Genomic DNA, 57,671 nt, shown 5'->3' on the forward strand with positions numbered 1-57,671 from the left:
AATACCCGGCTTAAAAGCCGTCCTGATCTTGCTGTTGAGAAAGGCTTGTCTTTTCATGTGAGCACAATGGACAGGCAAATACTGTTTGATGCCGGTAATGATCACAAGTTCTGTGATAATGCAGCTCGACTGGATGTCAGCATTCCTGATGTCGATGCGGCGGTTGTCTCGCACTGGCATCACGATCATGGTGGCGGCATGGGCTACTTCCTGAAGCAGAACAGCAAAGCCAAAGTTTATATGCGTCAGGCTGACAATGTCGGTTATGCGTTTAAGTTTTTAGGCCTGAAGTTTGATGTTGGTATTAATTTCGAGATGTTTGATGGGGCAGAGAAGCGTGTCGAGCTCGTTTCAAAACTGACTGAGATTTATCCCAACATCTTTATCGTTACAGATTTGGCGAGCAAGCATCCGCAGCCGCAGGGTAATCAATACCTGTATACAAAAGGTGCTGCCGGCTACCAGCTAGATTCTTTTGATCATGAACTGATGATGATAGTGAAAGAAGATGATGGCTTGGTGATTTTTACCGGTTGTGCACATAACGGCGTGCTAAATATGATTGATACCGCGGCAGAATTGTTTCCTGATACACATATAAAAGCGGTTGTCGGTGGCTTTCATCTTGTGGGTTTGCCAATGTTTAACACAATAGGCGGAACTAAAGAAGACATAGAAGAGCTTGGCAAACGGCTAATGTGTTACTCGGTTGATAAGTTTTATACATGTCATTGTACTGGTCTTAAGGCTTATGAAATTCTTAAGGGTGTTCTTGGTTCTCAGCTTGAATATTTGCCAACCGGAAAAACAATTGAGATCTAAAGTTATTGAGTCGGGTCTGAGTAATATCACTTATAAGTTAAATTACTGATATGATGCGTCGTGTGAAAGCTACTAAAACGCAAGTTGAGCTTCTCTTTGTCGTAAAAGCCGTTCAAGAAGTAGGTAATTAACATTGAAAATTTTAGTCACAGGGACAGCTGGGCGAGTAGGGCGCGCAATCTATATTAACCTGATGAAAAAATACCAGGTTGTCGGTATTGATAAAACGCCATGTTCGACTGCGGATTATGTTGGTGATATTCGTGATACAGAGCTACTGGACAAAGCATTGGAAGACGTTGAGGTTGTTGTTCATACCGCAGCGTTGCATGCTCCTCATGTAGGCTTGTTTTCTGATGATGAGTTTGAGCAAATCAATGTTACAGCTACCGAGCATCTGGCTTTACAGGGGCTTAAAAAAGGTGTGAAACATTTTGTTCTGACTAGCACCACAGCGCTTTATGGCTATGCTTCTACGCCTGAAGGAGTTGCCGGTTGGGTCAATGAAACAGTTACCCCGCAGCCGAAAACGATCTACCACAGGTCGAAAATACAGGCAGAAAAGACATTAGAGCGCATCTCTCATTTATTCAATCTGCCTGTGACCGTACTACAAATGTCACGCTGTTTTCCTGAGCCGGCTGATATGATGGCAGTATATCGCTTAACGCGTGGCGTAGATGCCCGAGATGTTGCCAGTGCTCATGCCTGTGCAATTGAAAAACGTCCGTCAGGATTTAAGCGTTACATCATTTCAGGACGAACACCCTTCAATAAATCTTGTTGTGAGCAGCTTTATCAGAATGCAGAAGAAGCGATACAGCAATTTGCTCCTGAACTGGCTGAAGAGTTCGCAAATAGGGGATGGCGATTACCACGGTCACTTGATCGCGTTTACGATTCTGCCCTGGCGCAGAATGAATTGGGTTGGCAACCTAAATATGGCTATGAAGGCGTATTGAACTATCTGGATAATGACATTGCCGAAGTTTTGCCAGTTATGAGCCATAACAAATAATTTGTGCACCTGTCGGGAAATTGAGTTGTATTGAATAATGGAACTTGTTGAATACTCAAGGGCTTTAGTCCCTTTTATAGCGCTTTTAACATTTTTATTTATTGATCGTAAGCGAAAAGAGTTTGATGAACAGTACTCAGGTATGAAGTGTTTATCGCTGACCTACTTTGGCCGGGTCATTGTGTGGTTTTCAGTTTTGGTGAGTTCAATTTTACTCTCCCAACTGATAATTACGCCGCCGGAAGCCACTTACTCCGCTTTTCTTTTTCTTCTGTTGATCGCTGCTATTCTCACTATTGCTGTAGAACATCTAACTTATAGAGTGTACTTCAATGATCATCGACTGGTTATTATAAGTGCACTGAGAAAACCTAATTGCTGTGAGTTTTATGATGTTTTATCAGTAAAAGAAAAGGTCTATGGTGGCGATAATGGCAAAGTTTACGTGATCATCCTTGAAAATAAGAAGATACGAATTCCAACCTCCATGCTTGGCGGAGATTATTTTCATGAATTTGATCCTCTGTTACGGAGAAAGTTTACAGGTAAAGCGCTATAGAAACAGGAATCACATAAAGAATGACAACACCAACGCTATACATTTTCTCTGGCCTGCCTGCCACGGGGAAGTCGACATTAGGCCAAGCCCTGGCACAACAACTGGGTGCTGTTTACCTGAGGATTGATACAGTAGAGCAGGCATTAAGGGACTTATGTGATTTTAAAGTTGAAGGGGAAGGATACAGGTTAAGTTATCGTTTAGCCGCTGATAACCTGAACCTTGGTAATTGTGTCATTGCGGACTCTTGTAATCCGATAACACTCACTCGTGATGAGTGGCGTGACGTTGCGAAGTCTTCTAATGCCAGATATGTCGATATAGAGATTTATTGTTCGGACTCAGAAGAGCATAAAAACCGTGCCGAGCAGCGCAATACAACCGTGACAAATTTAACGTTGCCAACCTGGAAGCAGATTCAGAACAGAGAATATCACCCGTGGAATGATGATATCGTTCGAATTAATACCGCTGGAAAAACACCAGAAGAGTCGCTCAGAGAATTGCTCTTAGTCTTAAAAAGATGATATTTACTTTAATTGCTGTTTTGATTGGGCTGCTTTAAGCCCAGTTTTTTATCTTTCCGTTATCCTCTCTCCATGTAGCCCAGTAAAATATCACTTTTTGAATCCATTTATAATAACCTATTGATTTGCAATTACATTAATGTGATAACTTGTTCAGTACTTTTAAATCTGCATTAAAAGTGGTGTCGTCTGGCAGATGAGACCCAAGGTTTGTTTTACTTTTTCAATGGTGTAAGTGATGAAGCAAGAAAGAATTGAAACAGAGCGGCTAATACTTCGACCTTTTGAATTAAACGATGCTGATCGTGTTGCAGTATTGCTCCGTGAAAAATGTATCTCGGATATGACGGCCAATATTCCTTACCCGTATTCACCTCAGATGGCTGTGGAGTGGATTAGTCTTCATCAGGATGCATTTAAGGAAAGAATCGCGCTTGTTTATGCCATTGTGGATAAGAGAAATGATGAACTTATCGGTGCCGTTAGCTTTCCGTTATGGGATGATAATGAGGCCGTGATTGGCTATTGGCTGGGTGTTGAATATTGGGGTAATGGCTATATGCCAGAAGCCGCGACTGCTTTAATTAATTTCGCCGTATCTTATTTGGGTATAAGTAAAGTGACGGCATTGCATTTAGTGGAGAACGCCCAGTCTCGCTCTGTGATACAAAAACTTGGGTTGTCATATATTGAAAACCGCTTTGATCTGATTGGTGGCGAGAGACGTGAAGTGTGTTGTTATCAAGCGATTGTTGGGGCAGGAGTATGAAAAAATATCGTTTATCCATTGTCTTGCTGTTATTAAGCATGGTGTGCTACGTAGCATTTCAAATTACTGGCTCTTACATTGATGAAACTGGCATCTTAGTTGAGCCTTTTGCTTTAATTCCGTTGTTTTGGCTCTTGTTGCTTTTTGCTTTCGTTACTTTTGCTTTTCAATATCTGAAAGGACGAAGAAAACGTTAATCAGATAATCTTTAACAGCCGACAAGTGCCAGAAAGTGTTATAGCAAGTTTAAAAAGGAGGTTTTGTGGAAATACTTATTGAGCAGGAAATCGCGTTACATCAGCATGAAGTAAGAACGAACAAGACTGAAGCGAAAAGGCTGTTGCATCCGGATTTTCGTGAAGTCGGTATCTCAGGAATAAGCTTTGACTATAAGAGTATTATGGCGATGATGGAAGAGGAAGAACCATCATCTCTGCGCATTCACTCCCAGGATTATGAATGTATCGAACTATCACATAACGTGATGCTGCTGCTCTATAAATCCGCTTTTATTGATAATTCAGGTAATTACAAGCATTTTGCTAAGCGTTCGTCTGTCTGGGTATTTAACGGACAGCAGTGGCAGATGAAGTATCATCAGGGGACTGAGTGTGAGTCATTTGAAATATCGTGAGGCTGATTGTTTCTTTAGTGTTTATTCTTTGAATAAAAAGGCCTGCAAAAGTGCAGGCCTTAGCTAATATTCGAAATAAGACTTAAGGAAGGTACTTCTTGTGAGTAAAGTTATTCCATATGGTCATTCTGATAAAGCGATAGAATCGGTATAGCTCTCGCGTTACTTTCCTTATCAGGGATACCTTTTGTTTTTGACCGAACTGTATAGTTGTCTCAAATTCCTCTGTCTCTTCTACTCCCTTAATGGCATTAGGCAAAAGTGCAGTAGATACTAGTTTGTTTCGATATGCTTCACCAATGAAGTTATCCACTGAACACAACCATTCATGGCTATTATCTAGTAGCTTTTTTGCACCTGATGGGGAAAGACTGTAGCCACGCGTTGCTGTACAGTTGTCATGCAAGAAAAATAACTGAAATCCGTCACCACTTTCTAGTGGTGTATGTGTGTTTGCATTAGGTTCCAGTTTGATGTATTCGTAACCTTTACTATGAAGGGATGGAAGTTTCTGTAATGTATCAAGAAAAAAGGTTGTAGGCAGAATGTCATCTTCAAGCACAACAATTGGCTCATTCAGTTCGACACATTTTCGCCACAATAAGAAGTGGCTTGCATAGCAGCCACGCTCACCTGGTGATAATGGTCTACTTCTAAACCAAATTCGGTGGTTATCGTTAGGGTAGTGCTCAAGATCTTTTCCTAATCCTTCTCGACCATTGACGGCTTCAAATATTTCAAAGCTCACACCTAACTGCGACAAGGATTTTTCTACACATTCTCGTCTATCAACTGATGATGGAAGATTGACAACAAAAATTTTCATAAAAGTACACTGCTGAGCTTAATAATAATTAGTATTTCCCATTTTAGACGATTAATTCACGGTAAAGTGTTTTGGATATTCACTTTAACTGTTAGAACATGCCTGTATTATGGGCCATAAGCTTCTTAAGTTTTATATTAAAGCGAACATCGTAATATGGGGGTAGTATTCATAACTGCGATAAAATAATCTAACTAGCAAATTTTTACAAGTATAAACTGACTTTTATTCCTTTTATTGTCGGCTCAATCTTGATTTGTAAATTAAGGAATAGTTTAGGTATATGTGTATATTAACCACAAGTGCAACTGGTTGCTTTTGTGCGCTGTTGGTATTTAATACAAGTATTGTTGTAGGTGGCATGCTTTTTAAGCAAAAGCAGCGTATGAAGGTTTCCAATCGGTTACTTTTGTATTTTATGGTACAAGTGCTGCTGTCGTCATGATGGTGAAAGGGAAGTGATGGATATTAGAAGTATTCGATGGGGTGAAGCGTTATCTGTTAGGCATCAGGTTTTATGGCCGGATAAAGCACCTCTGTTTTGTAAGGTGGAAGGAGATGAAACAGCTAATCACTTCGGTGTATATGTCGACAGTAAGTTGGTTAGCGTTGCTTCAGTCTATATTGATGGAAATACAGCGAGGTTGAGGAAATTTGCTACCTTGGCTGAATATCAGGGAAAAGGAATTGGATCGGGGTTAATAGCCTACATTCTTCAATGGCTTGAATCGGTGGCTATTGAGATTTTCTGGTGCGATGCTCGAAAAACAGCAGTTGGATTTTATAAAAGGTTTGGTATGAGGTCGGATGGTGATGAATTTACCAAGTCTGGTATTCAGTACTATCGGATGGAGCTCAATCTTGTGTGAGGATCAAGATGGGTATGGCGATATTATGAATTGGGTAATGGAAATATAACAAGATGATGGTACAAAAGAAGTAAGTACCATCATTTTTATATATTACGCTGTTTTTTCTTTTAGCCTATGAGTGTCACGGAGAGACTTGATTTCTTGAATAAATGCAATGTAAAAGTATGGAAACATCAGAAACATGACAAAAACATAGCTGACTTTATATCGAAATGGCATAACCTCACTTTGATTACTTTCGAAGATTGTTTTTCCTGTAATGAAATAGAGGGCAATAACATATAAAGTTACAAATACGCCAATAACGGCATATGCAGACAGTAAATAAGTCAGAGTTTCAAACATAAATCCTCCTGAGTAGAAGTTCATTTGAAATCATTTTTCATTCATAAGAATAAGCGTATAAGTTATTGATTCCAAGGTGTTAATGTTGACTTTTACACTTAAAAGCCCGAAAGGCAAAGCACTTCAAAAAAACAATGAAATAAGCATGTAATTCTATGATTTCAAATGGCATGGAATTATTATCAATGATGTTGTTATTACAATGTGTTATTAATGCATATTGAAAGAGGTTAGTCGTAATTAGTGCACAAATAATAACGCGTTAATTAATGGGTGCTTTGAAGTTAATGACATAATTAATAAAGGAATTGGCTATGGTCACTGAGCTGGAAACCGAAAGACTGATCTTGAGGCGATGGAAACAGTCTGATTACACATCTTTTGCCGCAATGTCAGCAGACCCGGCTGTAATGAGGTACTTTCCATCTGTTCTATCCAGAGAAGAAAGTAATCAACTGGCAAATAAAATTGATTCACTGATGGAACAAAAAGGCTGGGGGTTCTGGGCGGTTGAGCTAAAAGAAACGGCTGAATTTATAGGTACTATCGGATTGCACTATCAGGACAAAGATATTCCTGAAGCGCCGTTTGTTGAAGTTGGTTGGCGTTTGTCTTCTGAACACTGGGGAGCGGGTTACGCTACTGAAGCTGCACAGGCTTCTTTGAAGTTCGCATTTGAGTTGCTTGGGTTGCCAGAGGTTTATGCTTTTACTGCGCTGCAAAATACACCCTCACGTAAGGTAATGGAGAAAATAGGAATGACTGATACAAACACGAGGTTTTTTCATCCTTCTGTGCCTGAAGGTCACTCGTTACAACGTCATTGCTTGTATAGAATTAGCAGGGAAGAGTGGCAAAAAACCGCCTTGTAGAAGGCGGTTTTTCTTTCGTTGCTAAATTTTGCTTGTAAGTATTAAGCGACCTTCATCCATGGGCCCCATTCACCGGATTTCTCTGGATCGTCACCCTTCGTCCAGTATTTGGCTTCATAGGTCACTCCGTTTACTACAACACGATCACCTTTGTCGTAGGGGGTGTTTGCATCCCAGCCGTTTGGGTCAGGATTTGGGTTTGGATTGGGATTTGGTCCCGGTGTTGGTTCAACTTTATCTACAACTCGAACTTCAGGCCAGCCTGGGTGAGATTCGTACACGTTCGTAATACATTTCTCGTAGTCACCCGGTACAAGAGCTGAGTAGGCGGTCTGGTAGGCAACCAGTTTACATTCGAAAGACTTTCCTTCAGGGCGATCTGCGTGATAACTCCAGTCACCATCCCAGTTGGTGTAAAGCACATCAGTGGCTCCTTCAAGGTTCAGGCTGCCGTATGGAGTCTGCTGCCAGCAAGTGTTCTTTTCGTCAGCCTCAATAGGGATTTGATAGTGAGAGGCTAAGCCTTCCCAGTAACGAATTCGGTTAACTGGCTGCCCTTTATTCTTATTGTGTTCACCACACTCGATACCACCGTTAATGATGTTGATAGTTGTACCGAAGCCATAGCCGATACCGGCATCAATTTCACGTTGTGATGGTTTCCAAGTGCGGTCAATGACATGCAGCATGGCAGGTTTCGGTGCTTGAGGTGTTAGGAAGAACCAGATGGCAGAGGCGAGGTTAAGCCATGAGTCTGCAACGCGGCCCGGATCATTCAGTAACACTGAGGCATCGCCGTCAAACATCACTTCAGAGAAAGGCCCGTAATTGAAGTGATAGGAGAGTTGTTTTGCTCCTCGACCAAAATAACCCTGACCTGCAGCACATGGCCAACGCTTATTTTGCCAGTCATTCTGACCACAACCGGTTGTATAGCCGACTTGACCTTCTGACCAGCCCATTTCACGTACGTGTACCAGCGCCTGTTGCCATTCTTCAAGGGCCAGAGGGTTATCCCATACGTTGTCTTTTGCGATATGGCCTCCGGTTTCCTGTGCGAAGTGGGCAAATGCCGTAACGATGGATTTCTTACAGATTGCATCAGAGTTCCTGCCATCGGTGTACTCACCACAGAATGCCGGGAACTTACCGATAGCACGAAGGAAACGGGTATAGGTATACTCCTGCGCAGCCATTTGGGTCAGGAAGTCCCATTCAGACTGAGAAAAAACACGCTCTGCGCGTTTAACGTTATCGGGATTGCTGGCAAGGCCGGGTTCAATGGCTTCAACAACAGTGTTTGGTTGGGTTGCCAGTGCTTTAGCCCAAATTGCATACATAGGATCAGCGGTTTTCGCTTTTTCAGCCGCTTCAACATCGGATCGTAAAACTACGTATCCGGTTGGGTTTTGAGGATCCGGTTGAGGATTCATTGCAAAGCTGTTGGCAGCTAAAGTACATCCTATCAGTGTTGTCAGAACTCCTAGCTTAAACATGTGAGAAACTCCTTGTAATTTTCGAGGTACCTGGCAAATCTGCCAGACTTCAGATGTCCCACGCTTTGACAGTGCTATGCCAACATGAGAAAGCCGCTAGAGGTAGTGATATACGAAGGAGTAAGATGTATCCCTGTTAGTCTGTAATTTCTGAACCGGGAAAAACCGCCGTATTCGCTCAATAGCTATTGTTGTCAGCGAAACTGTCTAACAAAAACCAGCGCAGTAAATTGAATATAAAATGACCGTGAAGGCTGACTCAATGGTTATTTTTTATAGATAATTATCTGTTATATGAGGTTGAAGAGGAATAATAAACTAAGAATATTAATTGACTAGATTTAAAATACTCACTTTTTAAGCAAAAGTTATAAATCCAGGATAAAAATCCGAATTGCATGTTGATAATTAAAGAGAGCCTCTGCGAGTCATTTCAAAGCATTATAGAAACGTTTAATTTGCTGGCTATATTTCTGGAAGGTATATAACGGTTTTTATTATGAAATAATGTGGCCGGTATTATTGTTGCTATTAATTAAATGAAAGCAGTTGGTCACAATTGTATTTAAATACGTGATCTCTGACAAGAATGATATATATGGTTTTAACTTTGTTTGTTATTATTTTGAATGAAATAAAAGCTATAGTTTAGATAGTTGCTTTCAGGGGCTGAGCAAAATGAAACAAGTTACTCGTGTTCTGATTTTTCTTGTCATTCTGGTAATAGGTTGTGGAGCATGGTTCAAAACGGAACTGACGCAACTTTATTATACCGTGCGCCTTTTTGATGAAGATGTGATTGTTAGTAATTTTTCTAACATGAAGCAAATGGCTCCGACTAAAACCGTCAGGCGCTCAGGTGAAGTTTATCGGTTTGGTGAGCATCACCGTTTATTACCGACTTATTTTACTTATAACGACAGATATGTTGATACAGGCCGGTGGCTGAAAGAGACGAACACAACGGCAATGATCGTACTAAAAGGTAACGATATCAGCTATGAAGAATATTTTTTGGGCACGGGCGAATTTGATTATCGGATTTCATGGTCGGTCGCAAAATCCTTTTTGAGTGCGATTTTTGGGGTTGCTGTGGAGGAGGGGCTCATAGCAGACCTTAATGACCCTGTTACGGATTATGTCCCGGATCTTGTCGGTTCCGGCTACGAGGGTGTCAGTATTAAGAACATCTTACAGATGTCGAGTGGTATCTATTTTAATGAAGACTATAGCGATTTCTTCAGTGACATTAATCGAATGGGACGAATTCTTGCGCTTGGTGGCAGTTTCGATGAGTTTGCTTCAACGTTGACCCGATATCGGGATCAAGGAACATACATGCATTATGTCAGTATGGATACGCATGTACTTGGAATGGTTTTACGGGCAGCAACCGGACGTGAGTTTATTGACTACTTTCGTGAAAAATTATGGTCAAAGCTGAAGACCGAAGGTGACGCCATTTTTGTTACAGACAGTATGGGGGAACCTATGGTGTTGGGTGGGCTGAATTTACTCACTCGTGACTATCTACGGCTGGGTAAGTTGTACCGTGATAATGGTCGTCTGGACGGAGAACAGATTATTCCCGAACAATGGATCGAAAACAGCATAACTCCGGATGAACCTCATTTGATGCCTGGTCCGCGGGACAGCGCGAAAACTCACTTTGGTTATGGCTATCAATGGTGGATCCCTGAACATGCCGATGAAGAGTTCATGGCTATCGGGATTTATGGTCAGTATATCTATATCAACCGCAAAGCCGATGTGGTGATTGTAAAAAACAGTGCTGATCGTCGTTTTATGGAAAATAACTACGAAAGTATGGATTATGCGGTGGCTGCCTTCAGGCAAATTGCTCATTCACTGGCTGATAATACGGTAACCAATTAAGTTTGCATGCTATTTGTTCAAGGAATTATTAATTGGCTTAAATATCACTGAATAAGGCGGAATATCGTATTACACTTTGCAGATATCTTTTTATTTTCCGTAATGAGAATTCCCATGCAAAAAATAAGAAGCTTGCTCGTTGAGCTGGATAAGCTGAAGTCGGTATACCGGATGACTTATCTTTCAGATATTTCCCGTACGGAAAACTCCGCAGAGCATAGTTGGCATCTTGCCGTTGCCTTGATGGCATTGAGAGATCTTATCCCCGAGTCTGTCGATATAGATCATGCAATTAAGATGGCCTTGCTGCATGATGTTTGTGAAATCGGTGCCGGGGATATTTCTGTTTATGATCCTAAGCGCGGTGAGAAAGCAAAAGAAGAAGCTGAATTCATGCAGGCTTTTGCTGAGCGCCACGACACCTTTGGTAAAGAGGCGTCTGCAATGTGGTATGAGTACGAAGAACAGCTCACAGAGGAAAGCCGGTGGGTTAAAGTCGTCGATCGCTTACTGCCTTTCATTTTGAATATAGCAACGGAAGGTAAACGCTGGCAGGAGCAGGGCATAGCCCGCAGCCAGGTGTTGGGAATTAACCGTTGTATTGAAGAAATAGCGCCTGAACTTTATGAATGGATGAAACAGGAAATTGATGAAGCAGTTAAAAAAGGCTGGCTTCAGGATTCCTGAATATCCATAAATAAAAGTAAAACAGAAAGCAAAAATAAGAAGCATAACGTTGCTTTGTTTTTCTTGTTCAGGTGTTATGTCATTGATTTTGAATGTTTTGCTGGGATGATTGAGCCGTGCTACAGAAAGGCTCATTGAAAAATAAGAAGGATGAAATGTATAAGAAGGCGTTAACGTTGGCTGTCATGGTTGCACTTGCAGGTTGTGATACACCTGTGGATCTTAAAAATACAAATAGCAATGTTCAGGAACAACCTGTTCTGGAAAGTACTGAACAGCTTGTTAAATACCCGGAAACCAAAAAAGTGGATGTCGTTGACGAGTATTTCGGTACTAAAGTTGCGGATCCGTATCGTTGGCTTGAAGATGACATGAGCCAGGAAACGGCGAAGTGGGTGAAGTCGCAAAACAAAGTTACTTTTGATTATCTGTCACACATTCCTTATCGCGAACAGATTGAAGCGCGTCTGACTAAGCTGATGGATTATGAAAAGGTAGGTCAGCCTTTTAAAGAAGGTAAGTACACCTATTTTTATAAGAATGACGGGCTGCAAAACCAGTATGTCCTCTATCGTCAGCTTGGCGATGGTAAAGAGGAGGTTTTCCTCGATCCGAATATTTTCAGTGAAGACGGGACGACGTCACTGGCCGGAACCAGTTTCTCTAAAGGTGGTTCTTTGATGGCTTATCAGATATCGGAAGGTGGTAGCGATTGGCGTAAAGTCATTGTGCTTGATACTGAAACGAAAAAGCAGGTCGGTGAAGTGCTGGTTGATGTTAAATTTAGTGAGCTTTCCTGGCTTGGTAATGAAGGATTCTATTACTCCAGCTATGATAAACCACAGGGCAGTGAGTTATCTGCGAAGACAGATCAACACAAGCTTTATTATCACAAGCTAGGAACTCGCCAGGATGAAGATAAATTGGTCTTTGGTGGTACTGAAGCGCAGAAGCACCGCTATGTTCAGGGGGACACCAGTGACGACGATCGCTATTTGGCAATTTCTGCCAGTGTATCGACTTCCGGTAATAAGCTGTATCTGAAAGATCTGACCAAACCGGACAGTGAACTTATTACTGTGTTGGACGACACGAAATCTGATACTTATGTGGTTGAAAATCAGGGTTCAAAGCTGTATTTGGTTACCAACCTTAATGCGCCTTATAAACGGCTTGTTAGCGTTGATGCTTCGAATCCGACCCCAGATAATTGGAAGGATGTGATCCCTGAGTCCGATAGTGTGTTGAACGTCTCGACTGGCGGCGGTTATTTTTTTGCTTTGTATGAAGTCGATGCCGTTTCAAAAGTGAAGCAGTATGATATGGACGGTAAGCTGATCCGCGAGATTCAGTTGCCGGATATAGGCACTGTCAGCGGCTTTTATGGTGAGAAAGAAGATAAAGAGATTTACTACACCTTCACTAACTTTAAGACTCCGGGAACAACTTACAGTTTTGATGTAAACAGTGGTGAAAGCCGGGTCTATCATAAGTCAGCTGCGCCGTTTAATGCTGACGATTACCAGTCCCAACAGGTATTTTATACCTCCAAAGATGGTACGAAAGTACCGATGACAATCACCTATAAAAAGGGTACGTCACTTGATGGTACTACACCGACAATTTTGTATGGCTATGGTGGTTTTAATGTCAGTCTGACACCGTGGTTCAGTCCGACACGGGCGGCATGGCTGGAAATGGGCGGTATCTATGCGGTTGCCAATATCCGTGGTGGTGGTGAATATGGAAAAGAGTGGCATAAGGCTGGCACTCAGCTACATAAGCAGAATGTTTTTGAGGACTTCATTGCCGCTGCAGAGTATTTGACTGCGGAAGGCTATACCTCAAGTGAGAAACTGGCGATCAATGGCGGTTCTAACGGTGGTTTGTTGGTGGGAGCGGTGATGACGCAGCGGCCGGACTTATTTAAGGTTGCTATTCCTTCTGTCGGTGTGTTGGACATGCTTCGTTACCATACCTTCACAGCTGGAGCTGGCTGGGCATACGACTATGGTACGGCTAACCAAAGTAAGGAAATGTTTGATTACCTGAAAGGCTACTCTCCGGTTCATAATGTGCATGCAGGAACTCAATATCCGGCAACACTGGTAACCACTGGCGATCATGATGACCGCGTTGTACCAGCTCACTCTTACAAGTTTGTGGCAGAGCTGCAATCGAAGCAGGCTGGAATTAATCCGACCTTGATCCGTATTGAAACGAATGCCGGGCATGGAGCTGGAACCCCGACGAGTAAGATCATCGAACAGTATGCCGATATATACAGCTTCACACTGTATAACATGGGGGTTCAGAAGATCTGAACCAAGTGAGAGTTCATTTCTCTTAGCAAAGCGCAGGCAATTGGCTGCGCTTTTTTGTAATTGTTCCAAAATGATCAGGATTGCAAGAAGGGGGCTGAGTCGCACTTTGATGATTTTTTGCACATCATCGTTGACTCATCTATTAATCGCCATTAAATTGACGCTAATTAGAGTTATAACTCAATTTCGTTTCTGATTAAGATAGCGCCTGATGAAAAAGAACGGATTTACATTAATAGAGCTTGTTGTTGTGACTGTTGGGCTGGGGATTTTGGCTGTTACGGCTGCGCCACGATTTTTGCATCTGCAAAGTGATGCTCGAAATTCGGCGTTGGAAGGACTAAAAGGCGCTGTCATATCAGGCTTAGAAGTGGGGTACGGCAAAATGACCATGGCTGGCATAGAGAGCGTTGCTTACATCACGAATAAAAGCACAGACGATAATAAGTATGTGGCGGAAATGATCCCGATTACTGGCTGTGAAAAAGAAGGGGCTGACAGGTGTATTTTCCGTTACGGTTATCCGGAAGCTAATTTCTATACGATTACGACTCTGGTTGACGGTATTAATAAACATTACCGACAAGATAAAGACTGGGGTATTACGAAGATAATTGGTGAAGACAATGTACTTGTTATCACGGATACATCGAACCTTGATTATACCAAAGTGCCTCCCAAACTGGTGAATAATAGCTGCTATCTTCGTTATATTGATCCAACTCAGGTAAGCGAGACTTACAGCCTTGAAATTGTTCCCTGCCAGTAACTCATATCGCTGTTGAATTTATCGTGTTGACATGAATGAGCCCCGTATTCTACGGGGGTTTTTTGACTCTATAACCTCCTAACTTCTGTTTGATTTTTACTCTCGCTTTAACTTTAGTTATAAATATCTGTTTGAAATTAAAACTTATTTACCGGTATTTGGTTTACAGAATCTAAGTAATCAATGACATTTGGGTTTACACTCAAAGTAGATATGAAGTGCTCTTAGTCACTGGTTATGGGGTGAACTCATGGCAAATACTGGTATTAAGCTGATCCCGAATATTCTGACAACATCGAGGATGTTTCTGGCGATACCTATCTGCTGGTTAATTCTGGAACAAAGCTACGGTATTGTGTTGATACTTGCTTTTATCGCCGGGGTCAGCGACGGCCTTGATGGTTGGCTGGCACGAAAGCTTGATGCTCCGAGTGTATATGGTGCCGTGGCTGATCCGGTCTCAGATAAAATCATGCTGGTTGGTACTTATGTCTGCCTTGCGATTGTTGGCTTGATCCCATGGTGGGTTGCCGGAATTCTTGTGCTTAGAGACTTAGTGATAGTTAGTGGTGCCATTGCTTATTTCTTCGTTGTTGGGGGCTATGAAATGGAGCCTAGCATATGGGGTAAGAGCAGTACCGGTTTGCAGATAGTGTTCGCATTGATGGTATTGACTCAGCAGGTGACACCGGTTTTCCCGGATCTTGTGATGCAAGCCGGGCTATGGCTGGTGGTTTTACTGGCCTTTATCAGTGGCGGTCATTACGTTTATGTCTGGAGTTCCAAGGCATTAAATGAGAAGCGTCACCAGTAGCTTCAGATTAAGAAACTCAGAAAATTACACATTGATCACTGAACCGTTATGAAAACGGGAGGTTATCAGTTTTTAAATGGAACAGAGGTGATAAATTTAAACGAATTATTGTTCAGGAACAGTTAGTAGCATTATTCATACTACAATTGGTTTTGGCAGTTAATGTCAGATCAAAGGATGATAATTATGAATAATATCGCTGGTGGCTGGACGCCATATTCTACACATATTGATGACGAAATGCGGCATGTATTCGATCAGGCGATGGAAGGTTTGCTGGGTGTTAGTTATGAACCTTTCGCTGTATCAACTCAGATTGTTGCTGGCGTCAATTATCACTTCTTATGTAATGCTAAAGTGGCTGATCGCGAGGGCACAGAATACGCGGTAATGGTCACTATCAGTGAACTGATTAACGCTAAACCTGTTATTAATGAGATCCATAAAATTTAGCTGAAATCAGGTTTGAACCTGGAGTAAGGCTGAGTAATTACAATTACTCAGCCTGTTTTGTTTATGCCTGTCCCGGTTGGGTTCGTTTCGGGTTCCAGCCCATTGCATTGTATACATGGTAACGGACGACACCGATATATTCGTGTAGTGCAAAATCTGTAATAGCCAGGTTGTATGAAAGCGGCAGCGTCGATGGAATGGCATCCAGGTAATCGGCACGTACGGGAATAGGTACTACACCAAAGTGACGGAAGTAAATCAAGCTGCGGCGCAGGTGGATGCCGGAAGAAACTAGTACCACCTGATCGGCTTCTTCTTCATTCAGAATGGCACTGGTGAATTGTGCATTTTGCCAGGTATTCATACTGTTCGTTTCTGGGATAATATCAATTTTACTGATACCAAGTTGAACCAGGCTTTTTAGATAAACCGTTGCTTCATCTTCGCCGTTGTGTCGGGCATCACCGCCACTGACGATGATTTTACACTTCGCTCCGGTTTCCTTGCAGTCTTTATATAACGCGGCTGATTCAAATAATCGTCCAAAGGAAAACATGCCGGGTTCAATTGAATTAGTATTCGCAATCTTTTCTGTGCCAGCACCAAGTAGCACAATAGCATTGTTTTCTCCCCATCGAATTACAGGCTTAGTGTCATAAGTAGACTGAAGATCATCCAAAAGGTGGGCAGGGACAAAACCACAGCCAGCTGCCAGGAAGATAAACCCGGAAAGCGCAAACAGACTGATGCCTGTACGGCGCCATTTTATAGCAGTAAATGCTGTTGCAATGGTGAGCAAAAGAAGAAGCGTGATAATAACCATTTATTTTCTCTAGTTTATTATTGTGATTGTGTTGTTATATTTTTAGGTCGCGACAATAGCAAATTTGTTGATATGCTGCGACATTTTGCCATTCGTATCACAACAAAACAGACCAGTTGCCGTCACAAAAATGAGCCTGGTTTAGTATCTGTTCTTAGTGAAACCGAAGCTAACCAGTTATAAGGACATTAAAATGGAACCACGGATTAGTATCATCACTCTTGGTGTTAGTGACTTAGAAAGATCATTTCACTTCTACCAGTCCTTGGGTTTTCCGACAACGCGAAAGCCTGAATCCGGTATTATTTTTTTCCAAACCAGCGGTGTATGTTTGGCGCTATATCCGTTAGAAGAATTAGCGAAAGATGTATCTCCCGACATGCCTGTGGCAAAAAGTCGTTTTACCGGGATCACACTGGCGCATAACACCAAGAAGAAAGAAGAGGTTGATGATATTCTTCGTCGGGCTGAAACCGCTGGAGGAGTGATCGAAAAGCCAGCTCAGGATGCTTTCTGGGGAGGTTACAGTGGCTATTTTTCAGACCCGGATGGCTATCTGTGGGAGGTCGCTTATGCAGACTGTTGGCAGTTTAATCCAGATGGTAGCTTGGTAATTGATTAAACTATCTTTAATATCAAACACCTCACATTAGAATATGATCCTATGCTTAAGCAATCAGTCTGTGCAGTTTTGCATTATTGCCTGAATGAAATGCTTAAGGTAGGAGATAGGTATGATTCACCAGTTGGCTTTGCTCTTGATGGCTCCGGTATTTGTTGCACAGGGCGAGTACGTAAAGCGGAGTACACCTAAGTTAGAAGAAGCCATGGGCCCCAGAAGCGGCACTTGCGGAAAGGGAAAAAAATTGCGGCTCTTGCTGCTAGGTGACTCTGCTGCCGCGGGTGTCGGGGTCCAGTACCAGTCTCAGGCGTTATCCGGACATTTAGCTAATGAGCTGTCTGATTACTTTCGGCTGAAATGGCATCTGGTTGCTAAATCCGGAATGACAACCAGAGCCATGAGCCAGCAACTTGTCTACCATCCACGAGAGCCTTATGACATTGTTGTGTTATCACTAGGAGTGAATGATATTGCCCAGCCAATTAGTTCGATGAAATGGGTAGAACAACAGAAGATGTTGGTTAATCAGCTTCGTCATCGCTTTTCCTGCAAACAGATAATCCTTACCAAAATTCCACCGATAGAAAGGTTTCCGGCTCTGCCGTCCCCTTTACGCTGGTATATGGGCAATAAAGCAAAATCATTTAACCAGCGACTGACTTATTGGGTCAATAAAGAGCATGACTGTGACCTGATAGACCTGAATCATAAATTAGAACCTCACCACATGGCGATTGATGGTTTTCATCCCGGAGAGGCTGTTTATCAGTGCTGGGGAGAGGCTATTGCAAGCGTTATTAAAGCTCGGTGGAGGGATTAAACGGAGATAGCTTTCTGCCTGTCTATACTCATAAACATGTTTGTTATCAGGAGTGAATTATGATTGCCAAGCCGTCCAAGCAGTATTTAAAGATGAAACAGAAGCACCCGGATTTTATTGATGCCGTAGAAACTCTCGGTAAAGCCGTGAGGCAAGAAGGGCCCGTTGATGAAAAAACAGCGCAACTGATCCAGTTGGCAGCTGCAACAGCGATTCGTTCTGAAGGTGCCGTTCACAGCCATGCCAGAAGGGCATTTGAAGCTGGCGCAAGTGCCGATGAGATCCGCCATGCTTTGCTTTTACTGACCAGTACATTAGGTTTTCCTTGTGTGATGGCTGCTATCAGTTGGGTTGATGAAAAGCTGGAAAACATGAAGCCGTCAGAAGGCGGCACCGACTGGGAAGTGTAGGGCTGTTAAGTGGGTGATTGGACAAATACAGGTTTGTAGACATAAAGAAACCCGCGATACAGGCGGGTTTCAGAATTACGGATAAGAAAACTGGAGATTGAAAAGCGCGTCGAGAGTTAGCTCTTACAGGGTTCTGCTTCTCTCTCGTTGACCACGCTGCAAGCCCAGAAACTCACGTGGTTGCTACTCTTTCCCCTCATCTCCATAAGACCTATTGGCAGAAAGATACGCTTTCCATTAATCAGTATAGATCAGTACTGTCGATCGTCCAGTTTTTGTACAGTATTAGCTTTTGTTCGATTTGTGCTGAGGTTTTGGTGGGAATCTGATCTGTTTGCGGAAAAGCCTCCGGTAAATATTTATTCAATCTGAGAGCAAATGAGATCGAACGCAAGTAATGAATAAAAACAAACTATTGATAATAATGATAATTTCCTATTGTTGATGCGCTTCACGATCTGGGCTGATCTTAGCTGTTATCTTGCCTGCCTCGAAGGGAATGCACGCTAGCCTTCTGATAATAAAAGCATTTTTTACACTTGCATTTTCTTTCCGTTTTAAAAGGATACACACATGGCAAATATTCGACCAACATCTAATCACCCTAATGGTTTTAGCGGCTTACCTTGGTATGAAATGAGGGAAAACCTGCTTTATCCAACAGTTGCACACCCAAAAGGCTGGAGTGGATTTCCATGGTTTGAAGTCAGAGAAGACAACAAAATCTATGCGACAGCAAATCATCCGGAAGGCCCGTCTGCATTGCCTTGGTTTGAAGTAGATCGTAAATACATCAGTTGCACCATTAACCATCCTAAAGGTTGGCACAGTTGCCCTTGGTATGAAATTGTTTAAAAGTAAATTTCAACGATGATTTGAAATGGTCTCTTAAACAGAAAAGTAAGAGCAGGGCAAAACAAGGTTTGCCCTGTCGGCAATTTCCCGGTCAACCCGGTTTTGGTTCAGTTCTGGTACAGTTCAGAACAGTTTCAACCCAAACGCATTTTTCACTCTGTTTAGCACATCACCTGTTTCATCCTTAGCTCTCTCGGTTCCGGTCTTCAAAACTTCCACCAGTTGTCCTTTGTCGCTCATTAATTTTTCTCTGCGCTGGCGTATAGGCTGAATCAACTCTTGCAGGCAGGATTCAAGAATGGCTTTAGTTTTCCCGTCACCTAATCCACCGGCACGGTATTGAGCCTTCAGTTCTTCAACGTAAACTTTATCCGGATAGAAAGCATCAAGGTAGGTAAACACCACATTGCCTTCCACTTTGCCCGGATCTTCAATTTGCAGGTGGCCCGGATCGGTATACATGGCTCTAACGGCTTGTTTTATTTCTCGTTCGGTTGCGCTGAGTAAAATGGCATTTCCCATCGATTTGGACATTTTGTTTTTACCGTCAGTGCTTGGCAGGCGTGAAACAGGGCTTAGTAGTGGCTTACATTCTTTGAGAATCGGCTTGTTGGCAATGCTATTGAGTTTGCGCACAATTTCATTGGTTTGTTCAATCATCGGTAGTTGGTCATCACCGACTGGGATCAAGGTGGCGTTAAAAGCCGTGATATCAGCTGCCTGACTGATCGGGTAGGTCAGAAACCCAGCCGGAATAGAACGACCGAAGTCTTTTGATTTGATCTCGTTTTTTACTGTGGGGTTGCGTTCAAGCCGGGAGATAGAAACAAGGTTTGAATAGAACATAGAAAGCTCAGCTAATGCCGGAATAGCCGATTGCAGGCAAATGGTTGTCAGCGCCGGATCAATGCCGACAGCCAGGTAGTCAGCCACTACATTCAAAATATTGGATGAGACTTTTTTCGGGTTATGACCGTTATCGGTTAAACCCTGCATATCTGCTACCAGAATAGTCTGATGATATTGATGCTGGAGCTGGACACGTTGCTGAAGGGAGCCGACATAATGGCCTAAATGAAGCTGTCCGGTTGCACGATCGCCGGTCAGAATTTTTTCTTGCGATACTTGATTAGAGAGTGTTGCAGACATATATCTTACCTCGAATTTGGCCGTCCAGAGGCAAGACATTGGTGATCTGTTGTGATCCTATTGCTGCCATCTGGCGGCAATAGAACAAATACAGTTAAGCGCCGCGCTTTAATTCAAAGCACGCCACCAAGATGGGATGAAAAATACGGGTTTATTAATTTTCATGAACTCCAAGCTATCAGCCCGAAAGGGGATACGCAAGTTCTTATTTATGAAAATGTTCTGGTGATAACTTGTGATGCCCAAAACAACCATCTGTTCGACTATTATGGAAATAGGCACCTAGGTATGGAATCTATGAATGGGTGTTGGAATAGGTGTCGGGAGTGGAAATGCTTGAGATTGATGCCGCGCGTGCAGTTATAGCGATTGAACAATACATCTCTGATCTATGTGATGAGAGAAATAAGCATTGCGTGGTGATGGGATTAAGCGGTGGAATTGATTCTGCTGTACTCATCACCCTTGCTGTACGGGCGGTAGGTGCTGACAGGGTAAAAGCGTATTTTCTGAAAGACAGGGACAGCGAATCAGACTCCGAAGTTAAAGCCCGCACTATGGCTGATTGGTTAGGCATTGAACTTCAGATCCGGGACATCTCACAAGTGATGGGGCAAAAGGGGGTCTATGCCCCTTTGATAATGCGTATAAGTCGGCTGGGTGCACCAACCAAGCGATTTTTATTGTGGCTATATCAGGTTGTTTTTCGCGAAACCGCACATTTGACGACTATTAAGGGCGGCAGTGGTCACTTGGGACGAAATCCTTTAAAGCGCCTGATTTATCGTTTTTGTATTACACCGCTGGTGAAGAGTTTTAATATCCGCCATATATTCCGGCGCAAATTAATTGAAAAGGAAGCAGAGAGGTACGACGGAATTATTATTGGTGCAGCGAACAGAACTGAAGAGCAAGCCGGCTGGTTTGTTAAGAAAGGAATTGACGATATGCCCCTGCAACCGATGGCCGGGTTATATAAAACTCAGGTTTGGCAACTCGCTGATTTTCTCGGGCTACCGCAAACAATACGTGAACAGCTTCCTTCTCCGGATATGGTCAAAGGTGTTACTTCCGAGATGAGTATAGGAATAACCTACCGGCGGTTGGATGAAATACTGGATTACATTGATCGCGGTTTAACCGAAGAGGCGATTATAGCCCGAGGAATTACAAAACAAGAGCTGACTAATACCCGCGATATTCAGTTTTATTCTTCCTGGATGCGCGACTCACCACATGAGACACCACCGATAAACGGCCTGGCAGGAAGTTCTTACAGAACAGACTCGTGATATCTCTCTATTCTTGTCATTGTTATGACACAGTTTGTTTTTCTGCTCGTGTAATATTTGACCATTGAATGGTGAATTACATTAAGGATGTCGTAATGGACAATAATCAAAAAGGACTCTTTTTTCTCGGTATATTTCTAGCAATTGGTTTGAGTATTGCCGGTTATTTTATCAGTCAGACAATTTATAACTCGAAAGTGGCATTAAATACTGCGGAAGCGAAAGGTTTGGCAGAAAGGCGAGTTCGGGCAGATACCGCAAACTGGGATTTGGTTTTCTCAGTATCAGGTAAAGCCAAAGCAGAATTACCTGATCTTTATGCCGAAGCAGAAAAACGTCAGAAAATAATAATCGAGATGCTGAAAGAAAAAGGCTTCGAAGAAAATGAAATTGAAATCGGAGTGATTGATTATTATCCGGAAGAATATCGCGATGAAAATCAGAACCTGGTTGACCAGAAACATAACTTAGTCGGCTCTATTACGGTGAATACTCATAAAGTAGATTTGGTTGCAAAAGTGCGAGCAGATGTGAATACCTTGATTGCCCGCGGGATTGATATTGAAAACCGTGCGCCAGTTTACCTGTTTACCAAACTGAATGACATCAAGCCTGACATGTTAAGAGAAGCAACCAAGAATGCTCGCCTTGCTGCTAACGAGTTCGCGCAGAATGCTGGAGTGACGGTTGGGGGAATCCGCAGTGCCCGTCAGGGAAGCTTCTATATCAAGGATGCCGGTAACAGCTACGGTGACACCGAGAAGATTGAAAAAGATGTGCGCGTTGTCACCACAATCACTTTCTACCTGACTGATTAATAGATGCTTTTGCTTTAGCAAATGAGAAGAGATTCTGTTTTGGACTCTTCTCATTTTTTTGTTTTTAACTCGTTATATGTTTCAACTCTCTCGTCAATTCGCCTATTGATATCCCTGCTTATAGACATGAATTAACCCTTACAAGTAAAATACGCCCCCTTCAAATAAAGCAAAATAGACAAGTGGGTTATGTCGCTATGAGAAACAAGTTTGAGTTATTGGCACCGGGTGGCGATATTGAGTCTATAAAAGCGGCGATTGTTGCAGGTGCAGATGCAATATATTGCGGGCTTGATAATTTTAATGCCAGAAATCGAGCGACAAATTTAACATTTGATAACTTAAACGGTGTGGTAAGGCTTGCTCATAAACGTAACTGCAAAGTATTTCTGACGCTTAACATTATTATTCTTGAAAGTGAAATCCCTGCGATTATCCGCCTGCTGAATAAGCTGGTGAATACCAAAATTGACGGGGTAATTGTTCAGGATCTGGGTCTGTTCTATATCCTGAAAGAGCATTTTAAAGATCTGGATGTACATGCTTCCACCCAGGTAAACACCCATAATACAGGGCAAATCCGCTTTCTGAGTAAGCTGACAGCCAGCCGGGTGAATTTGTCCCGAGAGCTGAATATCGGTGAAATCAAACACTTGTCCTATTTTGGCATCGAGCATAACGTTCTGACAGAAGTCTTTGTTCACGGCTCATACTGTATCGGTTTCTCCGGCTTGTGCTATATCAGCTCGGTTCGTAATGGCAGCTCAGGTAACCGTGGTCGTTGCAGTCAGCCATGTCGTGATCAGTACCAGACCACGACCGTCGGTAAAGATTACCCGCTTAACATGAAAGATAACTCCGCATTTTCAGATCTGAAGGAGTTGGTTGATGCCGGTGTCTATTCCCTGAAAGTGGAAGGGCGAATTAAGAAATCTCATTACGTTTATACGGCTGTCGATAACTGGAATCGTCAGTTGAATAGCTACTGCAACAGCGGTGAGGTGTTGACAGATAACAGCGAGCTTTACACCGTATTTAACCGTGACTTCTCGAACGGTTATCTGATGGGGGATATCCACAAAGGGATGTTCATTGATAACCCGCGTGATAACTCGGCGAAGCATTTTGCCAGCCTGAGCAACTGCAATACGGAAGACGGCTTTAAGCAGATTAAGAAAAAACTCTACGATGATAAGACAGAGATCATCAAGACAGTTGAAGCCAAAATCAAAGATCTGAGTATTGATAAGTTGCCGCTGGTTGTGACCGTATCCGGGCAGGCTGGTACAAAACTGAAAGTCACAGTGACTTCGCCGGAAAACACGTTTGAGGTTTATTCTGAGTCTGAGCTGATTAACTCTGACAAGTACACCATCGATCGTACTTGTAACGAAAAGTGGCTTAAGTGCCTGAATAATGAAGATTATATTATTGAATCGTTCAACAGCGAAGAACTCGCAGGTAGCTTATATGTACCGTTTTATGAATTGGCTGAGATGAAAGATCATATCGCCTTTATCATAAATGGTTCGAAGACGCGGATTAAGGCGATTGATACTCCTAAGCTGGAAAAAACGGCATCGCTTGCAACCCAGCCGAGTTTGTCTGTTTTGATTTCAGCAGAGAATGATGTGGCGCTGTGTGACAGCACATCAGCTGATATTTATTATCAGCTGCCTGATGGTTTGCATGCTGAATTATCTAAGCTGGTTGAGCTGTTCAAGCAGAACCCGAAATTGATCCCATGGTTCCCTGCAATTCTGATTGGGGAAAACTATGAAGCGGCAGTCGCGTTCTTAGAGCAGGTTAAACCTGAGCTTATTGTTACGAACAATACTGGTGTGGCTTATGCAGCATATGAGCAGGGTATCGATTGGGTAGCAGGCCCGCAACTGAACGTCACTAACTCCTTCAGCCTGCAATGTATGAAAGAAGAGTTCAACTGCACAGGCTCTTTCATTTCCAATGAGATTAAGAAGCAGCAAATCAAACATATTGTCAGGCCGCATAACTTTAAGCTGTTCTACAGCATCTATCATCCGATTATGCTGTTAACCAGTCGCCAGTGTTTGTTCCATCAAACCGTTGGCTGTAAGAAGAAGCGCTTTGATCATCGCTGCCTGAAAAAGTGTGATAAGTCGGCATCGATTTTAAGCCTGAAGGATTCCGCTTTTGTGGTGGATAAGCAGCGTGGCAGTCATAACACCATGTACAGTGAGCACAATTACCTCAACCTGGATATCCTGACAGATCTGCCGGGAATGTTCTCCAGCTACTTCATTGATTTGAGAAATATTCAGACTGCGACGCAGGTGACGGTAGATAAAACGTCTGTCATTGAAAGGTTCCAGCATCTTATTGATGGGACGTCGACTGTAAGAAGTGAAATTGAGTCAGTGATAGCTCCGACTACTAAGTCGCAATATATCAAGGGACTATAGCATAGCTGAGGGTTATACCCTAGTATCCAATTAGTTCATACCTCAGGCGCCGGATAGAGATATCCGGCGCTTTTTTTGCGGTGGTGAAATTGAGCGTACTGATTAAAAAGGCAATATTGTACTTTGTATTTTTATTTGTGTGACATATTATTCCACCTGACGCATGTGCAGTGGTGCTCATTGCTTGGTTGATGGGACATTTTTGACTGATATTAATGGTTGATAGCAGATGAATGTCTGGTTCTTGTTTTCTGTCGATTAAAACTTATTGACTTTCGATAAGAAGTTGCTGTTTAATGAATTCGAACGCTGTATAATTCTATACAATAAATGACAAAGTGCTACATAAACTCGCGCATGGCTTCGGCATAATTTTGCTTTGAGAACTGTGGGATTCGGGCCGGTGGTCTGAAGGCGTTCTGTATTAATTTCTTATCAACGACGGAATAGATTATGAAAAAGCGCTGGATCGCAGCGTCACTGACAGCTGTTTGTTTGGCCGGAGCAGGGTATTACGCTTATCCGGACGCAGAGACTAATGACATGTTGCCTTTGATTACGGCTGCAACAGGAACAATTGAAAAGCAGGCAGTGGCTGTCGGACAGATTGTTCCGGCTCACTCGGTACAGATTAAATCTCAGATCGAGGGCATAGTAGGTGAGGTTTACCATAAAGTTGGTGAAAACGTTGAAGCAGGTACACCGCTTTTCAAAATTCGACCGAATCCTACACCGGTTCGCCTCACCGAAGCCGTGACACAGCTGATGACAAGTGAAGCTGAGTTGGAATCTTCGCAACGAAAGCTGGAAAACTTGCAGCGTTTGGTAGACCAGAAAGTCGTACCGGAAAACTACGGTCAGTACATTGAAGCTAGGGCTAACGTTAAGCGGGCCAAAGCTGATTTACAGCAGAAGCAACAGAATCTGGATCTAATTCGAAGCGGTGAGTCTTCAGTAGGCGAGTCAAAGCTGACGTCAACCATTTATGCTCCGGTCAGCGGGACGATTCTTAACGTAAAAGTAGAAGTTGGTGAGCCGATTATCTCTACTGAATCCAGCCAGTCAGCATCCGAGATGATGACGCTGGCAAATATGGACGACATGATTTTTAAAGGCAGTGTCAGTGAGCATGATGCCGCACAGTTGCATGATGGTATGCCTGTAACCATCACGCTTGCACCATACCCGGAAGCTGAGCTGACAGGCACTTTGAGTAAAGTTGCTGTTCAGTCAGAAAAGCTGAACTCTTCATCCAGTAATAGCAGTAACAGTTTTGACAACGGATTTGAAGTTGAAGTCAGCAATATTTATTTTCCTAAAGGGCTGACCATTCGTTCCGGTTTTTCAGCAACTGCGAAAATCATTTTGAAAAAGGCGGAATCAGTGACCACGATTCCTGAGCGTGTTCTTCAGTTTAGCGGTGAAAATCCGGAAGTGCTGGTGGCTGATGACTCTGAACAAGGTTTTCACACAGAGCCAGTTAAGTTAGGGCTTTCTGATGGAATAAACGTTGAAGTGGTATCCGGGCTGAAAGAAGGCGATGAAATCGTTGACTCCAGTATGATGGGTGCGCCGAATGTTTAGTACTCAGCAGCTGATTAAGCATCAGAAAATCGTAAAGCACAGCGTAATGGCCAAGGCCATTTTATCTGGACTATCTCTGGCATTAATGACTGCGAGTTTTCAAAGCCATGCGATGACGATTGAACAGGCCTGGAAAGCAGCAAAAGCGTACGATCCTGATTATCAGAAAGCGCAGATTGGTGAAAAGATCGGAGAAACTAATGTTCGCAGTAGCCGAAGTGACTTGCTGCCTGATTTAACCCTTAGTGCAAATAGCAATTGGTATGAGCATAACGACAATACGACAGGTTACAGTGTCACGCTTAATCAGGTGTTGTGGGACAGCAGTAAGTGGTCAAAGCTTGATGCCAGTGAAGCTTTGGCAATGGAAGCGCGGTTAAAAGTTCAGCAGGCTCACAATGAATTAGCTGAGAAACTGATAACTGCTTATCTGAATCTGGCGCAGGCTCAGGGCGATTTTCGTCTTGCTCAGCAAAAGCTGGTTGAGGGTGAAAAGCAGCTTAACATTATTGAGCAGAACTTCCGTGCCGGTAAGTCAATGTCGACGGAGCTGGAAGATGCTAAAGCCAACCAGGTTGATATAGACGCAGAACTTCTCGCTAAGCAATCTTTGGTTGAAGAGCGGAAAGCCGGACTGGCAGCTTTAATTAGCAGCTTTCCGGAGCAAGTTGATGAAATCAGTACGAGTGATTTAAACAAGCCGCAAATGGCAGTGCAGAGCCAGGATGAATGGCTGACTCTGGCAAAAAATAATAGTCCTGAACTATTGGCGGCGAAACAAAAGCTTAAATCGGTCGAATTTGGTCAGGAGCAGGCCGAGTCCGGGTATTATCCGACAGTTACCGGGCAGGTGAGCTATAGCGATAATGATCGCTCAAGCCAGCATGATTTGAATGCCGGGATTACGCTGTCTTTGCCGATTGACCTTAATGGTTCCACCAAAGCAAACGTTGATCTTTCTAAGTTGGAAGTGATGCAGGCCAAACAGGATGTTCGCAGTGTTGAAATTCGCATTAGCGAACAAATCCAGACTCGTTTTAACCAGATTGATTTTGACTGGCAGCGGGTCGAAATGGCTCAGCAACAAGTAAATTCACGAGAAAGGGCACTAAAAAGCAAGCAGGCTGTCTACAATGCTGGTCTTGCGACAGCAGATGACGTTATTGATGCTCACAACAGGCTTTATGACAGTAAGAACAGCCTTCAGTCTCTGTTGTATCAATACTGGTTGCATCGGGTTGCTCTGTTAAAGTCTGTCGGTCAGTTAAACGACGATACGATTAAACATATATCACGGGCACTGCAGTCATGAGTGCGCTGATTCTGCAAACTATTCAGACTTTGTTGGCGCATAGGCTGAGAAGCATGTTGGCGATGATCGCTATCGTTTGGGGGATCGTCTCGGTATTGGTGTTGGTGGCCTTAGGTGAAGGTTTTTATCAGGTTAATACCAAAGCATTTTCAATGTTACTTAGTGATACTCAGCCGGTATGGCCTGAAATGACGAGCAAGCCATGGCAAGGTTTGCCTGCAAGAAGAGAGGTTTCAGTAACAGAAACCGAGATGAGACAGCTTGAACGTCAGCCTGCTGTGGAAGGCATCTCTGTCATTTATCAAAACTGGGAAGCCAGCGTGTCAGATATGCAAGGGCTGGGGTTGCCGGGGTATGTTCGGGGAGTCGATGGGTATTTCTCAACATGGCGGAAGCAAAAGCTAATTAGCGGCTCACGGTCAATTAGTCCGAATGATATTCTTAACCATAATCGTGTTGCTGTCGTGGGTTGGCAGTTGGCCCAAATTGGTGGTTTGAGCCTTGGCGGTGAGTTAAAGATAAATAGTATTCCGTTCACTATCATCGGTGTTACCGAGGAAAGCGAAGGCGGTTTTCGGATGGATAATGATGAGCAGCAGGTGATAATCCCGTCTTCTGTGTTCACGGATATCTGGCAGAAAAATCCAGGGATGTTGATTGTGCAACCGGCGGAAGGTATATCCGGTGTGGTATTGCGCAAAAGTCTGATGTCGTTCTTTGCCAAACAGCAGCACTTTGATCCGAGTGACAATCGCGCTATGTATATGCCTGATTTCAGCAAAGATGCGAAGTTCTTTACTACTTTACTTCGTGGTATTCAGATGTTTCTTGGTGCAAGCGGGGCGATGACCCTTGCTGTTGGTGCTTTGGGTGTAGCCAATATTATGTTTCTGTCCGTAACGGAACGAACCCGTGAGATTGGTATCCGCCTTGCGATAGGAGCAACACCGGGGAGCATTTTGGTTCAGTTCATGACTGAAGGTGGAATTTTAGTGCTGGCTGGAACTGGTGTGGGGCTTTTATTGTCTTATGGTTTTGTTACCGCGATGACAGTTATCGGAATACCTGACTGGCTGGGGATTCCGCAAATCACGCTTGATGCTGTTTTGATGGCGTTGGGGGTAACTGCTGTGCTGGCAATGATGGCGGCATATTTTCCGGCGAAAAGGGCTTCTAAGCTGACACCTGTAATTGCATTGGGGGCGAGGGGATAAGATGTTTTTACTTCGTCAGATATTTCAGGAAATGGCGGCAGAAAAATTGCGCCTTAGCCTGACAATTCTTGCTGTGGTATGGGCAACAGTGTGTATCACAGTGATGTTGTCTGTCGGTGAAGGGGTACGTCAGGGCTTAATCAGAAGTTCAGAAAGTGGCAATGGTAAACTGATTTATTTAAATGGTGGTTATGTCAGCAAAAACTTTGGGCATTTTCACCAGGGGCAGCGTGTAAACCTCAATCCGGAAGATATTGATTTAATTCGTGCTCTGCCTTCGGTAAAAAAAGCGGAGCCAAGTGGTTATTGGAGTGCAGATGTCACAAATGGAGATAATGGAACATGGCAGTCTCCACTGGCTGTTTATCCCGGTTACCGTGACCTGATGGGATTTAAGATGGTACCGGGTAGTCGCTGGTTTAATCCGCTGGATATGAAAGAGCAGCGAAAAGTGATTGTTCTTGGCCAGAGTGCAGCTTACCTGCTCTTTAATGACAGTGATGAATTTGATTGGCTTGATTCACCGAAACTGACGTCAAATCCGGTTGGTAAAACCGTTAAAGTGGGGAATGAAGATTTTACCCTGATAGGTTTAATAGAAAGTAGCAGCGCCAACGTTGAAAACGGTGTGCCGCTGGATTACGCCGTATTTGTGCCTTTTACCACCTGGCGAAGGTTCAATCCGAATGAGGCAATCAATGCTATTAATATTGAACCGGTAAAAAAAGTGGATCGTCTGCAACTGGCGAAGACTGCGAAACAGGTAATCGCCCGTAAATATGAAGCCAGTATGGTGGATGAGCAGCTTATTCAGACTCAGGATCTGCTGTTGCGTCAGAAAACTATGCGACGCTTTTTGATTGGCCTGCAAAGTTTCCTCGGTGTTATTGGTTTGGTCACCTTGGGTGTGGCTGGTATCGGTATCGCCAATGTAATGTATGCAACGGTGAAACGTGCTACACGGGACATCGGTATCCGGATGGCAATCGGTGCGACACCGGGGGATATAAAACGGCATTATTTACTGCAGTCACTGCTGACAATGGCAATTGGCGGCATGTTAGGACTCATGCTGACATTCAGTTTGGTAGAGCTTCTGCAAAGCTTGCCGTTTGATGGCAATGCAATTTATGAAGAATTAGGGAAGCCGAAACCAGAGCTTTCAGTCTCCATCGTAATCATTGTTATTCTGGCTTTGGGCCTCGTTGGTATCGCTGCCGCCTGGTTCCCTGCAAATCGCGCAGCCGGTATCACGCCTTTAGAGGCGCTTCAAAGTGAATGATTACAGGTATAAGAAAAATAGGACAAGTATGTCGACATCGACCCCATTAGTACAGCTAAGCAATATTTGTAAGTATTACCAGAGTGGTGAGGAAACAGTTCGCGCATTGGATCAGGTATCGCTGAACATTCACCATGGGGAATATCTGTCAATTTTAGGCCCTTCAGGTTCGGGCAAGTCAACTTTAATGAATGTGTTGGGCTGCCTCGATAAACCGACGTCAGGGGATTACCACCTTGATAACGAAGATGTTTCAGTGATGAGCAGCAAACAGTTGGCAGCAATCCGTAATCGTAATATCGGTTTTGTGTTCCAGGGTTTTAACTTGCTCGATTATGGCAGTGCTCTGGACAATGTGGCTTTGCCGTTGGTTTACAGCGGTATTAAGGCTAAAGAGCGCAGAGAGAAAGCTGCTTACCTTCTTGAACGTGTTGGGCTGGGTGAGCGTATGGATCACAAACCCAATCAGCTGTCAGGCGGTCAGAAGCAGCGGGTAGCCATTGCCAGAGCTCTGGTGAATGATCCTCAGATCATTCTTGCCGATGAACCGACTGGTGCGCTGGATTCCCGCTCGGGCAGCGAGATCGAAGCATTGTTTAATGAATTGCATCAGGAAGGGCGAACCCTGATTGTGGTGACCCATGATGTTGCACTGGCAAAGCGAACGCACAGAATCATCAATATCAAAGATGGTCAGGTAGTCGGGGACGAGCAATTGGTTCCGCGAGAAACTGAATTAGTTTTATGATCTGAGCTGAGTCGTTTTAGCCTGAGCTCAGGCAGAAAAAAGCCCCGGTGGAGCATGCGGTCACCGGGGCTTTTTCTTACAGCGAATTTAATGATGATTAGTGCTGAGCTACATGGCCTTCGGCAATGCTGTCTTCAGCTTTCATCATACGGTTCAGAACCGGAGTAGTGATTGCCATAACAAACGCTACAGCAAGGGTAACCAGACCGATGTTCTGGAATACTTCAGTATACAGCGGCAGAGTCTTCAGAGGATCTGTCACGTTTTCAGGAACTGCACTGAAGGAAGCAACATAACCACCAATGATGAAGGAAGCTGCCTGTGTCAGGAACCATGCACCCATTGTAAAGCCCATCAGACGCTGAGGTACCAGGCTGGCAACCATCGCAAGGCCAAGACCACTGATCAGCAGTTCACCCAAGCTCTGGAACATGTAAACCAGTACCATCCACCAGATAGAAACCATACCTGTGCTGTCAGCGAACATCATGCCGGCTGCAGCAATAGACAAGAAGCCGAATGCACACATGAACATACCCAGAGTAAATTTACCCGGCATAGACAAATCGCGGCCACGGCTGCCGTAATAAGTGTACATGTAAGCCAGGATTGGGCTACAAAGAACGACCCAGAATGGGTTCAGTGCTTGTAGGCTGACAGGGTTGATATCAAAGCCGAACAGTTCAGTACGGACGTTATAGATAGCGAAGAAGTTCAATGAAGTCGGCATCTGAGCATACAGAACGTAGAACACGATAGCCTGAAGCATCAGTACGAAAGCGACAATCATCTTCTTGCGGGTTGCACCTGTGGTTTTAAACGTCTCTTTCAGGAAGATAGACACTACGCCAACGCCGATCAGACCCAATACCATATTTGCCATGAAGATGTTCTGAAGCAACCAGGCACAAATCAGGGTAGAAACAATCGTACCCGCGATAACAATACCCAGCTTTTTCATTTCGATTGGCTGCGCATCCGGTTCAGAACCGATACCCTGAACAGTATTGCGGAACATTATGTAGCTCAACAGGCTGGCAATCAGACCTAGGCCACAGATAACAAACGCGGTTGCGTAACCGAATTTATCTGCAATGACCGGACTAAGAGACAGAGACACCAGTGAGCCGATGTTGATGGACATGTAGTACAGGGTGAATGCACCATCCAGACGGCTGTCACCTTCTTCATAACACTTAGAAAGCAGGCTTGAAGGGTTAGCCTTGAACAGGCCGTTACCTACAGCAATAGCACCCAGTGCGAAGAAGATGAAATTCGGATGAAGGATTGAAAAGCCCATCATGAAGTAGCCAGCCGCCAGTACAATGGCACCGAAGATCATGGTGCGCTTGGTACCCAGTACGTGGTCACCGACATAACCACCAACAGAAACCAGGCCGTAAACCAGTGCAGCAAATGCACCGAAGGTAACAAATGAGTCCTGTTGGCTGAATCCCAGCTGTTGTACGAAGAAGACCGCAAGAATACCTTGCAGACCGTAGTAACCAAAACGCTCCCATAATTCGATGAAAAATATCATTTTAAATGGTTTTGGTTGGTCGAAAATGCTTACTTTATTGGGCATAATAGAGTAATTCTCTGCTGTTATTGGATTTGGGTGGTGATTAAAACTCTTATGCGAGTTGAATAAAGTGATATTGTCGATCGTTTAAAGATGTTTCATGTGACTGCTGTCGCATAACCGGATGGATGTCGGTAAAAAATCGCGTGCTGAGATGAAAAAACAGTCAAAACTTTGCTTTTAATATGCTGGGGCGTGTAACAATTGTTCCCATAGAGTTTCACTTTATCTTATGGGAGGGGGGCGGTGGGTAGAAACTGTTATTTCAGGATCAGGAAAGCAGGAAATCGAATATTCTTAATAACCACGAATAAACGCATCGCGACGATTAGCAGCATACAAAACGGTGAGGCAATACCTGAAAATACGCCGATGTTTATCAGCAAAATATAAAGGCAGCTGCCCAGGATCACCGGTGTGGCATAAAGCTCTGTGTTGTTAAACATGGTTGGGCGATTGGCAATAATATCCCGGATCACACCGCCAAATACTGCGGTGATCATACCCATAAAAATGGCAACATAAGCAGCGAAACCGAGAGAATACAGGTTTGCCGTCACTAATATCGCAAACAGAGACACACCAATGGTGTCAAACAGTATCACCATTCGTTCTACCAGAGATTTACGAATTTCCTTAATCAGGAAGAAGCCTGCGCAGGCACTGAATAAGGCAACCCAGAAATAGGTTTGATCCCGGATCCAGAATACCTGTTCATCGATAATGATATCCCGAAGCGTGCCGCCCCCCAAAGCTGTTACCCATCCGAGCAGGATTACGCTGACAATGTCTTTTCCTTTATTTGACTCGGCAAGTACACCACTCAGGGCAAAGGCCACAATGCATAACATTTCCAGAAGATATACGAACAGGTCCATCCTTATCCCGTTTTAGTAGCTGTTATTTATGATGAACTTATCATTACATGAATACTGATTTACTTTGCTCTGAATCCTCGCAAAACGAGTATTCAGTTTCGTTTGTCATCATTTTTTCTGCTCGTTTTACTTCGTTGAGAAGCCTTACTTCAGTTATCTCTCGTGAGCAAAGTGCTGTTGACTGTATTAATTTGAAATACGTTTTTGTTAACTGAACAATTTTATTATTCATTGATTTTCCGGCTGTTAAATTTACTTCGATTCATGGCCGTTAAGGTACGCTAAGCTCATGCATGATGTATAATGATTAAAATGTTTTTAGTATGAGCTAAACTAATAATGAAATTGCCACCTTTACGAGCGGTGCAATGTTTTGAAGCTGTGGCGCGATTGGGAAGTTTTTCTAAAGCTGCTGATGACTTACATGTTACTCAAAGTGCAGTCAGCCACCAGGTGAAGTTGCTGGAAGAATACCTCGGAGACACCTTGTTTAATCGTCAGGGAAGATTTTTATCTTTAACTGATGTGGGAGAGCGCTATTTTTCGGAAGTTAGCCAGTCGTTAGTGAATTTATCCAGAGTCAGTGAAGAGATCCGTGAAGGTAAATCCGGACAAATTCGTTTGGCTCTTTATAGTTCACTGGCAGTGAAATGGCTTATACCAAGATTGGATGATTTACGTCAGACATATCCTGAAATTGATGTGGTGCTGACAATGGTTGCGGATGAGCCTGAGTGTTCTGATACGGTTGCTGATTGTTTCATTACAGTGACTCCGCCAGATAAAAATTACGTCAGTGAGTTTTTGTACTCTGAGCGACTATATCCGGTATGCGGAAAAAAACTGTGGTATGAAATTAAAGATAAACCACTTCCTGAAGCGTTATGGCAGCACCCTTTGCTATCGGTGAAATATTCATCATCAGCCACCAATCAGCCGGAAGATTGGACTAAATGGTGTGAACGTGGTGGTTTTGAGTTACCTGAGCACGTCAATATCAGCTATTTTAGCCATGTGTTACTTGCAGCTGAGGCGGCCAGATACGATCAGGGTATCAGCCTTGTTAACGATTATCTGATTACGGAACAAGAACAGCATAATTTTGTGCGAATACCGTTGCACGAGTTGCCAACCGGTGATGATTTTTACTTTGTGTACAAGGCGTCACGAGCCAGACAAAAAGAGCTTATTAAGCTCGGTCGTTGGTTAAAGCAGCAGTGCCTTTAGTAGGCTGATGATCTGCCTGTTTTAGTACTTCATTGAAAGCAGGCTCTGTATGCTTTGCTGATAAGAAAAAAGTGTATATCATAGTCTGTGACCTGAATCGGTCATATCTAACCAATTAGCGCCTGGCTCGCAGGTGCGTTTATATCACTAATATGGAGAGCCTGTTATGGCTAATAAGCGCAAGCAGAAAAAGCTTGAGTTAGTTGTGAATGAAACTAACCCGCAAATTGAAACAGAGCACGGTCGCGGAACTATTCGCGATAATGCATTAAAAGCGGTTGTGACCAGTAAAGTATTTGCAACTCGTGTTGTTAAGGCGAAAAAAGGAAAAGGCAGCTTCAAACGTAAAGGGAAATACGCAGGACGAGAGTCCTATTCAATAGCAGCTTAATTAGCGTTGTTATTGAATAGGACTTTCTTTTTCCCTGTTAACCAGACCAGTCTATACTTTTAATCCGCCTCTCTATTTTTATAGAACAACAATATTGTGGCATGTTTCCCGATACTTAATGTCTATTGTGTATATTGTTGTCTTGTCTGCTATAACCTCTATTATCAATAAAAATTGTTTACTTTCAGTTGGTTATAAAAATCAAACCCTGTGATGGTAATCACCGATTTAATAAACTATTGAATTTAAACTGGCTTTTTTGCAGAAGCTGTCTGTTATTTTGAGAATGGTCAGGTGAATTGTGAACATTAAACCAAAAATCATCATTTCAGAAATGGATGAGATGCGATTAGAAGCCTTGCTGGATACCATTCCTGATTCGGTGTTAACGAAGCAAAGGTTGGAAGATGAATTAGATCGTGCCGATATTGTCGACAGTAAAGAGGTGCCGCCGAATGTTGTGACAATGAATGCGACGGTACGCTTTGCGATTTCAACTTCTGATGAAGAGATGAATCTGACACTGGTTTATCCGAAAGATATGGATGAATCCGGTGAGAAGATTTCAGTATTGGCACCTGTAGGCAGTGCTTTGCTTGGCCTTTCTGTCGGCGATGAAATTGAGTGGCCGGGACCTAATGGCGGTGTGATCAAAGTGAAGATCCTTGAAGTGATTTATCAGCCGGAGCGAGAAGGGGACTTCCACCTCTAACCGGAATTGTGATTTAACTTAAAATAGTTATCTGAATATTCAAGCAGTAGCTGTCTCAGTTACTGCTTTTTTGTTTTTCAATAAATATGCTGGTTGAGTTAGCTGATTGATTTTATTTTTCTAACTCGACTTAATCATCATTATTATCAACATAGCGTTCTGTTTGGTGATAAAGCAGACACTTTAAGCTGCATTGTGTTGCAACACGTTTGTGGGGTTAACATCTGCGTCTCACAGTAACTAAATATTTAACTTTCCGTATGCTATTGATTTAATAATTCAACATTCGTCATAAAATAATATTCGACATCGTGATAGCTTCTGTGGTGCATAATATTGAAGGAGTATGATATGCAAGATGCAAACGCTAGATTTCCGTTCATAGCTAGAGTGTTAATCCTCCGGCAGTTTTTATGGGGTGCCGCATTCTACGGAACCTACGTACTACTTACCAAGTATTTTCTGAACGAACTGAACTACAGTGAAGCTGATACCATCATGATGATGGGTGCTTTCGGTGCTGTAGGGCCGGTATTCTCTGCCGTTGGGGGCTTTGTTGCAGACAGGTTTATCGGTTCATTCCGTGCGGTATATATTGGTTATACCACCTATACAGTCGGCTTCTTCCTGCTGGGTTTTGGCGCAAGTAACCTGAATGTTGAACTCAGTATTTTTGCAATAGCTTTGATCGGCTATGCTCGGGGCTTATCTGCGACCAGCCCGACTGTATTGCTGGGTAATTCTTATTCTTCTGCCAACCGCGATTCATTCCAGCAAGGTCTGACTGTTAACTATTCAATTAACAACCTGGGTTCATTCTCATCACAGTATCTGTTCCCGTTCTTGGTTGCGTTTCTTGCCTATCAGGGCAACTTCTATATTGCTTCCGGTTTAATGTCGCTGACACTTGTTCTGTTCGTCCTTTTCCGTAAACGCCTTGTTGAAGTTGGTAACGACATTGACCGCAGAGAAGTAGACCTTAAAACCTGGCTGTGCTTTATCGTCGGTTCTGCTGCGATGCTGGGTTTGGTTTACTGGGTATTTGCTAACCTGGAAGCCGGTAAATACCTGCTGTATTCCCTTGGCGGTGCAGCGATTTTGTACTTTGTATTTGAAATCTTCCGCGCAACCTCTGCCTATAAATACAAAATGTGCAGTGTGCTGATCATGATTTTCATTATGATCTCGTTCTATTTCTACTACGGCCAGATGATGACCTCCATGAACATCTATGCGATTAACCTGATGGGAGATCACATCTTCGGCTTTATCCCAATTCGACCTGAATCCAACGCAGCATTTAACCCATTATGGTGTTTTGTGCTGGGTGCACCCGTGATCTTTGTTTACGGATGGCTGGAACGTAAAGGCTATTCTCCATCAATTCCGACTAAATTTGCTGCGGCATTCGTCTTCAGTGCTATTGCGTTCGGTATGCTTGGCCTTTCTACCGGTTTTGTCGGTGAAAACGGAAAGATCGCCGGTGACTGGATTTTGTGGGTCAACTTTTTCCAGTCCCTGGCTGAGCTGATTGTAGGGGCGCTGGGGGCTGGCTTTATCTTTGAAATGGTACCGCGTTACCTGTCAGCATTTGCAATCGGTCTGCGTTCTGTGGCCTTGTCTCTGAGTGGTATTTTGGCGGCAGTAATCTCAACCCGAATCGCATTGCCTAAAGATCAGGTGTTAACGCCAGAGATCATTGAAGGTGTGTATGCGAATTACTTCTATGGTCTGGCAGCTTTGGCGGTAGTGATGGCGGTTGTAACCCTTATGCTTTCGAAAGTGATTGCCAAACTTATCCGCAAGGGTGAAGAGTTGGAACAGCAGGATGCAGATGAGGAAACTGCAACTCAGCATTAATTCATATCATAATTTAAATTGTTACTTTTAAACGGTTCAGCTCGGTTTTGAGCTGAACCTTTTTTATGCTTTTAACCATATGATTCTAAATGGGAATATCACAAATATTTGTGACTGGTATGGCTGGTGAGACATGGATTCCTTGTTGAGATCTCATCTTTGTAAAAAAGGTTTCACTCAATATGCCATTTGTTCAATAACTTATCTTTGATCATGAAATGATAATTTCCTACATGCTAGTTTTTGCCGTGCATTATATTGAAGGAGCATAACATGCAAGACGCAAACGCTAGATTTCCGATAACAGCCAGGATATTAATCCTAAGGCAATTCCTGTGGGGAGCTGCTTTTTATGGAACTTATGTCCTGCTTACCAAATTCTTCCTGTTTGAGTTAAATTACAGCGAAGCCGACACTATCATGATGATGGGTGCCTTCGGGGCCGTAGGTCCGGTATTTTCCGCTATCGGTGGATTTGTTGCCGACCGTTATATCGGTTCGTTCCGGGCGGTATACATAGGCTATACCATTTATACCATTGGTTTCTTCTTGCTGGGCATAGGGGCTGGCAGCCTGAATGTGCCAATGAGTATTTTTGCGATCGCCTTGATCGGTTATGCTCGCGGCCTGTCAGCTACAAGCCCGACGGTGTTGCTGGGTAACTCCTATTCCGAAACAAACCGGGATGCATTCCAGCAGGGTTTGACAGTGAATTATTCCATTAACAACCTGGGATCTTTCTCTTCTAAATACCTGTTCCCGTTCATGCTGGCCTATATGGCCTACCAGGGTAACTTCTTTATTGCATCAGCTTTGATGTCACTGACTCTGATTCTGTTTGTTGTCTTCCGTAAACGCTTTACTGCTGTCGGTAATGACATTGATCGTCGTGCTGTTAGCATGAAAACCTGGGCTGCCTTTGTTGCTGGTTCTGTGGTTATGCTGGGGCTGGTTTACTGGGTATTCGCCAACCTTGATGCTGGTAAATACCTGCTGTACGCACTGGGCGCGTGCGCGATTCTGTATTTCATCTATGAAATCACTAAAGCAACGCCTGCATACAAGTACAAGATGTGCGGCGTGCTGATCATGATTTTCATTATGATCTCGTTCTATTTCTACTATGGCCAGATGCTGACCTCAATGAACATCTATGCCATTAACTTGATGGGTGAGCAGATTCTGGGCTTCATTCCAATTAAGCCTGAATCCAATGCCGCATTTAACCCGCTGTGGTGTTTCATCCTGGGTGGTCCGGTGATCTTTGTCTATGGCTGGCTTGAGAAGAAAGGATTTTCACCATCTATTCCTACCAAGTTCTCTGCAGCGTTTGTATTCAGTGCTATTGCTTTTGCATTGCTTGGCCTTTCTACCAGTTTTGTCGGTGAAGACGGCAAAATTGCAGCAGACTGGATCCTGTGGGTTCACTTCTTCCAGTCTCTGGCTGAGTTGATTGTAGGTGCATTGGGTGCTGGCTTTATCTTCGAGATGGTGCCACGTTACCTGTCTGCATTTGCGATTGGTCTTCGCTCCGTAGCTTTGTCACTGAGTGGTATTCTGGCAGCTGTGATTTCAACGAAAATTGCGTTGCCGAAAGATCAGGCGATTACGCCGGAAATTATTGAAGGCGTATACGCAAGCTACTTCTACAACCTGGCAATGCTGGCGGTTGTAATGGCTGTCGTAACACTGATTCTGTCAAAAGTGATTTCTAATTTGGTTAATAAAGGTGAAGCACTTGAAAAAGAAGCTGCTTCTCAGGATATGGCAGCAAACCATTAATTCGGTATTCTGTTGCTAGACAATAAGCGTAAGAAAAGCGCCGGCCTTATGTCGGCGCTTTATCGTCTTTATAAGGGATTCTTTAACAAGGGTCATGACTACTTCATTGCAATTGCCTTGGCTGATTTTTCCTTAGTAACAGGGAGCTTGATTTGAGCTGAAGTCATATTAACGATATCGACTTTCAGTTTGCCTTCTCCAAGCAGTTCATCAACCAGCTTTTGCGAGAAAGGCCAGTAGTTCAAAGTGGCATCAAGAGTAATATTACCGCTTATGTCTTCAGGAACCATGAAGGTGTAATCAACAACAGAATAACCGTTCGGGAGTATTCGGGTATCAGACAGGATTCTGTCCACTTCCCAGACATTCAGATCCACTACGTTTCCGTTGGCATCACCTAGGGTGACTTTAAAGTTTCGTGTGCCTTCTTCTGTATGGCCGTCAACTACGGCACCGGAGCGGTAGATTTGTTCCTTATCCGCAGTGTTAACTTTGAAATCAATCCATACTTCACGACCTTCCGGAAAACCGGTCGGCAGTTTATGACCAGCACCGACATTCGAGACCTTGATTTTGATCGTGGCCATCTCTCCGGCAACCAAATTAGCTGGCAGCTCTATAAACTCCATGGTAGCGGCGGAGCGAAGCATTTCGCGGGCGAGTTCTGCACTGTCCGGATCATCGAAATATTGATGCAGGGTAGAATTACCGCCGGTAAATTCATGAGAGTAAATGTGTTCCCGAGGTTTGCCCATAACGGCAGACTTGCCGGGGTTCGCTTTTTTTCCTGGTCCCGGTGTCATATGGCAGTCCTGACAATGGATGCCTTGTTCGTTATAGGTACTTTCCAGCCATTCATCATAGGTGCGTTCAATCGGGGTGCTGTTGAATGGGTGAGAGACATTATGACAAGCAGAGCAGAATTCAGATTTTGTCTGCAAACTCAGAAATTGCGTATTGTGATAGGGGGACTCAGCATCGGTTCGCGGGCCGAGTTTTACGTGCTTGTCTTTGTTCGGGGCCAGGATATAAGCGCCGTTATCACTACCGGTGAGTCCGACTATGTGATGGCAAACCTCACAGTTAACGCCGGGAATGTGTTCGTCGGTATCAAATGACGCGGCATTCGCATTCATACTGGTCAAGCCAATCGGGCTATGGCAGGCGACGCAAAAGTTATCGACTTTACCATCTGTTGCAGCACTGGCTCTTTTGAATAACTCTCTGTAAATCGGGTCTTCCCAGGAGTTCGCCATCACCGAGCGTTCCCACTGTTGGTAGATTTCGTTATGGCAGCCCTGACAGATTTTGGGATCCTCGAACATTTCGGGAGTGAGTTTATGTCCGTTGGTTGAGGCTCGTGATGGGTAGAAAGGAAGCTGCTGTTTGATTTGTTCCTCTGTGAGTGTCTTATGTGGCTTTAACCATTTCTCGTTGTTTCCGTTGGCAAAAGCAAATAAAGAGACAGACATTAGCATCAGGGTTAATACTGTTTGTGATGTTTGGTTGATGAATATCGCGCATTGGCAATACATGGATGAAAAAGTAAACCTGGCCGATGAGTTGTTATTGTGCATAGTTTTATCCATTGGACTGGTTAATTTACGTCAATGTCTAACTTTCAAGCCACAAGTATTGTCAGTGATATGGTGAGCAGCTGTATCGGGTTTGCGACATCAAAAAGGCTTTAAATGAGGAGGACGCCGCCAGACTGTAGAGTGATGAAGCAAAACGTTTGAAAACGATTCAGAAAAAAGAATGTCTGAATTGGAAGTGCGATGTTTAAGTAGCGTTATTCTTTTTGTGATTTAGATATAGCAGACTCTATGATCGACCTGGGAGATGAGTCGTTGGAATATGGGAAACCTTACCAATGAGATGCCTTGTGAGAGAAAAGTGAAATAGAGAATGAAACAGCGTTAAAAGAACATAAACGGATGGGGTTAAGGAAAATGTCGTTAGCCAGTTTAAAAAGTGTGATTATCATTGGCGCCGTTCTGCTTTCAGTTCAGGGCTGTAATGAAGATTTGCAGCTCTCTGCAACACCGATTAAGAATGTAGAAAAAATAACAATCAGAGAGAAGGGCGAACTGGATGTCTTTTGTCCTACCGGGATCTGCCAGTTTGAGCTGGCAGCGAATCAGGAAGCGACTGTTAACGTCAACATGCACTACGATATTTCACGGCAGTTCGACAAAATTGAAGGCGTTAGCGTGGCTGGTAAGCTGTCATCTTCAGTGAAGATGACAGGGGCAAATTCATTTTCAATGGATGTGTCGGGCAATGGTGAGCCAGCTAAAGTTCAGGTCGTCGATTATTACCGTAACTAAGATGTCTACCGAAGCTTAAACGTCAGGCTTTAATTTCCTGTGTTTTGTTTCTCCAGTAATTTGCGTTTGTGTCGGTTAGACGCGCCGGATTCAGGTTTCTCTGGAACAGGGCGTTTTTCCGCGATTAGATGACGGACAGCAAGAATCGGATGTTTGAAAAGCATCTTCGGACCTGAATAGCGCATTATCTTGCGTGACATCTCCCGGTAATCCGTTTTGTAACAGTGAATAGGGCAGAGTCGACAAGTCGGTTTTGCTTCACCATATGGGCAGCGATCAAGGCGGGTAAATGCATACTCAAGAAAGTCTTTGCACTGCTCACAGAGAGTGGGCGTTTTGTGGTGGTTTTTGCAATAGATTTTCACCATTGCCTCGATAGTTCGAAACTCTGTATCCAGGCTGCCATATAGAATAATGGCTTTGTTTGACTCACTCATACTGGTTTTCCTGCAGCACATTGCGCACAAATCTTACTTAAAGTTATATTTTAAATATAACTATATATTGGCGTAAAAATATGATCTTCGTCTAGATTTGTATGATTAAATGGAAGCAAGATGTTATGAACATGAAAAAATATCCGTTTTATCACAAGAATTACCGTCTATGGGTTGATTTACTTGGGTTTGAGCAGTAGTATCCGCACCTCTTTTTTTATGGTGGTGTATATGAGCAGATTTGAGTGCCTAGAAAGAATCGTCGACGAATACCGTAAGAAGGTTCGTGACGCGGAGTTTAATAAACAGAATGACAGTGAAGTCGCAAAAGTCCTGGTTCTGCTTGTTGGTAACTCTATGTTCAGCCTGGCAGATGAATTTGCAGATTGGGTAAATCGTGGCGGTGATCGCAGCTACGGCGGTAAGTTTTTCGTTTCTAAGCAGCTGATGACGTTGCTAGAACCTGTAACTTTCCGTGGTGTAACAGTACGCCGTGATTCGATTAAACTGTTCCGCATCTCGTAAGGGCTGTTTGAATCGTTTATTCAATTACTCTCATAAAGAAAAAATTGAGAACGTATTTAAAATCTAGCTCTGCTTCGGCTCAGCGAGATTGGCGATAAAGGATGCTTCGGCATCCTTTTTTGCGTTTGGTGGATTCAAAAAATCAAGGCTGGATCAGAGCGATAAACTGTGTTCAGATCCTTATCACAAAAAGTAAAGTCAGATAAAAGAGATAAAAAATGGATGCAGAATTCTGGCATAGCCGCTGGGCTGAAAACCGTATTGGTTTCCACTTAAACGACGTTAATCCAAAGCTGATTAAACACTGGCCGGCGGTGAGTACATCGCGGGATGATTCAGTGCTTGTGCCAATGTGTGGCAAGTCACTGGATATGACCTGGCTGGCTGAGAAGCACAACAAAGTTATCGGTATCGAACTGAGCGATATTGCAGTGAGAGCATTTTTCTCTGAGCTGTTTTATATCCCGACAGTGACATCGCTGGGTAACGGCCAAACTATGTATGAACTCGATGAAATCACAATTTACTGTGGCGATTTCTTCTCTACACAGATTGATCCTATTGATGTGGTTTATGATCGTGCCGCACTGATTGCGATGCCTGAGCCGATGCGTCTGATGTATGCCGAGCGCTTGCTGTCTATGGTGAAAGCTGGTGGTCGAATTTTGTTGATCACGCTGGACTACCCACAGCCTGAAATGGATGGTCCTCCGTTTAGCGTAACCCAGAATGAGATCGAAATGCTGTTCAAGGGATGCAAAATTACCGCACTTGAGCGTGATGAAGCAGATGAATCGCATCCTCGCCGTCAGCGTGGTCTTAGCCGCTTTGCGGAAGAAGCCTGGTTGATTGAGGTTTAAAGGGAAAGACAAGGCAGAAGAGGCACGTTGTGTAATAACAGGCACTCTTCTGCTTACATAGTGAAAAAGGAGCCATGATCGGCTCCTTTTTTGCTTGTTGTATACGTCAGTGACGGTGTCACTGAGGTGGGTGTTTCAGGAATTAAAACACCACTTTTACGTCAGCAGCTGTATTTACGGCATCACTGATAGCGTCGACGATATTATCGCGGCGGGTGAGGGCGACACCTAAACGACGGCGTCCATTGATTTCCGGCTTGGCGAAGAGGCGCAATTGAGTTTGCGGACGAGTCATAGCGACAGCCAGGTTATCAAAGCGAACATTTTCTGATGTGCCTTCCGGTAAAATCACCGCTGAAGCCGATGGACCGTATTGGGTAATTGACTGAATCGGCAAACCGAGGAAAGCTCGGACATGCAGAGAAAATTCTGACAGGTCCTGAGAAATCAGGGTCACCATGCCGGTATCGTGCGGACGAGGCGAAACTTCACTGAACAGGACTGTGTCACCTTTAACGAACAACTCAACACCGAACAAGCCATATCCACCAAGAGCATTGACAACTTTCTCCGCCACTTCTTGTGCTGCTTTCAGAGCTGCCGCAGACATTGCCTGAGGCTGCCATGATTCACGGTAATCACCATCCTGCTGGCGGTGACCGATAGGATCACAGAAGTGTACGCCATCCACAGCACGTACAGTCAGCAGAGTGATTTCATAATCAAATTCAACAAAACCTTCCACGATCACACGTCCTGCACCAGCGCGGCCGCCTTCTTGTGCGTACTGCCAAGCAGATTCGATATCAGCAGGAGATTTGATCACGCTCTGGCCCTTACCGGATGAGCTCATGATTGGCTTCACCACACAAGGTGTACCTATTTTTTCAACCGAAGCGGCGAAGTCATCATATTGGTCAGAGAATTCATACGGAGAGGTCGGGATGCCTAAAGTTTCTGCAGCCAGGCGACGGATACCTTCGCGGTTCATTGTTAGCTTGGTAGCGTTGGCAGTCGGTACAACATTCAAGCCATCTTTTTCTAGTTCGACTAGGGTATCTGTGGCAATGGCTTCGATTTCCGGTACCACATAGTGAGGCTGCTCCAGGCTGATGATTTCTTTCAGAGCCTGAGGATTCAGCATATTAATAACATGGCTACGGTGGGCGACCTGCATGGCAGGGGCGTTAGCGTAGCGATCAACAGCAATAACTTCGAGACCTAAGCGTTGGCACTCTATCGCGACTTCTTTTCCAAGTTCACCAGAGCCTAGTAACAAAACACGGGTTGCATCCGGACGAGTAGCTGAACCTAACATTGGGTTTCCTTACGTTTGTGTGTTGATTACCCGGCGGATCATACAGGATTATCAGATTTGCGCAAACGTTTGCTTTTTGGTTTTTCGGCTAAAGTTAAACAACTGAGTATTGTAAGCAGATAAATGCTTTCTGCTTGTGTTTCTGTAGGTTAGAAAGGGGGATTTGTCAAAGTTATGTCATGATTGGTTTTTACCCGTCGAGCTGAATGCGTTTTGCAGTTAAATTACTGTCATTGACTGTTATCGGTTACTTTTTTTTGCTGTAGCTTTTGGCAATAACACTTTTTTGAGCATGAACACTATGATGAAAAAAACACTATTAGGATTAGCGCTGACTCTTGGTGTTTCCTTGACGGCACAGGCTTCACAGAGCATCGGCGTCTTTTTTGGCAGCCCGATGAGCGGCATTCAGTACAAACAGAATGACCTTCGTTTTTCTCTTGGCATTGATGAGTTTGGTGTTGCTGTTGATAAGACCTTTAACCTTGGCAAGTTAGTCAGCAAACCTGAGCTTGATAGCATGTACACTTTTGTCGGCGCACAGTACGTCGATGATAAAGACGACAAACTAGGTGTTCGTTCCGGCGTCGGTTTCCAGGTACCTCTGGACCGTGTTGAGCTTTATGGTGAGGTTGGCCCGACACTGTATGTTGTAGAAGATGTAGACCTGGAACTGGAAGGGGCGATTGGAGTTCGTTACCGTTTCTAAACCGATTCTAAGTTTGGGCTTAGATTAGAGTTAAGAAAAAAAAGAGGCGAGAAACATTTAGTTTCTCGCCTCTTTTGATCTGAAATCCAAAAAAATGAATTCAGCGAATTACTTCACTTTGGTTACTTCTTTCTGTTTTCCCATTGGGTAATGAAAGCCACAGAAGTAATGATAATTGCAGCGCCAAGCCATAGGCGACCCGGTGGAACCCAACCGAATACCACCCAGCCTGCCAGCACGTTAAGCGGCAATTTAGCGTGGTCGAAAGGCTGAACGAAAGACGCATCAGCAACGGCGTAGGCTTTAGCTATTGCCCATTGAGCCAGTGCAGTCAGAAGACCTGCTCCAAGCAGCAGCAACCAGGTCAGGCCTTGATCAGGCATAGTGAATTCAGGTGCCGCCAGGAACACGTTAAACGGTGTAATAAGTAGCAGCAGGTACACAACCATGGTTGTCGGTGAATCGTGCACCGACATCTTTTTCACCATCAGAGAATAACAGGCCCAGAAGAAAGCGGCACCAACAGGCAGTAGGGTTGCCCAGGTAAAACCGTCAGCCCATGGTTCCAGAATAATCATGGCTCCCGCAAAACCGGCAAGAGTCGCCAGCCAGCGGGCTGCACCGACTTTCTCTTTCAGGAACAGGCCAGAGCCGATAGTTGCAAACAGCGGTGATGTCATCAGCAGGGCGATACCCTGCCAGATTGGCACCGGATAGGCCAGTGCCCACAGCCAGAGCTGAATACCGATAACAGACAGGAATACACGAAGACAGTGCATACCAAAGTGTTTGGTTTGTAGTGCCTGACGAAGACCAAGGGTCTTCAGCCAAGGGAAAATGGCAACGAGTGCGATGAAATACTGAAAAAATGCAACCGTCGTCGACGGCAGATGCAGCATCACGCTCAGGTATTGCGCCATGCTGTTTACAATCGCAAAGGCAAGGCCTGCGGTCAGCATCCAGCTGGCACCCTGAATCGGGTTATGTTGATGGGACATGCTCAAGTGACAAAATAATTACTGACAAAAACTTACGGCATCATACTCTTGCCGAGAAAAGGATGAAACTGATTTAAAAAGAAAAACCGCCATCAGGCGGTTTTTAACTTCAATCTTGATACATCGGTCGTTATGCCGCCACGTAAGTCAGCGGGATATCCGGATTCAGTGCTTCAAGAGTGTTCTGAGTATCAGCAAGGTGGCTGATTGTGCTGTCTGAACATTCAACCAGCGCCGCTTCAACAATGTCAGCATGCGGGTAACCGGCCATGTTCATGTTGATTAGTGCAACCTGCAGCGGAGGCAGGCTAGGGTTGAATGCTGCGTTTTCAGCGTACATGCCAACAAACGTTTTACCGTCTTTTGCTTTCAGGGCTACACCACTGAAGTTTTTGGTGTAAGGAGCGTGAGCAGAGTTCGCAGCTTTACATGCAAGCTGAACCAGCTCTTCGGTCGCTTCTGTTTTCAGACCGTGGTCAACTTTAGTCAGCAGGGCATCAGTGATGTTCAGGTCAGCAGGGCCGAATGATTCAGGCAGGTATTCCTGAAGACGTTTAGCTGCGCGCTCAGGTAGCTGAACAACAAGCTCTTTAGCGGTAGTCAGCTCGTTCATAAACTGACGGCAGTGACCGCAAGGGCTGTAGTTGATGGTAATGTCTTGAATGCCGGTTTCGCCTTTCACCCAGGCGTGGCTGATGGCGGATTGTTCTGCGTGGACAGTTTGAGACAGGGAAGCGCCGACAAATTCCATGTTAGCACCGAAATACAGACGACCCGATTCACCACGGACAATTGCACCAACATAGAAATTTGAAATCGGAGCAACGGAATAAGCTGCGGCAACAGGAAGAAGAGCAACACGTAACTCGCTGTCAGTCATGTGTGTTTCAGCAAGTAGTTTCTCGAAAACCTCAGGGCTCAATGTTGCATCAAAGTTAGCATCTTCAATTACAGGCTTAAGTGCCGTCGCCAGATCAGATGGTAAAGCGCCTAAAGCATCCATTACTTTAGTATGCATGAGTTGTCACTCCGTATTGTGTATGGAGAAACATTGTAGGCGCAGAGATGAATTCTATGTGTGATCAAGATCACATAATGCCAATGGTTGTTGCATGCATTACATAAATGAGAGTGGCGTCACACAGATTTTAGAATTCACCTCCTTATTTATCAATAAGTTAACATTGTATTCGATTACGAACACATAGCTAACTCGAAATATTTAGCTGAAAACCTGCAAAATTACAGGAAATAGCACCGGCGCGAGGATAGAAGTAATCACACCACAGATCACTAATGCCAGTGAACTGAAGGCACCTTCTTGTAGATCTTCTTCTGCGGCCTTTGCTGTACCAAGCGCATGAGACACGGTACCGATAGTCAGACCTTTCGCAATTGAAGCCTCAATACCTAACGCGCGGAACAGAGGATAACCCAGCACGGCACCGAACAGGCCGGCAATAATCACCATAATTGCAGCAATGGCAGGAACACCGCCGATTTGCTCTGAAACCGCCATCGCAATTGGTGTAGTGACGGATTTTGGCAAAATACTCGCAGTCAGCTGCGGATCGGCACCCAGAGAAAGTGCGATTGCAGAACCTGTTATCATCGACAGTACACTACCGGCCAGACAAGTAGTGAAGATAATCTTCCACTTCTCACGGATTTGAGTTAGCTGCTCATAAAGCGGGAAGGCCAGTGCGACAACGGCCGGTTCAAGCAGGCTGTTCAACCATTTGTTTTGTTCAAAATAAGTGTCATAAGGTACATGCAGCCACATCAACAAGGGAATAATAACCACAAGGCAGATTAAAAGAGGGTTGATGATAGGGTGTTGCAAGCGTTGAGCAACCAGTCGAGAAACATAAAACACGACTAGAGTGGTGACCAGCCAGATCATTGTTTTTCCTTATAGTGTGTAGCTAAGCCGATAACGATAAATACAACCAGGCTGCTGCCGATAGTGCTTAGAAGAATAGGTAAGGTATTGGATGAAATTAAATCAAGATAGTTAATCAGGCCGACGCCAACAGGCACGAACAGCAAAGCCATATGACGGATCAGAAGATGGCAGCCTTCTTTCGCCCACTTAGCTGGAATAGCCCCGATAGCGAGTGTGAAGAAAAGAATCAGCATACCGATAATACTGCCGGGGATCGCAAGCCCGGAAAAATGCTGAATAGCCTTACCTGCGAACAGGCAAAGAAAGATGATCAAAAAAGAACGTAGATATGCCATGAGCCTGTATTACTAATGAAGTGACCCATTCATCATACAAAATAGATTGAGTGTGATCTAGTCCACAAAATGTGTTTTCAAATTTGCACAGTTAAAGGTTGGTAATTACCAGCGTAGCAATACCGGCTGCAGCAAGCAGAACCACAAAAACCTTATGAATCAGATTGTTTTTGGTCCTTTGTGCTTTTTGGGGGTCGAAACTGGTGTCGTTATTGTGAGGATCGGGTAGTTTGGGCTGTTTTTCGTCATTGTGAACCAAACGACAGGTTTTTTCCGGCAGCGGAACACGAAATCCATAATGGCCGATAGCCTCAATAGGAATCGCCATATTCCCGTCATTGACCAACTTACGGGTGAGTGATCGCAGCAGGATATTAAGATCGAAATGACTGCTGTCGGCATTAGATTCGGCGACAGTAAAGGTTTTATCGTAAAGCGATTGATAGCTGATCACCTCTCCGGCGAAATAGCAGAGGGTCTCCAGTAAGCGAGATTCATAAACGGTAAGAGTCGTTTCCGAGTTATCACGCCAAACCAATAGCTGCAAATCAGGCTCAAAATCTACTTTTTCAAAGCGATAGCATCGTGTTAAGGCTTTAGTTGTCATATCAATCACTTAACTCCAACAAAGAAGGCTTCATGATTTCTTTTGCAACCCTGTTGGAATTCGCAGGCAGGGAACAGCATCAGAGGATCACACAACGTCGGATTTCAGACAGTCTGGTCGAATATTTTCAACCACAGGTATAAGTTTTGACGCGAGAAACACTATCTTCAATCCTGCTGGGCAGAATTATGTCTTAAAAGAAAGCCCACCGACGTAAGACACCGATGGGCTTTGAAAAAAACAGTGTGATTACAGTGAATTAACTACCTAACAAGAGCCGCAATTTTTATTCGATCTCGCCGAATTTTCAAACAAGGTTGTTAACGTAGTCGTACACGGCTTTCAGGATTTTCATCTTTTTCTCATCAGACTGATGCTCCATAGCCGTGGCTTCGAGGTTTTCCATATAAGCAGGCAGGTTAGATTCGAAGTAATCCTGGCAATGGTATTTCCATTGCTGCTGATCTTTGAAATCCAGCGTGTTCGGGAAGTTGCGGGCACGATAACGGAACAACAATGGCTTGATGCGCTTGTCGTCAACTTTCAGATCAAGTTTGCCCAAGTCTTCCGACTGTGTTTCGCGGATAATATCAATTGTCGAGCGGTCGGAGTTTGAGAAGAAACCGTCATATAGCATGGCATCAACATTGGTATTCGGCTCATACTCGCGTTCAGCACTGTACAGGGCAACCAGCTTCTCGCGGATCTCGGGATGAGATTTCAGAATTTGTAGGTGCTTCAGGCACTGTTCGCGGTCAATACCGATTCGTTCAGCATCTTCAGCCTTCAGTGTTTTCGCCGGAGCCAGAACCGGACACTTATTCAGGTGAACCAGCTTCACCGGAACCGGAAGCTCATCCGGCGCAAGGTCAACACGCTTGGTGTAAAGTCTTTCACGCAGAGTATCCGCATCAAGCTCAATAAGAGGTGTCGGATCCATTGCCAGGTTAACCGTAATCACCGCATTCTTGTTGGTCGGGTGCCAGCCCACAGGGACAATCCAACTGGTATTGCCGCACTCAACGCCGAACATACCGGATACATGCACCAGTGGTGTCAGCTCGACAATATCGATAAGCTCTTGCAGCTTACGCTTATTGCGCAGGTTAAACAGGTAGTTGAACAGCTTAGGCTGGTTTTTCTTAATGATTTTCGCCAGCTCGATAGTGGCGTACACATCCGCCATTGCATCGTGGGCATTGGCGTGTTCAATGCCATTGGCAACCGACAGGTGTTCCAGTTTAAAGCTCGGCAGGCCTTCATCATTATTCGGCCAGTTAATGCCATCCGGACGCAGTGCGTAACAGGTACGCATGATATCCAGCATATCCCAGCGTGAATTACCGTTCTGCCAGCTCCATGCATATGGATCGTAGAAGTTACGGTAAAGGGTATAGCGGGTAACTTCATCATCAAAACGGACATTGTTATAGCCGATCACGCAGGTATTCGGCTTAGAAAGCTCCGCGTGAATTTGGGCAATAAACTCCGGCTCAGGCAAGCCTTTTTCAAACGCTTCCTGTGGTGTGATACCTGTGATCAGACAGGCTTCAGGGGAAGGCAGGTAATCAACCGGCGGCTTACAGTAGATAACCAGCGGCTCACCAACGATGTTCAAATCCATATCGGTACGAACACCTGCAAACTGACACGGACGGTCAGTTGCTGGGTTGGCACCGAAGGTTTCATAGTCCAGCCAAAACAGGCTTGGTTCATTTTCGTGATTCATAGTAATTTCCAGAAGCCATCGGCTTGGTATTAAGTGCCTGTTCTAACAATGGCTTTTCAATGCTATACTGTTCATCTATACAGTGGTTAATTCCAGCGCTTTTTCGTTTGGGATTTGCATTTGCGTCCAAATCTGCGTCCAAAAATTTTGGGAGTGCGTCCAAAATTGCTCCGAACCTAGCGCTCAAATCAGCGACTTTACAAGGATTTAGTATGACTATACTCGACCGACAACTAAAATTGATCTCAAAGCTTGAAATCTACGATGGTCCACCTGAACTAAATGACGGAGAAGGGCTGATTGCCCGTATCTCGCCCTCGGCGAACATAACATTTCAGTACCGTTGTCGGTTCAACGGTAAAAGTCTCAGAATTAAGATCGGTAAGTATCCCGCAACTAGCCTGAAGGAGGCAAGGCGGAAACATAAAATCATGATGGAATTGAGGGAATCAGGAAGAAATCCCGAAATTGCCAATACCGGAGAGCTGGAATTCGTTACCTTAGACGACTGCGTGAACTACTGGCTCAAACATTACGTCCCCACGTTAAAGAAGGGCACACAAGCGCTTTACCATTCCTTCGCCAATAACTACTTCCTTGGTGCCTTCCCCGACAGAAACGTCGAAACAATCTCCGCCCGAGAATGGATGCAATGGCTTGATGCCATTAGCGAACAAAAGCCCAAAACTGCCAACTCACTTTTTACTAACCTGCGTTCCTGCCTTAACTTCTGCAAAAACAAATTCATTATTGAAAGAACAGATATAGACCGTATCAAGAAACAAAATGTCGGCGCCCGGCCAGAAACAGGGAGCAGGGTGCCGACCTGGTCTGAACTTGCTCAAATCTGGCTGGCCATAGAAAGAAGCCGAGCCAGCACTTCTAACAAAACCCTTCATCAACTCACGATGCTTTGGGGCAACCGCCTTTCAGAGCTTCGCCTTGCCCGTCGTTCCCACTTCGATATGGAAGCCGGCATCTGGACCGTGCCGAAAGAACTCAGCAAAACCAACAAACCTATCCGCAGGCCAATTCCCACCAAAGCCAGAGCAATTTTAGAACGCGTGATGGAAACCTATGATGATGTCTTGTTTCCCGGCGCTGACCTAAACACACCAATCTCTATTTCCGCAGCTAACCGTTATATCAGAAGAATCCGCGCCAGCCTGCCATTAGAACACTGGCGAACCCACGACTTCCGCCGTTCCCTTTCAACCGGGGCATCAGAGCTAGGCGTGATGCCGCATGTAGTGGAAAAGATGCTCGGCCACGAGCTGGGTGGCGTGCTGGCCGTGTACAACAAGCACGACTGGATCGAAGAGCAAAGAGAAGGGTATGAGCTATACGCCAAAAATCTGTCATACTTTCTAGGCATGGATGACGGATAAGTTATTTACAGAAAGCATTTCATATGGTTTCATATAAGTAGTTGTGCTTTAGGTTTGGGTTGGTCGCGAGCCTTATTGCACAATAAACGAACTTGGTTCGTTAATCTTCTTCGTATATTAGGCGGTACAAGAAAGATATACGAACTTTGTTCGTAGAATAAAATGTTATATGTTTATTTTGTTAAGAGGAAATATAGATGTCAGTGACATTAGCAGCAGGCGTTACGTTAATTGATTTTCTCAATAAATCCTTAGAAACACTAAAGTTAGTACAGCAAGATAATCCTGATTCTAGTGAGTTACAGCTACATTTGGCAACGTTAACCCAGCAACTATCATTAACAATGGTTGAAGCAGCACAATTACAAGGCATTCTAGCTCAAAAGAATGAAGAAATTAGGCAGCTTAAACAGCAGCTAGAACAAAAAATAACAGTAAAATACGATTCTGAAACTGAAGTTTACTGGTCTGAAGGGGATGATACGCCATATTGTACTAAATGTTACGAGCGTGATGGTAAACTAGTTCACCTAAGATTTTATAAGAATAGCGGTTGGGGTGAGACGCCTAGACCACATCATAATTGTTCGGTATGTAATGCTTCATATTACAAGACTCACAAGGGAGCAAACATATAACAAGGCAATCAAGGTGATGCGTTACACTCGGCGGTTTTGGTATGGAGTTCAGTGTGCTTTGTTGGTTCAGTGGGGCACACCTTATCGCAGGCGTTATGCCCTTGAAAGGTAGTTAAGTATGAAGTTTGATTTCCATATTGGAACGATAGATGAAGTTTTAAAAGTTGATGCTCAAATACCAGAGTTTGATGGCAGAACGACAGCAAATAAATTAATAACTAAATTAGCGGATAAAGCCAATTTAATTCTAATTGCATGCCATGATAACAAGCCAATAGCACACAAAATTGGTTATGAGGTTTCTAACACTGAGTTTTATAGTTGGCTTGGAGGAGTTGCTCCAAAGTATAGAAAACAAGGTGTCGCAACCGAGTTACGAAAACAACAAGAATCATGGGTTATTGATAATGGTTATAGCGCAATCAGTGTAAAATCAATGAACAAGTATCCAGCGATGTTGCAGTTGCTAATTTCTAGTGGCTATCAAATATCAGGTTACGAAGATAATGGTTGTGTTACCAGTAGCAAAATTAAGTTTATCAAATACTTAAACTGATGGCATAACAAGGCAATCAAGGTGATGCGTTACACTCGGCGGTTTTGGTATGGAGTTCGGTGCGCTTTGCTGGTTCAGTGGGGCACACCTTATCGCAGGCGTTAGAGCTATGGTGGGAATATATGATGAAAACGGAAAAAATTATAATATGTTTAGCCGCATTATTATTTGCTCATAATAGTTATGCTCAGATGATATGCCCTAAAATCAAATATGAAAAAGATTATAAGAGTAATCTTCCAACGTTGGATGAGGATGAAATAATTAATAAAAATAAGGCGTTAATACCTGGTGGAGAGCTTACATGTAAGGTTTCTTTTAGTTATAAAACACTGAAAAATAATAAAAGATACAGAATAGAAGAAGGTTTGCATGATGGAGTAAAGTATAGAATTTTCTTTTCTGATGGTAGTGGTAGTATTCAAGGTTTAGCTCAAAATAAGCTTGACTATGTCAATGATAAGCTTGGAACTAATTGGTCAATGAGATGTGATGTCGACGGAATGGATGACTCACATTGGTGCTCTATTGACAAAGGCGATCTTCGAGTAGGTATCTGGAAAGATGGTACCTTTTTTGTGAGTGTGGGTAGTAACCATTACCCAAATTCAAAAGTTGTCGTTCGTATCAATAAAAACAAACCAATTTCAGCGTCAGAAAATATAGGTTTTACTAAAGAAAAATCTATCAAAATTATTGAGCAACTAGAAAGTGGTAGTTCGGTGTTAACCAGATACCAAGAGTGGCCATATCAAAGCAATATAGATACATCAACGGATCTTTTTGGCTTTTCACAAGCTTGGTTTATTTTGCAGAAAGTCTATGAGTCAGTAGGGGAGCATAAATAGCTCTAACAAGGCAATCAAGGTGATGCGTTACACTCGGCGGTTTTTGTATAGAGTTCAGTGTGCTTTGTTTGTTTAGTGGGGCACACCTTATCGCAGGCGTTATGTGCAATAAAGAACAATAGGAGCATTTATAGTGAAAGGGATACAAACAACAATATTGTTGGCAATAGTTATCGCGCTACCAGCTATAGCTTATATGCACCCGTTGAACTCAGCTGCAATTGCAGTAGTTTTTGTAATAGCAGCTACAGTATCTGGAATAATATTGGGTTCCATAACGTATATCGCTAAGTGCATAAATATACATGCAACTAACAGATCAATTGTAATACTATCGGGAGTCACAAGTGCGGCAATAGTATTTTCGTCACTATTTTATTTGGTGTCTGATAGATATAGTTCAGAATCTAACATACCACCTCCTGTTTCCTCAATTGTACAACCGCCAAGGGACTCATCACCAATTCCTGCCAGGGAATTCTTATACAGTCATGAAGAACCGAATGAGCGATACGGAGCATATGGCTATCTATTATTTATTTCTCGGCCAACCAAAGAAACTTATGCAAGGTATGAGGAAGTCTGTAAAAATTACATAAGCCACATGGAACACCTAAAGGAGTATCCTCATATATATTCAAGAAGGCTTATGGTTACGTACTGGTTGTTGTCAGGACGTCTTCCGAAAGGTGCGTTAAATGATTGCGCCACATTAATTCAATTTTACGATTATGCAAGGGCTAAAGAAATAGCTAGTGCGGTCGGTGCTTTATCCTTCAATGGGCCAGTTCTTGTTGCGTGGAAATATCCGTACATATACTCAGATGGAACATATGAAGATCATGCAATAACCTTCGATATGTCGCGTTTTTCGAATGAAGATATTTCGCGTGCTACAAATATTTGGTTGAGCATAATAGTTGAACCGGAAAATGGCCTGAGGCACGACACAGTAGTTTTTGCTGAAGAGTTTAGAAATCTTTTGCAGAGATATGGTGAAGATATACTGGCATTTATAGACAAACAGTCATGAGGCGCAAAGCACATAACAAAGCAATCAAGGTGACCCGTTACACTCGGCGGTTTTGGTATGAAGTTCGGTGCGCTTTGTTAGTTGAGTGAGGGACTCCTTATTGCAGGCGTTATTACTACTTCGAGGTATGGAGATTTAAATTGGATAAAAAACACGAGCAATCGATCATTGATGGCTTCTTTGACCATTTCAAAGAAATTGCAGAAGAAAACGGAGAAAGGCTTACAAGGTGTTCTTCGGATGGTCAGGATAGTCTTTTAGGTGGAGACTATATCTTTACAAACAATACTATGTTTGTTTTAGCTGAGTTTAAGTATGAAGAAGAAGATATTAAATCAGAAAAGAAAAAGTCTAGAAGACTAAATCTATGTTTGAGTCTCGATGAAGATGTGCGTAGATTACAACAAAGCCTTCAGTGTCATTATATTGGTTGGTCTACTAATTCTAATGGACGTACAGTTGAGTTTAATAAGTATTATTATGAAGTCTGTAATACTACAGTGTTCAGTCCATCCACACCGCTTCAAAAAACAACTCCCAACTATAGAGAGCGTAAAAAGGCAGATAGGCTTATCAACGATTTCCTTAACGGAAGCATCGGAGCAAGTTACAAGGTCTTCGAAGTGTATATTGATTGGTTATTAAGTCTAGAAGAAGGCGGTTCTGATAGTGTTGAGCTTATTTCTCGAGATCCGAATAGCAAAAAAATGAAAATGATAGACTTTAAATCCGTGTACGATTTAAAAGTTTGGCTTGATTACAATAAACCTAAACCAACGAAGAAACCACCGACCCCACCAAGTCCTTTCCACCCATAATAGCTAACAAAGCATTTAAGAGTGATTTCCAACGCTTGGTATTTTCAGTTCAAAGTTGGGTTTCGTGTTAACGGCGCAATGATTTAGGTAAGGTGGTAGCGTTGCTCATACCTTAATGCGCAAGGCAAATATTGAGGTATATATGAAAAAAGTACATATCGGATATAACATTCCGACTCAAGAACATGTTTTTATTGAAAGATATTATAATGACGACGGAACACAGGCAGTAAAAACAGTTATAAGCTGTCCGGATGACAATTGGAACTATAACATGGACTTTTTAACTGAAGATGAATTTGAGATATTGACTGATAGGGATGAATCGCAGTCACTTAAAGAAGAGATTTATTTAGACAATTTAGGTGGTGAAGTTACCTCTTACTTTATATTCTTTTAATAAGCACCACCGTAAGTCACTTGCTTGCTGGCGTTATGTGCCAACATCCGCAGAATTAAAGGTCGTTTTATGAACCTGTTGATTGCAAATCAGTCTATCAAGGAACAAATGGAAAATTGGATTACAGCCGTGATCAAAGAGTACGAGTTGAATGGAGAAGTTCGCAAACACGATAGATGCAATATGATTTCAAACGGTATTTCTTTGCTAATGCGTTGTCAAACAAATGATATAGATGAATTGTGCCTAGTTATTGCCACGGTTAGACTTGATAAATCGTTACAGAGTCAAGGTTGGTTTAAATCATTTCTAAGTTACTGTATCGATATTAATCCATGGGATATCGTAGCGATCGAAGATGTTGACAATCCTAGGTTGCGAGAGTTTTGCAAAAAAAACGGCTTTGCTCCTATTAGTAAGTTTTTTGCAACATCATTTATAGTCAATCAACAGTTTATGAAAACCCTTGCTGTAAAAGAGTTTAATTCGTAGCGAAGGCAACGTTTACCTAACAAATTTTCAAGAGTGATTCCCAACGCTTGGCAATTTTAGCTAAAGGTTGGGATTTGTGCTTAAGGTGAAAAAGTTGAGCTCAGGTGGTAGCGTTGTTCAGCTTAATGCGAAAATTTAAAAGCGGCCCTCCGGCCGCTTCCCTTGTTCACTTCCCACAACCACCAATCCCTTCTTTCCAATCTTCAACTGCGGAACGTAACCATCTTAGTGGCATCAGTGTAACTGGGTTGGGGAAGCC

At 43.6% G+C, this 57,671-nt stretch carries 61 protein-coding genes (2 of these 61 only partly in view); 44 read left to right on the forward strand and 17 right to left on the reverse strand.

From position 1 onward, the window contains the following. The 7 genes from C942_RS01005 to C942_RS01035 all read left to right on the forward strand — a co-directional run. Positions 1–822: the 3' portion of an MBL fold metallo-hydrolase gene (locus C942_RS01005; RefSeq protein ID WP_007461451.1), read on the forward strand. The gene continues 24 nt to the left of window position 1, outside the view; only the last 822 of its 846 coding nucleotides appear in the window; its start codon lies off the left edge, out of view; it ends in the stop codon at positions 820–822. Positions 823–955: 133 nt separating this feature from the next. Then, positions 956–1,840, forward strand: coding sequence for an NAD-dependent epimerase/dehydratase family protein (locus C942_RS01010; RefSeq protein ID WP_007461453.1), 885 nt, complete (start codon positions 956–958; stop codon positions 1,838–1,840). Positions 1,841–1,877: 37 nt separating this feature from the next. After that, on the forward strand, positions 1,878–2,399 hold the full coding sequence (locus tag C942_RS01015) for a hypothetical protein (protein WP_036798195.1): 522 nt from the start codon (positions 1,878–1,880) through the stop codon (positions 2,397–2,399). A gap of 20 nt (positions 2,400–2,419) precedes the next feature. Beyond that, on the forward strand, positions 2,420–2,926 hold the full coding sequence (locus C942_RS01020; RefSeq protein ID WP_007461456.1) for an AAA family ATPase: 507 nt from the start codon (positions 2,420–2,422) through the stop codon (positions 2,924–2,926). A gap of 238 nt (positions 2,927–3,164) precedes the next feature. Beyond that, entirely contained in the window at positions 3,165–3,695 is a 531-nt protein-coding gene (locus C942_RS01025) for a GNAT family N-acetyltransferase (protein ID WP_007461458.1), read from the forward strand. Continuing rightward, the gene (locus C942_RS01030; RefSeq protein WP_007461460.1) at positions 3,692–3,892 is read left to right on the forward strand and encodes a DUF3955 domain-containing protein; all 201 of its coding nucleotides are present in this window, start codon (positions 3,692–3,694) and stop codon (positions 3,890–3,892) included. Before C942_RS01025 ends, C942_RS01030 begins: the two co-directional genes overlap by 4 nt. Positions 3,893–3,957: 65 nt before the next feature. Further along, positions 3,958–4,329, forward strand: coding sequence for a nuclear transport factor 2 family protein (locus C942_RS01035; protein ID WP_007461462.1), 372 nt, complete (start codon positions 3,958–3,960; stop codon positions 4,327–4,329). An 82-nt stretch (positions 4,330–4,411) separates the two neighbouring features. Here C942_RS01035 and C942_RS01040 read toward each other — a convergent pair whose 3' ends face one another. Continuing rightward, positions 4,412–5,155, reverse strand: a complete 744-nt coding sequence (locus tag C942_RS01040; protein WP_007461464.1) for a glycosyltransferase family 25 protein — start codon at positions 5,153–5,155, stop codon at positions 4,412–4,414. Between the two features lie 461 nt (positions 5,156–5,616). Between C942_RS01040 and C942_RS01045 the strand changes: the two genes are divergently transcribed. Continuing rightward, positions 5,617–6,024: a GNAT family N-acetyltransferase gene (locus tag C942_RS01045; protein WP_036798198.1), complete on the forward strand. Its 408-nt coding sequence runs from the start codon at positions 5,617–5,619 to the stop codon at positions 6,022–6,024. 93 nt (positions 6,025–6,117) lie between these two features. Here C942_RS01045 and C942_RS01050 read toward each other — a convergent pair whose 3' ends face one another. Further along, positions 6,118–6,372: a hypothetical protein gene (locus C942_RS01050; protein WP_007461466.1), complete on the reverse strand. Its 255-nt coding sequence runs from the start codon at positions 6,370–6,372 to the stop codon at positions 6,118–6,120. Positions 6,373–6,686: 314 nt separating this feature from the next. On the opposite strand from C942_RS01050, the gene C942_RS01055 reads away from it, so the two are divergent. Then, the gene (locus C942_RS01055; RefSeq protein WP_007461469.1) at positions 6,687–7,244 is read left to right on the forward strand and encodes a GNAT family N-acetyltransferase; all 558 of its coding nucleotides are present in this window, start codon (positions 6,687–6,689) and stop codon (positions 7,242–7,244) included. Positions 7,245–7,285: 41 nt separating this feature from the next. Here the strand turns inward: C942_RS01055 and C942_RS01060 are convergent, their stop codons facing one another. Then, positions 7,286–8,740, reverse strand: coding sequence for a chitinase (locus tag C942_RS01060; protein WP_007461471.1), 1,455 nt, complete (start codon positions 8,738–8,740; stop codon positions 7,286–7,288). A 678-nt stretch (positions 8,741–9,418) separates the two neighbouring features. On the opposite strand from C942_RS01060, the gene C942_RS01065 reads away from it, so the two are divergent. From C942_RS01065 to C942_RS01090, 6 genes are all read left to right on the forward strand, one after another. After that, the gene (locus C942_RS01065; protein WP_007461473.1) at positions 9,419–10,636 is read left to right on the forward strand and encodes a serine hydrolase domain-containing protein; all 1,218 of its coding nucleotides are present in this window, start codon (positions 9,419–9,421) and stop codon (positions 10,634–10,636) included. A gap of 114 nt (positions 10,637–10,750) precedes the next feature. Further along, on the forward strand, positions 10,751–11,323 hold the full coding sequence (locus C942_RS01070) for an HD domain-containing protein (RefSeq protein ID WP_007461475.1): 573 nt from the start codon (positions 10,751–10,753) through the stop codon (positions 11,321–11,323). Between the two features lie 155 nt (positions 11,324–11,478). Further along, complete coding sequence (locus C942_RS01075; RefSeq protein WP_036798202.1) at positions 11,479–13,647, forward strand: prolyl oligopeptidase family serine peptidase; 2,169 nt, start codon at positions 11,479–11,481, stop codon at positions 13,645–13,647. A gap of 211 nt (positions 13,648–13,858) precedes the next feature. Next, positions 13,859–14,416, forward strand: coding sequence for a type II secretion system protein (locus C942_RS25580; protein ID WP_007461479.1), 558 nt, complete (start codon positions 13,859–13,861; stop codon positions 14,414–14,416). A gap of 250 nt (positions 14,417–14,666) precedes the next feature. After that, entirely contained in the window at positions 14,667–15,230 is a 564-nt protein-coding gene (locus tag C942_RS01085; protein ID WP_007461481.1) for a CDP-alcohol phosphatidyltransferase family protein, read from the forward strand. 186 nt (positions 15,231–15,416) lie between these two features. Further along, positions 15,417–15,683 carry a hypothetical protein gene (locus C942_RS01090; protein ID WP_007461483.1) on the forward strand — a complete coding sequence of 89 codons (267 nt, stop codon included), beginning with the start codon at positions 15,417–15,419 and terminating at the stop codon, positions 15,681–15,683. Between the two features lie 61 nt (positions 15,684–15,744). Here C942_RS01090 and C942_RS01095 read toward each other — a convergent pair whose 3' ends face one another. Then, entirely contained in the window at positions 15,745–16,506 is a 762-nt protein-coding gene (locus tag C942_RS01095) for a YdcF family protein (protein ID WP_007461484.1), read from the reverse strand. A 193-nt stretch (positions 16,507–16,699) separates the two neighbouring features. On the opposite strand from C942_RS01095, the gene C942_RS01100 reads away from it, so the two are divergent. The 4 genes from C942_RS01100 to C942_RS01115 all read left to right on the forward strand — a co-directional run bounded on the left by C942_RS01100 (position 16,700) and on the right by C942_RS01115 (position 19,213). Beyond that, complete coding sequence (locus tag C942_RS01100; protein WP_007461486.1) at positions 16,700–17,128, forward strand: VOC family protein; 429 nt, start codon at positions 16,700–16,702, stop codon at positions 17,126–17,128. A gap of 112 nt (positions 17,129–17,240) precedes the next feature. After that, a complete protein-coding gene (locus C942_RS01105; protein ID WP_007461488.1) occupies positions 17,241–17,948 on the forward strand; it encodes an SGNH/GDSL hydrolase family protein in 708 nt (235 codons plus the stop codon). Between the two features lie 59 nt (positions 17,949–18,007). Then, entirely contained in the window at positions 18,008–18,358 is a 351-nt protein-coding gene (locus C942_RS01110; RefSeq protein WP_007461490.1) for a carboxymuconolactone decarboxylase family protein, read from the forward strand. A 573-nt stretch (positions 18,359–18,931) separates the two neighbouring features. After that, complete coding sequence (locus tag C942_RS01115) at positions 18,932–19,213, forward strand: hypothetical protein (RefSeq protein ID WP_007461492.1); 282 nt, start codon at positions 18,932–18,934, stop codon at positions 19,211–19,213. Between the two features lie 123 nt (positions 19,214–19,336). Here C942_RS01115 and trpS read toward each other — a convergent pair whose 3' ends face one another. Then, the gene (trpS, locus tag C942_RS01120; RefSeq protein ID WP_007461493.1) at positions 19,337–20,362 is read right to left on the reverse strand and encodes a tryptophan--tRNA ligase; all 1,026 of its coding nucleotides are present in this window, start codon (positions 20,360–20,362) and stop codon (positions 19,337–19,339) included. Positions 20,363–20,694: 332 nt separating this feature from the next. Between trpS and nadE the strand changes: the two genes are divergently transcribed. From nadE to C942_RS01160, 8 genes are all read left to right on the forward strand, one after another. Next, complete coding sequence (gene nadE, locus C942_RS01125) at positions 20,695–21,654, forward strand: NAD(+) synthase (protein ID WP_007461495.1); 960 nt, start codon at positions 20,695–20,697, stop codon at positions 21,652–21,654. A 95-nt stretch (positions 21,655–21,749) separates the two neighbouring features. Then, positions 21,750–22,472: an SIMPL domain-containing protein gene (locus tag C942_RS01130; RefSeq protein WP_007461498.1), complete on the forward strand. Its 723-nt coding sequence runs from the start codon at positions 21,750–21,752 to the stop codon at positions 22,470–22,472. A gap of 197 nt (positions 22,473–22,669) precedes the next feature. Continuing rightward, positions 22,670–24,913 (forward strand): peptidase U32 family protein, encoded by a 2,244-nt coding sequence (locus tag C942_RS01135; RefSeq protein WP_036798210.1) that lies wholly within the window; start codon positions 22,670–22,672, stop codon positions 24,911–24,913. A gap of 453 nt (positions 24,914–25,366) precedes the next feature. Then, positions 25,367–26,497: an efflux RND transporter periplasmic adaptor subunit gene (locus C942_RS01140; RefSeq protein ID WP_007461501.1), complete on the forward strand. Its 1,131-nt coding sequence runs from the start codon at positions 25,367–25,369 to the stop codon at positions 26,495–26,497. A 46-nt stretch (positions 26,498–26,543) separates the two neighbouring features. Next, complete coding sequence (locus tag C942_RS01145) at positions 26,544–27,809, forward strand: TolC family protein (RefSeq protein WP_051035686.1); 1,266 nt, start codon at positions 26,544–26,546, stop codon at positions 27,807–27,809. After that, complete coding sequence (locus tag C942_RS01150) at positions 27,806–29,023, forward strand: ABC transporter permease (protein WP_007461506.1); 1,218 nt, start codon at positions 27,806–27,808, stop codon at positions 29,021–29,023. The genes C942_RS01145 and C942_RS01150 overlap by 4 nt, the downstream gene beginning before the upstream one ends. Position 29,024: 1 nt before the next feature. Further along, positions 29,025–30,305, forward strand: a complete 1,281-nt coding sequence (locus C942_RS01155) for an ABC transporter permease (protein ID WP_007461508.1) — start codon at positions 29,025–29,027, stop codon at positions 30,303–30,305. A 28-nt stretch (positions 30,306–30,333) separates the two neighbouring features. Continuing rightward, on the forward strand, positions 30,334–31,053 hold the full coding sequence (locus C942_RS01160) for an ABC transporter ATP-binding protein (protein WP_007461510.1): 720 nt from the start codon (positions 30,334–30,336) through the stop codon (positions 31,051–31,053). Between the two features lie 97 nt (positions 31,054–31,150). Here C942_RS01160 and C942_RS01165 read toward each other — a convergent pair whose 3' ends face one another. Then, positions 31,151–32,638, reverse strand: coding sequence for an oligopeptide:H+ symporter (locus C942_RS01165; RefSeq protein ID WP_007461512.1), 1,488 nt, complete (start codon positions 32,636–32,638; stop codon positions 31,151–31,153). Positions 32,639–32,895: 257 nt separating this feature from the next. Continuing rightward, a complete protein-coding gene (locus tag C942_RS01170; protein WP_007461514.1) occupies positions 32,896–33,513 on the reverse strand; it encodes a trimeric intracellular cation channel family protein in 618 nt (205 codons plus the stop codon). Between the two features lie 339 nt (positions 33,514–33,852). On the opposite strand from C942_RS01170, the gene C942_RS01180 reads away from it, so the two are divergent. The 5 genes from C942_RS01180 to C942_RS01200 all read left to right on the forward strand — a co-directional run bounded on the left by C942_RS01180 (position 33,853) and on the right by C942_RS01200 (position 39,485). Next, positions 33,853–34,740 carry a LysR family transcriptional regulator gene (locus C942_RS01180; RefSeq protein WP_007461518.1) on the forward strand — a complete coding sequence of 296 codons (888 nt, stop codon included), beginning with the start codon at positions 33,853–33,855 and terminating at the stop codon, positions 34,738–34,740. A gap of 166 nt (positions 34,741–34,906) precedes the next feature. Then, positions 34,907–35,131, forward strand: a complete 225-nt coding sequence (locus tag C942_RS01185; protein WP_007461521.1) for an alternative ribosome-rescue factor A — start codon at positions 34,907–34,909, stop codon at positions 35,129–35,131. A gap of 301 nt (positions 35,132–35,432) precedes the next feature. Then, positions 35,433–35,843: a nucleoside diphosphate kinase regulator gene (gene rnk / locus C942_RS01190; RefSeq protein WP_007461524.1), complete on the forward strand. Its 411-nt coding sequence runs from the start codon at positions 35,433–35,435 to the stop codon at positions 35,841–35,843. 351 nt (positions 35,844–36,194) lie between these two features. Beyond that, positions 36,195–37,703 carry a peptide MFS transporter gene (locus C942_RS01195; RefSeq protein WP_007461526.1) on the forward strand — a complete coding sequence of 503 codons (1,509 nt, stop codon included), beginning with the start codon at positions 36,195–36,197 and terminating at the stop codon, positions 37,701–37,703. A 273-nt stretch (positions 37,704–37,976) separates the two neighbouring features. Beyond that, on the forward strand, positions 37,977–39,485 hold the full coding sequence (locus C942_RS01200; protein ID WP_007461528.1) for a peptide MFS transporter: 1,509 nt from the start codon (positions 37,977–37,979) through the stop codon (positions 39,483–39,485). Between the two features lie 98 nt (positions 39,486–39,583). Here the strand turns inward: C942_RS01200 and C942_RS01205 are convergent, their stop codons facing one another. Further along, a complete protein-coding gene (locus C942_RS01205) occupies positions 39,584–40,957 on the reverse strand; it encodes a multiheme c-type cytochrome (RefSeq protein ID WP_007461530.1) in 1,374 nt (457 codons plus the stop codon). A 480-nt stretch (positions 40,958–41,437) separates the two neighbouring features. Here C942_RS01205 and C942_RS01210 point away from each other — a divergent pair, with 480 nt between their 5' ends. Continuing rightward, on the forward strand, positions 41,438–41,815 hold the full coding sequence (locus C942_RS01210) for a hypothetical protein (protein ID WP_036798217.1): 378 nt from the start codon (positions 41,438–41,440) through the stop codon (positions 41,813–41,815). 29 nt (positions 41,816–41,844) lie between these two features. Here C942_RS01210 and C942_RS01215 read toward each other — a convergent pair whose 3' ends face one another. After that, on the reverse strand, positions 41,845–42,252 hold the full coding sequence (locus C942_RS01215; RefSeq protein WP_007461533.1) for a nitrous oxide-stimulated promoter family protein: 408 nt from the start codon (positions 42,250–42,252) through the stop codon (positions 41,845–41,847). 231 nt (positions 42,253–42,483) lie between these two features. On the opposite strand from C942_RS01215, the gene C942_RS01220 reads away from it, so the two are divergent. Both C942_RS01220 and C942_RS01225 read left to right on the forward strand, forming a co-directional pair. Then, positions 42,484–42,777 (forward strand): hypothetical protein, encoded by a 294-nt coding sequence (locus C942_RS01220; protein ID WP_007461536.1) that lies wholly within the window; start codon positions 42,484–42,486, stop codon positions 42,775–42,777. 218 nt (positions 42,778–42,995) lie between these two features. After that, positions 42,996–43,637, forward strand: coding sequence for a thiopurine S-methyltransferase (locus C942_RS01225; protein ID WP_007461538.1), 642 nt, complete (start codon positions 42,996–42,998; stop codon positions 43,635–43,637). 142 nt (positions 43,638–43,779) lie between these two features. Here C942_RS01225 and purT read toward each other — a convergent pair whose 3' ends face one another. Beyond that, positions 43,780–44,955, reverse strand: coding sequence for a formate-dependent phosphoribosylglycinamide formyltransferase (gene purT, locus C942_RS01230; RefSeq protein ID WP_007461540.1), 1,176 nt, complete (start codon positions 44,953–44,955; stop codon positions 43,780–43,782). A gap of 301 nt (positions 44,956–45,256) precedes the next feature. Here purT and C942_RS01235 point away from each other — a divergent pair, with 301 nt between their 5' ends. Beyond that, positions 45,257–45,664 carry a hypothetical protein gene (locus C942_RS01235; RefSeq protein WP_007461542.1) on the forward strand — a complete coding sequence of 136 codons (408 nt, stop codon included), beginning with the start codon at positions 45,257–45,259 and terminating at the stop codon, positions 45,662–45,664. Between the two features lie 122 nt (positions 45,665–45,786). On the opposite strand, the gene C942_RS01240 is transcribed toward C942_RS01235, so the two are convergent. From C942_RS01240 to sbcB, 6 genes are all read right to left on the reverse strand, one after another. Next, the gene (locus C942_RS01240; RefSeq protein ID WP_036798219.1) at positions 45,787–46,662 is read right to left on the reverse strand and encodes a DMT family transporter; all 876 of its coding nucleotides are present in this window, start codon (positions 46,660–46,662) and stop codon (positions 45,787–45,789) included. 130 nt (positions 46,663–46,792) lie between these two features. Next, the gene (gene cdd / locus C942_RS01245; RefSeq protein WP_007461544.1) at positions 46,793–47,680 is read right to left on the reverse strand and encodes a cytidine deaminase; all 888 of its coding nucleotides are present in this window, start codon (positions 47,678–47,680) and stop codon (positions 46,793–46,795) included. Between the two features lie 204 nt (positions 47,681–47,884). Then, positions 47,885–48,562: a CidB/LrgB family autolysis modulator gene (locus C942_RS01250; RefSeq protein WP_198160155.1), complete on the reverse strand. Its 678-nt coding sequence runs from the start codon at positions 48,560–48,562 to the stop codon at positions 47,885–47,887. Continuing rightward, positions 48,562–48,903 carry a CidA/LrgA family protein gene (locus C942_RS01255; protein ID WP_007461549.1) on the reverse strand — a complete coding sequence of 114 codons (342 nt, stop codon included), beginning with the start codon at positions 48,901–48,903 and terminating at the stop codon, positions 48,562–48,564. Before C942_RS01255 ends, C942_RS01250 begins: the two co-directional genes overlap by 1 nt. Before the next feature lie 91 nt (positions 48,904–48,994). Next, on the reverse strand, positions 48,995–49,510 hold the full coding sequence (locus C942_RS01260) for a helix-turn-helix domain-containing protein (protein WP_007461551.1): 516 nt from the start codon (positions 49,508–49,510) through the stop codon (positions 48,995–48,997). Between the two features lie 307 nt (positions 49,511–49,817). Further along, positions 49,818–51,239 carry an exodeoxyribonuclease I gene (gene sbcB / locus C942_RS01265; protein ID WP_007461553.1) on the reverse strand — a complete coding sequence of 474 codons (1,422 nt, stop codon included), beginning with the start codon at positions 51,237–51,239 and terminating at the stop codon, positions 49,818–49,820. Between the two features lie 212 nt (positions 51,240–51,451). Here sbcB and C942_RS01270 point away from each other — a divergent pair, with 212 nt between their 5' ends. From C942_RS01270 to C942_RS01305, 8 genes are all read left to right on the forward strand, one after another. Beyond that, complete coding sequence (locus C942_RS01270) at positions 51,452–52,627, forward strand: tyrosine-type recombinase/integrase (RefSeq protein WP_036798221.1); 1,176 nt, start codon at positions 51,452–51,454, stop codon at positions 52,625–52,627. Positions 52,628–52,824: 197 nt separating this feature from the next. Next, the gene (locus tag C942_RS01275; protein WP_036798225.1) at positions 52,825–53,265 is read left to right on the forward strand and encodes a hypothetical protein; all 441 of its coding nucleotides are present in this window, start codon (positions 52,825–52,827) and stop codon (positions 53,263–53,265) included. Positions 53,266–53,383: 118 nt separating this feature from the next. Beyond that, positions 53,384–53,821 carry a GNAT family N-acetyltransferase gene (locus C942_RS01280; protein WP_036798228.1) on the forward strand — a complete coding sequence of 146 codons (438 nt, stop codon included), beginning with the start codon at positions 53,384–53,386 and terminating at the stop codon, positions 53,819–53,821. Between the two features lie 59 nt (positions 53,822–53,880). Further along, on the forward strand, positions 53,881–54,669 hold the full coding sequence (locus C942_RS01285; protein WP_051035682.1) for a hypothetical protein: 789 nt from the start codon (positions 53,881–53,883) through the stop codon (positions 54,667–54,669). A 133-nt stretch (positions 54,670–54,802) separates the two neighbouring features. Further along, the gene (locus C942_RS24965) at positions 54,803–55,702 is read left to right on the forward strand and encodes a hypothetical protein (RefSeq protein WP_007461561.1); all 900 of its coding nucleotides are present in this window, start codon (positions 54,803–54,805) and stop codon (positions 55,700–55,702) included. Positions 55,703–55,842: 140 nt separating this feature from the next. Then, complete coding sequence (locus C942_RS01295) at positions 55,843–56,520, forward strand: hypothetical protein (protein WP_007461563.1); 678 nt, start codon at positions 55,843–55,845, stop codon at positions 56,518–56,520. 142 nt (positions 56,521–56,662) lie between these two features. Further along, positions 56,663–56,920, forward strand: coding sequence for a hypothetical protein (locus C942_RS01300; protein ID WP_157372526.1), 258 nt, complete (start codon positions 56,663–56,665; stop codon positions 56,918–56,920). 69 nt (positions 56,921–56,989) lie between these two features. Then, the gene (locus C942_RS01305) at positions 56,990–57,412 is read left to right on the forward strand and encodes a hypothetical protein (protein ID WP_036798235.1); all 423 of its coding nucleotides are present in this window, start codon (positions 56,990–56,992) and stop codon (positions 57,410–57,412) included. 166 nt (positions 57,413–57,578) lie between these two features. On the opposite strand, the gene C942_RS24260 is transcribed toward C942_RS01305, so the two are convergent. Further along, on the reverse strand, positions 57,579–57,671 hold the final stretch of the coding sequence (locus C942_RS24260; protein WP_007461567.1) for a helix-turn-helix transcriptional regulator. 237 nt of this gene lie beyond the right edge of the window; 93 of the gene's 330 nt are visible here — the last part of the coding sequence; its start codon lies beyond the right edge, outside the window — the gene reads right to left on this strand; its stop codon occupies positions 57,579–57,581.

Source organism: Photobacterium marinum (assembly GCF_000331515.1).
Classification (GTDB): Bacteria; Pseudomonadota; Gammaproteobacteria; order Enterobacterales; family Vibrionaceae; genus Photobacterium; species Photobacterium marinum.

Excerpts from the sequence above, each read along its gene's own strand:
- C942_RS01220 (WP_007461536.1), top strand. The coding sequence starts at position 42,484 with ATGAGCAGATTTGAGTGCCTAGAAAGAATCGTCGACGAATACCGTAAG.
- nadE (WP_007461495.1), top strand. The coding sequence starts at position 20,695 with ATGCTTGAGATTGATGCCGCGCGTGCAGTTATAGCGATTGAACAATAC.
- C942_RS01090 (WP_007461483.1), top strand. The coding sequence starts at position 15,417 with ATGAATAATATCGCTGGTGGCTGGACGCCATATTCTACACATATTGAT.
- C942_RS01270 (WP_036798221.1), top strand. The coding sequence starts at position 51,452 with ATGACTATACTCGACCGACAACTAAAATTGATCTCAAAGCTTGAAATC.
- C942_RS01100 (WP_007461486.1), top strand. The coding sequence starts at position 16,700 with ATGGAACCACGGATTAGTATCATCACTCTTGGTGTTAGTGACTTAGAA.
- C942_RS01070 (WP_007461475.1), top strand. The coding sequence starts at position 10,751 with ATGCAAAAAATAAGAAGCTTGCTCGTTGAGCTGGATAAGCTGAAGTCG.
- C942_RS01030 (WP_007461460.1), top strand. The coding sequence starts at position 3,692 with ATGAAAAAATATCGTTTATCCATTGTCTTGCTGTTATTAAGCATGGTG.
- C942_RS01055 (WP_007461469.1), top strand. The coding sequence starts at position 6,687 with ATGGTCACTGAGCTGGAAACCGAAAGACTGATCTTGAGGCGATGGAAA.
- C942_RS01105 (WP_007461488.1), top strand. The coding sequence starts at position 17,241 with ATGATTCACCAGTTGGCTTTGCTCTTGATGGCTCCGGTATTTGTTGCA.
- C942_RS01060 (WP_007461471.1), bottom strand. The coding sequence starts at position 8,740 with ATGTTTAAGCTAGGAGTTCTGACAACACTGATAGGATGTACTTTAGCT.
- C942_RS25580 (WP_007461479.1), top strand. The coding sequence starts at position 13,859 with ATGAAAAAGAACGGATTTACATTAATAGAGCTTGTTGTTGTGACTGTT.
- C942_RS01040 (WP_007461464.1), bottom strand. The coding sequence starts at position 5,155 with ATGAAAATTTTTGTTGTCAATCTTCCATCATCAGTTGATAGACGAGAA.
- C942_RS01235 (WP_007461542.1), top strand. The coding sequence starts at position 45,257 with ATGATGAAAAAAACACTATTAGGATTAGCGCTGACTCTTGGTGTTTCC.
- C942_RS01225 (WP_007461538.1), top strand. The coding sequence starts at position 42,996 with ATGGATGCAGAATTCTGGCATAGCCGCTGGGCTGAAAACCGTATTGGT.
- C942_RS01135 (WP_036798210.1), top strand. The coding sequence starts at position 22,670 with ATGAGAAACAAGTTTGAGTTATTGGCACCGGGTGGCGATATTGAGTCT.
- C942_RS01255 (WP_007461549.1), bottom strand. The coding sequence starts at position 48,903 with ATGGCATATCTACGTTCTTTTTTGATCATCTTTCTTTGCCTGTTCGCA.
- C942_RS01195 (WP_007461526.1), top strand. The coding sequence starts at position 36,195 with ATGCAAGATGCAAACGCTAGATTTCCGTTCATAGCTAGAGTGTTAATC.
- C942_RS01180 (WP_007461518.1), top strand. The coding sequence starts at position 33,853 with ATGAAATTGCCACCTTTACGAGCGGTGCAATGTTTTGAAGCTGTGGCG.
- C942_RS01155 (WP_007461508.1), top strand. The coding sequence starts at position 29,025 with ATGTTTTTACTTCGTCAGATATTTCAGGAAATGGCGGCAGAAAAATTG.
- C942_RS01185 (WP_007461521.1), top strand. The coding sequence starts at position 34,907 with ATGGCTAATAAGCGCAAGCAGAAAAAGCTTGAGTTAGTTGTGAATGAA.
- C942_RS01165 (WP_007461512.1), bottom strand. The coding sequence starts at position 32,638 with ATGCCCAATAAAGTAAGCATTTTCGACCAACCAAAACCATTTAAAATG.
- C942_RS01240 (WP_036798219.1), bottom strand. The coding sequence starts at position 46,662 with ATGTCCCATCAACATAACCCGATTCAGGGTGCCAGCTGGATGCTGACC.
- C942_RS01140 (WP_007461501.1), top strand. The coding sequence starts at position 25,367 with ATGAAAAAGCGCTGGATCGCAGCGTCACTGACAGCTGTTTGTTTGGCC.
- C942_RS01150 (WP_007461506.1), top strand. The coding sequence starts at position 27,806 with ATGAGTGCGCTGATTCTGCAAACTATTCAGACTTTGTTGGCGCATAGG.
- C942_RS01305 (WP_036798235.1), top strand. The coding sequence starts at position 56,990 with ATGAACCTGTTGATTGCAAATCAGTCTATCAAGGAACAAATGGAAAAT.
- C942_RS01115 (WP_007461492.1), top strand. The coding sequence starts at position 18,932 with ATGGCAAATATTCGACCAACATCTAATCACCCTAATGGTTTTAGCGGC.
- C942_RS01050 (WP_007461466.1), bottom strand. The coding sequence starts at position 6,372 with ATGTTTGAAACTCTGACTTATTTACTGTCTGCATATGCCGTTATTGGC.
- C942_RS01095 (WP_007461484.1), bottom strand. The coding sequence starts at position 16,506 with ATGGTTATTATCACGCTTCTTCTTTTGCTCACCATTGCAACAGCATTT.
- sbcB (WP_007461553.1), bottom strand. The coding sequence starts at position 51,239 with ATGAATCACGAAAATGAACCAAGCCTGTTTTGGCTGGACTATGAAACC.
- C942_RS01025 (WP_007461458.1), top strand. The coding sequence starts at position 3,165 with ATGAAGCAAGAAAGAATTGAAACAGAGCGGCTAATACTTCGACCTTTT.
- cdd (WP_007461544.1), bottom strand. The coding sequence starts at position 47,680 with ATGCATACTAAAGTAATGGATGCTTTAGGCGCTTTACCATCTGATCTG.
- purT (WP_007461540.1), bottom strand. The coding sequence starts at position 44,955 with ATGTTAGGTTCAGCTACTCGTCCGGATGCAACCCGTGTTTTGTTACTA.
- trpS (WP_007461493.1), bottom strand. The coding sequence starts at position 20,362 with ATGTCTGCAACACTCTCTAATCAAGTATCGCAAGAAAAAATTCTGACC.
- C942_RS01020 (WP_007461456.1), top strand. The coding sequence starts at position 2,420 with ATGACAACACCAACGCTATACATTTTCTCTGGCCTGCCTGCCACGGGG.
- C942_RS01015 (WP_036798195.1), top strand. The coding sequence starts at position 1,878 with ATGGAACTTGTTGAATACTCAAGGGCTTTAGTCCCTTTTATAGCGCTT.
- C942_RS01170 (WP_007461514.1), bottom strand. The coding sequence starts at position 33,513 with ATGGACCTGTTCGTATATCTTCTGGAAATGTTATGCATTGTGGCCTTT.
- C942_RS01280 (WP_036798228.1), top strand. The coding sequence starts at position 53,384 with ATGAAGTTTGATTTCCATATTGGAACGATAGATGAAGTTTTAAAAGTT.
- C942_RS01130 (WP_007461498.1), top strand. The coding sequence starts at position 21,750 with ATGGACAATAATCAAAAAGGACTCTTTTTTCTCGGTATATTTCTAGCA.
- C942_RS01300 (WP_157372526.1), top strand. The coding sequence starts at position 56,663 with ATGAAAAAAGTACATATCGGATATAACATTCCGACTCAAGAACATGTT.
- C942_RS01045 (WP_036798198.1), top strand. The coding sequence starts at position 5,617 with ATGGATATTAGAAGTATTCGATGGGGTGAAGCGTTATCTGTTAGGCAT.
- C942_RS01075 (WP_036798202.1), top strand. The coding sequence starts at position 11,479 with ATGTATAAGAAGGCGTTAACGTTGGCTGTCATGGTTGCACTTGCAGGT.
- C942_RS01160 (WP_007461510.1), top strand. The coding sequence starts at position 30,334 with ATGTCGACATCGACCCCATTAGTACAGCTAAGCAATATTTGTAAGTAT.
- C942_RS01065 (WP_007461473.1), top strand. The coding sequence starts at position 9,419 with ATGAAACAAGTTACTCGTGTTCTGATTTTTCTTGTCATTCTGGTAATA.
- C942_RS01260 (WP_007461551.1), bottom strand. The coding sequence starts at position 49,510 with ATGACAACTAAAGCCTTAACACGATGCTATCGCTTTGAAAAAGTAGAT.
- C942_RS01200 (WP_007461528.1), top strand. The coding sequence starts at position 37,977 with ATGCAAGACGCAAACGCTAGATTTCCGATAACAGCCAGGATATTAATC.
- C942_RS01110 (WP_007461490.1), top strand. The coding sequence starts at position 18,008 with ATGATTGCCAAGCCGTCCAAGCAGTATTTAAAGATGAAACAGAAGCAC.
- C942_RS01205 (WP_007461530.1), bottom strand. The coding sequence starts at position 40,957 with ATGTCTGTCTCTTTATTTGCTTTTGCCAACGGAAACAACGAGAAATGG.
- C942_RS01145 (WP_051035686.1), top strand. The coding sequence starts at position 26,544 with ATGGCCAAGGCCATTTTATCTGGACTATCTCTGGCATTAATGACTGCG.
- C942_RS01215 (WP_007461533.1), bottom strand. The coding sequence starts at position 42,252 with ATGAGTGAGTCAAACAAAGCCATTATTCTATATGGCAGCCTGGATACA.
- C942_RS01085 (WP_007461481.1), top strand. The coding sequence starts at position 14,667 with ATGGCAAATACTGGTATTAAGCTGATCCCGAATATTCTGACAACATCG.
- C942_RS01210 (WP_036798217.1), top strand. The coding sequence starts at position 41,438 with ATGTCGTTAGCCAGTTTAAAAAGTGTGATTATCATTGGCGCCGTTCTG.
- C942_RS01275 (WP_036798225.1), top strand. The coding sequence starts at position 52,825 with ATGTCAGTGACATTAGCAGCAGGCGTTACGTTAATTGATTTTCTCAAT.